General features: G+C 43.8%; 49 protein-coding genes and 1 tRNA gene (1 of these 50 running past the window's edge). 25 read left to right on the top strand and 25 right to left on the bottom strand.

Going from position 1 to position 57,671, the window contains the following annotated elements; translation table 11 throughout:
- The 3 genes in view from A3762_RS15640 to A3762_RS15630 are tightly spaced (at most 57 nt apart) and all read left to right on the top strand, a layout consistent with a single transcriptional unit that may run on beyond the window.
- Positions 1-642, top strand: partial view of a DUF3336 domain-containing protein gene (locus A3762_RS15640; protein ID WP_068756524.1) — the 3' end only. 828 nt of this gene lie to the left of the window's left edge; the window shows 642 of its 1,470 coding nt (coding positions 829-1,470); the start codon falls outside the window, past its left edge; the stop codon is at positions 640-642.
- Positions 643-699: 57 nt separating this feature from the next.
- Positions 700-2,529: an ExeA family protein gene (locus A3762_RS15635; RefSeq protein WP_068756521.1), complete on the top strand. Its 1,830-nt coding sequence runs from the start codon at positions 700-702 to the stop codon at positions 2,527-2,529.
- A gap of 3 nt (positions 2,530-2,532) precedes the next feature.
- Positions 2,533-3,468: a general secretion pathway protein GspB gene (locus tag A3762_RS15630; protein ID WP_068756519.1), complete on the top strand. Its 936-nt coding sequence runs from the start codon at positions 2,533-2,535 to the stop codon at positions 3,466-3,468.
- Positions 3,469-3,505: 37 nt separating this feature from the next.
- On the opposite strand, the gene A3762_RS15625 is transcribed toward A3762_RS15630, so the two are convergent.
- From A3762_RS15625 to A3762_RS15615, 3 genes are all read right to left on the bottom strand, one after another.
- Positions 3,506-4,303 carry an alpha/beta hydrolase gene (locus A3762_RS15625; RefSeq protein ID WP_197469295.1) on the bottom strand — a complete coding sequence of 266 codons (798 nt, stop codon included), beginning with the start codon at positions 4,301-4,303 and terminating at the stop codon, positions 3,506-3,508.
- 91 nt (positions 4,304-4,394) lie between these two features.
- Positions 4,395-6,293 carry a DUF4105 domain-containing protein gene (locus A3762_RS15620; RefSeq protein ID WP_068756515.1) on the bottom strand — a complete coding sequence of 633 codons (1,899 nt, stop codon included), beginning with the start codon at positions 6,291-6,293 and terminating at the stop codon, positions 4,395-4,397.
- A 90-nt stretch (positions 6,294-6,383) separates the two neighbouring features.
- On the bottom strand, positions 6,384-6,860 hold the full coding sequence (locus A3762_RS15615) for a DUF3015 family protein (protein WP_068478805.1): 477 nt from the start codon (positions 6,858-6,860) through the stop codon (positions 6,384-6,386).
- A 162-nt stretch (positions 6,861-7,022) separates the two neighbouring features.
- Here A3762_RS15615 and A3762_RS15610 point away from each other — a divergent pair, with 162 nt between their 5' ends.
- On the top strand, positions 7,023-7,706 hold the full coding sequence (locus A3762_RS15610; RefSeq protein WP_068756513.1) for a carbonic anhydrase: 684 nt from the start codon (positions 7,023-7,025) through the stop codon (positions 7,704-7,706).
- Between the two features lie 99 nt (positions 7,707-7,805).
- Positions 7,806-9,899 carry a molybdopterin-dependent oxidoreductase gene (locus A3762_RS15605; protein WP_231878827.1) on the top strand — a complete coding sequence of 698 codons (2,094 nt, stop codon included), beginning with the start codon at positions 7,806-7,808 and terminating at the stop codon, positions 9,897-9,899.
- Here the strand turns inward: A3762_RS15605 and A3762_RS15600 are convergent.
- Together A3762_RS15600 and A3762_RS26565 are read right to left on the bottom strand one after the other, a co-directional pair.
- On the bottom strand, positions 9,896-11,110 hold the full coding sequence (locus A3762_RS15600; RefSeq protein WP_255375053.1) for a cytochrome P450: 1,215 nt from the start codon (positions 11,108-11,110) through the stop codon (positions 9,896-9,898). The genes A3762_RS15605 and A3762_RS15600 overlap by 4 nt on opposite strands.
- Positions 11,111-11,128: 18 nt before the next feature.
- On the bottom strand, positions 11,129-11,284 hold the full coding sequence (locus A3762_RS26565; protein ID WP_156493494.1) for a hypothetical protein: 156 nt from the start codon (positions 11,282-11,284) through the stop codon (positions 11,129-11,131).
- Positions 11,285-11,587: 303 nt separating this feature from the next.
- Here A3762_RS26565 and recA point away from each other — a divergent pair, with 303 nt between their 5' ends.
- Positions 11,588-12,625: a recombinase RecA gene (gene recA, locus A3762_RS15590; protein WP_068478791.1), complete on the top strand. Its 1,038-nt coding sequence runs from the start codon at positions 11,588-11,590 to the stop codon at positions 12,623-12,625.
- Between the two features lie 78 nt (positions 12,626-12,703).
- Here recA and A3762_RS15585 read toward each other — a convergent pair whose 3' ends face one another.
- Positions 12,704-13,855 carry a hypothetical protein gene (locus A3762_RS15585; protein ID WP_068756507.1) on the bottom strand — a complete coding sequence of 384 codons (1,152 nt, stop codon included), beginning with the start codon at positions 13,853-13,855 and terminating at the stop codon, positions 12,704-12,706.
- 42 nt (positions 13,856-13,897) lie between these two features.
- On the bottom strand, positions 13,898-14,695 hold the full coding sequence (gene thiD, locus A3762_RS15580; protein WP_068756505.1) for a bifunctional hydroxymethylpyrimidine kinase/phosphomethylpyrimidine kinase: 798 nt from the start codon (positions 14,693-14,695) through the stop codon (positions 13,898-13,900).
- A gap of 118 nt (positions 14,696-14,813) precedes the next feature.
- Between thiD and A3762_RS15575 the strand changes: the two genes are divergently transcribed.
- On the top strand, positions 14,814-15,368 hold the full coding sequence (locus A3762_RS15575) for a hypothetical protein (RefSeq protein ID WP_068756503.1): 555 nt from the start codon (positions 14,814-14,816) through the stop codon (positions 15,366-15,368).
- Positions 15,361-15,927 carry a DUF1415 family protein gene (locus A3762_RS15570; RefSeq protein ID WP_068478779.1) on the top strand — a complete coding sequence of 189 codons (567 nt, stop codon included), beginning with the start codon at positions 15,361-15,363 and terminating at the stop codon, positions 15,925-15,927. The genes A3762_RS15575 and A3762_RS15570 overlap by 8 nt, the downstream gene beginning before the upstream one ends.
- 15 nt (positions 15,928-15,942) lie before the next feature.
- Here A3762_RS15570 and A3762_RS15565 read toward each other — a convergent pair whose 3' ends face one another.
- The 4 genes from A3762_RS15565 to A3762_RS15550 form a co-directional block, all read right to left on the bottom strand.
- Positions 15,943-17,706, bottom strand: coding sequence for a diguanylate cyclase (locus tag A3762_RS15565; protein ID WP_068756501.1), 1,764 nt, complete (start codon positions 17,704-17,706; stop codon positions 15,943-15,945).
- Between the two features lie 24 nt (positions 17,707-17,730).
- Positions 17,731-18,171, bottom strand: coding sequence for a PaaI family thioesterase (locus A3762_RS15560; protein ID WP_197469294.1), 441 nt, complete (start codon positions 18,169-18,171; stop codon positions 17,731-17,733).
- A gap of 15 nt (positions 18,172-18,186) precedes the next feature.
- The gene (locus tag A3762_RS15555) at positions 18,187-18,570 is read right to left on the bottom strand and encodes a hypothetical protein (protein WP_068478770.1); all 384 of its coding nucleotides are present in this window, start codon (positions 18,568-18,570) and stop codon (positions 18,187-18,189) included.
- 77 nt (positions 18,571-18,647) lie between these two features.
- Positions 18,648-18,905 (bottom strand): hypothetical protein, encoded by a 258-nt coding sequence (locus A3762_RS15550; RefSeq protein ID WP_068756497.1) that lies wholly within the window; start codon positions 18,903-18,905, stop codon positions 18,648-18,650.
- 155 nt (positions 18,906-19,060) lie between these two features.
- On the opposite strand from A3762_RS15550, the gene A3762_RS15545 reads away from it, so the two are divergent.
- A complete protein-coding gene (locus tag A3762_RS15545; protein ID WP_082869175.1) occupies positions 19,061-21,439 on the top strand; it encodes a Lon protease family protein in 2,379 nt (792 codons plus the stop codon).
- A gap of 4 nt (positions 21,440-21,443) precedes the next feature.
- On the opposite strand, the gene A3762_RS15540 is transcribed toward A3762_RS15545, so the two are convergent.
- A complete protein-coding gene (locus tag A3762_RS15540; RefSeq protein WP_068478760.1) occupies positions 21,444-22,070 on the bottom strand; it encodes an alpha-ketoglutarate-dependent dioxygenase AlkB in 627 nt (208 codons plus the stop codon).
- A 73-nt stretch (positions 22,071-22,143) separates the two neighbouring features.
- On the opposite strand from A3762_RS15540, the gene A3762_RS15535 reads away from it, so the two are divergent.
- Positions 22,144-22,953, top strand: coding sequence for a M23 family metallopeptidase (locus A3762_RS15535; RefSeq protein WP_068478757.1), 810 nt, complete (start codon positions 22,144-22,146; stop codon positions 22,951-22,953).
- On the opposite strand, the gene A3762_RS15530 is transcribed toward A3762_RS15535, so the two are convergent.
- A complete protein-coding gene (locus tag A3762_RS15530) occupies positions 22,950-24,368 on the bottom strand; it encodes a 3-oxoacyl-ACP reductase (protein ID WP_068478754.1) in 1,419 nt (472 codons plus the stop codon). The two genes, A3762_RS15535 and A3762_RS15530, sit on opposite strands and share 4 nt — an antisense overlap.
- Positions 24,369-24,495: 127 nt before the next feature.
- Here A3762_RS15530 and A3762_RS15525 point away from each other — a divergent pair, with 127 nt between their 5' ends.
- The 3 genes from A3762_RS15525 to A3762_RS15515 all read left to right on the top strand — a co-directional run bounded on the left by A3762_RS15525 (position 24,496) and on the right by A3762_RS15515 (position 28,451).
- A complete protein-coding gene (locus tag A3762_RS15525; RefSeq protein WP_156493493.1) occupies positions 24,496-25,356 on the top strand; it encodes a hypothetical protein in 861 nt (286 codons plus the stop codon).
- A 257-nt stretch (positions 25,357-25,613) separates the two neighbouring features.
- Complete coding sequence (locus A3762_RS15520; protein ID WP_068756494.1) at positions 25,614-26,750, top strand: HD-GYP domain-containing protein; 1,137 nt, start codon at positions 25,614-25,616, stop codon at positions 26,748-26,750.
- Between the two features lie 123 nt (positions 26,751-26,873).
- Entirely contained in the window at positions 26,874-28,451 is a 1,578-nt protein-coding gene (locus A3762_RS15515) for a sulfotransferase (RefSeq protein WP_068756491.1), read from the top strand.
- A gap of 63 nt (positions 28,452-28,514) precedes the next feature.
- Here the strand turns inward: A3762_RS15515 and A3762_RS15510 are convergent, their stop codons facing one another.
- From A3762_RS15510 to metH, 3 genes are all read right to left on the bottom strand, one after another.
- The gene (locus A3762_RS15510; protein WP_068478742.1) at positions 28,515-28,997 is read right to left on the bottom strand and encodes a DUF934 domain-containing protein; all 483 of its coding nucleotides are present in this window, start codon (positions 28,995-28,997) and stop codon (positions 28,515-28,517) included.
- The gene (locus A3762_RS15505; RefSeq protein ID WP_068756489.1) at positions 28,981-30,642 is read right to left on the bottom strand and encodes a nitrite/sulfite reductase; all 1,662 of its coding nucleotides are present in this window, start codon (positions 30,640-30,642) and stop codon (positions 28,981-28,983) included. Before A3762_RS15505 ends, A3762_RS15510 begins: the two co-directional genes overlap by 17 nt.
- Positions 30,643-30,799: 157 nt before the next feature.
- Entirely contained in the window at positions 30,800-34,504 is a 3,705-nt protein-coding gene (metH, locus tag A3762_RS15500; RefSeq protein ID WP_068756487.1) for a methionine synthase, read from the bottom strand.
- 197 nt (positions 34,505-34,701) lie between these two features.
- Here metH and nfuA point away from each other — a divergent pair, with 197 nt between their 5' ends.
- The gene (gene nfuA, locus A3762_RS15495) at positions 34,702-35,283 is read left to right on the top strand and encodes a Fe-S biogenesis protein NfuA (RefSeq protein WP_068756485.1); all 582 of its coding nucleotides are present in this window, start codon (positions 34,702-34,704) and stop codon (positions 35,281-35,283) included.
- Between the two features lie 48 nt (positions 35,284-35,331).
- On the opposite strand, the gene A3762_RS15490 is transcribed toward nfuA, so the two are convergent.
- The 6 genes from A3762_RS15490 to A3762_RS15470 form a co-directional block, all read right to left on the bottom strand.
- Positions 35,332-36,357, bottom strand: coding sequence for a glycosyl transferase family protein (locus A3762_RS15490; RefSeq protein ID WP_068756483.1), 1,026 nt, complete (start codon positions 36,355-36,357; stop codon positions 35,332-35,334).
- A gap of 27 nt (positions 36,358-36,384) precedes the next feature.
- The gene (locus A3762_RS15485; RefSeq protein ID WP_068756481.1) at positions 36,385-36,693 is read right to left on the bottom strand and encodes a TusE/DsrC/DsvC family sulfur relay protein; all 309 of its coding nucleotides are present in this window, start codon (positions 36,691-36,693) and stop codon (positions 36,385-36,387) included.
- A gap of 8 nt (positions 36,694-36,701) precedes the next feature.
- Positions 36,702-37,001: a sulfurtransferase complex subunit TusB gene (tusB, locus tag A3762_RS28865; protein ID WP_082869173.1), complete on the bottom strand. Its 300-nt coding sequence runs from the start codon at positions 36,999-37,001 to the stop codon at positions 36,702-36,704.
- Between the two features lie 13 nt (positions 37,002-37,014).
- The gene (locus tag A3762_RS15480) at positions 37,015-37,380 is read right to left on the bottom strand and encodes a DsrE family protein (protein ID WP_068756479.1); all 366 of its coding nucleotides are present in this window, start codon (positions 37,378-37,380) and stop codon (positions 37,015-37,017) included.
- 2 nt (positions 37,381-37,382) lie between these two features.
- Positions 37,383-37,775 (bottom strand): sulfurtransferase complex subunit TusD, encoded by a 393-nt coding sequence (tusD, locus tag A3762_RS15475; protein WP_068756477.1) that lies wholly within the window; start codon positions 37,773-37,775, stop codon positions 37,383-37,385.
- A 94-nt stretch (positions 37,776-37,869) separates the two neighbouring features.
- Positions 37,870-38,511, bottom strand: a complete 642-nt coding sequence (locus tag A3762_RS15470) for a Bax inhibitor-1/YccA family protein (protein WP_068756531.1) — start codon at positions 38,509-38,511, stop codon at positions 37,870-37,872.
- Positions 38,512-38,756: 245 nt separating this feature from the next.
- Here A3762_RS15470 and A3762_RS15465 point away from each other — a divergent pair.
- A tRNA-Ser gene (locus A3762_RS15465) sits at positions 38,757-38,847 on the top strand.
- A 975-nt stretch (positions 38,848-39,822) separates the two neighbouring features.
- On the opposite strand, the gene A3762_RS26560 is transcribed toward A3762_RS15465, so the two are convergent.
- The 3 genes from A3762_RS26560 to A3762_RS15455 all read right to left on the bottom strand — a co-directional run bounded on the left by A3762_RS26560 (position 39,823) and on the right by A3762_RS15455 (position 42,892).
- Complete coding sequence (locus A3762_RS26560; protein ID WP_156493492.1) at positions 39,823-39,996, bottom strand: hypothetical protein; 174 nt, start codon at positions 39,994-39,996, stop codon at positions 39,823-39,825.
- Between the two features lie 134 nt (positions 39,997-40,130).
- Complete coding sequence (locus A3762_RS15460; RefSeq protein ID WP_068756475.1) at positions 40,131-42,191, bottom strand: ATP-binding protein; 2,061 nt, start codon at positions 42,189-42,191, stop codon at positions 40,131-40,133.
- The gene (locus tag A3762_RS15455; RefSeq protein ID WP_068478712.1) at positions 42,191-42,892 is read right to left on the bottom strand and encodes a response regulator; all 702 of its coding nucleotides are present in this window, start codon (positions 42,890-42,892) and stop codon (positions 42,191-42,193) included. The genes A3762_RS15460 and A3762_RS15455 overlap by 1 nt, the downstream gene beginning before the upstream one ends.
- 316 nt (positions 42,893-43,208) lie before the next feature.
- On the opposite strand from A3762_RS15455, the gene A3762_RS15450 reads away from it, so the two are divergent.
- The 10 genes from A3762_RS15450 to A3762_RS15405 form a co-directional block, all read left to right on the top strand.
- The gene (locus A3762_RS15450) at positions 43,209-44,048 is read left to right on the top strand and encodes an OmpA family protein (protein ID WP_197469293.1); all 840 of its coding nucleotides are present in this window, start codon (positions 43,209-43,211) and stop codon (positions 44,046-44,048) included.
- The gene (locus A3762_RS15445; protein WP_068478705.1) at positions 44,048-44,263 is read left to right on the top strand and encodes a hypothetical protein; all 216 of its coding nucleotides are present in this window, start codon (positions 44,048-44,050) and stop codon (positions 44,261-44,263) included. The genes A3762_RS15450 and A3762_RS15445 overlap by 1 nt, the downstream gene beginning before the upstream one ends.
- A 52-nt stretch (positions 44,264-44,315) precedes the next feature.
- Positions 44,316-46,433 carry a marine proteobacterial sortase target protein gene (locus tag A3762_RS15440; RefSeq protein ID WP_068756471.1) on the top strand — a complete coding sequence of 706 codons (2,118 nt, stop codon included), beginning with the start codon at positions 44,316-44,318 and terminating at the stop codon, positions 46,431-46,433.
- A complete protein-coding gene (locus A3762_RS15435) occupies positions 46,420-46,974 on the top strand; it encodes a sortase domain-bontaining protein (protein ID WP_068756468.1) in 555 nt (184 codons plus the stop codon). Before A3762_RS15440 ends, A3762_RS15435 begins: the two co-directional genes overlap by 14 nt.
- A 433-nt stretch (positions 46,975-47,407) precedes the next feature.
- Positions 47,408-48,448 carry a DUF1996 domain-containing protein gene (locus A3762_RS15430; RefSeq protein WP_068478697.1) on the top strand — a complete coding sequence of 347 codons (1,041 nt, stop codon included), beginning with the start codon at positions 47,408-47,410 and terminating at the stop codon, positions 48,446-48,448.
- 916 nt (positions 48,449-49,364) lie between these two features.
- Complete coding sequence (locus tag A3762_RS15425; RefSeq protein ID WP_068478693.1) at positions 49,365-50,693, top strand: sigma-54 dependent transcriptional regulator; 1,329 nt, start codon at positions 49,365-49,367, stop codon at positions 50,691-50,693.
- A 158-nt stretch (positions 50,694-50,851) separates the two neighbouring features.
- On the top strand, positions 50,852-52,444 hold the full coding sequence (locus A3762_RS15420) for an ATP-binding cassette domain-containing protein (protein ID WP_068756466.1): 1,593 nt from the start codon (positions 50,852-50,854) through the stop codon (positions 52,442-52,444).
- 26 nt (positions 52,445-52,470) lie between these two features.
- On the top strand, positions 52,471-54,609 hold the full coding sequence (locus tag A3762_RS15415) for an ATP-binding cassette domain-containing protein (protein WP_068478687.1): 2,139 nt from the start codon (positions 52,471-52,473) through the stop codon (positions 54,607-54,609).
- A gap of 10 nt (positions 54,610-54,619) precedes the next feature.
- Complete coding sequence (locus A3762_RS15410) at positions 54,620-55,957, top strand: HlyD family type I secretion periplasmic adaptor subunit (protein WP_068478684.1); 1,338 nt, start codon at positions 54,620-54,622, stop codon at positions 55,955-55,957.
- An 11-nt stretch (positions 55,958-55,968) separates the two neighbouring features.
- On the top strand, positions 55,969-57,671 hold a 1,703-nt coding region (locus tag A3762_RS15405; protein WP_156493490.1), incomplete at its 3' end, for a hypothetical protein.

The following is a 57,671-nucleotide window of genomic DNA, read 5'->3' as shown; positions in this document are numbered from 1 at the left end:
TCGCCTAACTTAATGATGTGGAGCGCGGCGCTGGCGTCTTGTGCTGTTCCTAGTATCTTTCCTCCTGTTCAGTTGCAGCAAAAGGATGAGATGGGAAATCATGCGGCCTATATGCCAAATATGCGTTGGGTGGATGGAAGTGTGGTTTCTGACTTGCCGATCGAAAGGTTGATGCATTTGCACGATGTTAACTTCAGCATCGTTAGTCAAACAAACCCGCATGTTGTGCCGTTTTTAAAAGAAGAGCATGCCGACAAGAATCGTTTACGCGATTTACCGGGTAAAATCTTGAAAGGAGAGCTTCGCTTCCATGGTCAAGCTGTGTCTGATTATCTTCGTAAGCACAACCAAAATGAAATTGTTAGACAAGGCTCAGGCCAAATCTATTCCATGCTTTCGCAACGTTATCAGGGTGATGTCACTTTATATCCCAAATATAAGTTGAGTCATTATGCGAAGGTTCTTTCAAATCCATCAAGCGACTTTATTTCAGAGCTAATGATGCAAGGTCAGCGCGCTACTTGGCCGCGTTTAGCTATGATTCGAACTCACGCAAAAATTAGTAAGATGCTCGAGCAGTGTATTACTGATCTGAAAAGCGAAGTCAGAACACATAAAGCGAAGTTAAGAGTTATTGCTTGAATCTTGGCTTTTAGTTACTCTTTGTTAATTAAATAACAATGTTTGTTCTTGGAAGCTATGTACCTCGATTATTTCGGCTTAAAAGAAGCGCCGTTTTCTATCGCTCCTGACCCCCGTTATTTGTTTATGAGTGAGCGCCATCGCGAAGCCTTGGCTCACTTGCTCTATGGCGTTCAAGGTCAAGGTGGGTTTATTGTTCTTACGGGTGAAGTGGGAACAGGTAAAACCACAATTTGCCGTTGTTTTTTGAATCAAGTTCCTAGCAACACTGATGTTGCTTTTATCGTTAATCCTAAACTTTCCGCACACGAGCTTCTCGCTTCTATTTGTGATGAGTATGGAATTGCGTATGAGAGAGATGCCTCGATTAAATCTCTCAACGATGCATTGAACGCATACTTATTGGATGCTCACGCAAAGCAGCGCCACACGGTACTGATTATCGATGAGGCTCAGAACTTAGCGTCTGATGTGTTGGAGCAGTTAAGGCTCTTGACGAATCTAGAAACGTCAGAGAAAAAGTTATTGCAGATCATCCTTCTTGGGCAGCCTGAGTTACGTGATATGTTGGCTCAAACTGAGCTTCGTCAGCTGGCTCAGAGAATCACAGCGCGTTACCACTTACAGTCTTTAAATCGCGTTGAACTTGGTGCTTACGTGTCTTGTCGCTTGGCTGTTGCTGGTAGGAAACCGCGCTTGTTTAGTGATAAAGCCTTGAACCGACTATACAAGCTCAGTGGTGGCGTTCCGCGTTTAATAAATTTGCTCTCTGATCGAGCGTTATTAGGCGCCTACGCAAGCAATTCAGATCAGGTTGAAGTTGAACATATCAAACGTGCTAACTACGAAATACTCGGAGAAAGTCGTTCTGCGTGGGAGCGTTTCGTCTTTCAATACGGGTATCGAGTAGTGGGTACCGCGTTGGGGATCACTTTGTTTGTTGGTCTCGGCGTATGGTCTAAGCCGTTTTTGGATAGCATCACGCCTTTTGTTGATTCGTCAGTAAATAGTGTCGTCGAAGTGACAAAATCTCCTGAGAAAACTATCTCGCATATAAATGATCAGAAGGATGAGGTTGATGTCGATCAATCTTCTGCGCTTCAAACTAATGCACTTGTTTTAAAGCCAGAAAACGGAGAGCAGGTTTATATCAATGACTTTGAAGAAGCTTTGTCTTCATCACCAGAGTCGTTAGTAGCATATGTAGAAGCTCCTAATCCAGATACGCGCCTGCTACAACAGGTAATGGAGAAGAGTGCCCCTGAATCAGCCGGAAGCATCCCTCTTGCTGCTGTTAGTGTTGATTTAGGTGGCCGAGAAAAAGGTAAGAAAGATAAGTTACAAGCATTTCAGTCGCTTTTTGAAAGTTGGAATTTAAACTACGTTGAAGAGCCTTTCCAATTAGCATGCGAGTTTGCCCAAGTGAACGGACTTGCGTGTCTTCATAAGCAAGGAAATTGGCGTAGTTTGATACGTATTGACCGTCCTGCCGTACTCACATTGTTTAATAATCAAGGCCAGAAAATTCATGTTGCCTTGTTAAAGATCGAAGGCGATTTTGCTCTGGTAGAGCATTCGGGTGAAAAGTTTAGAACCTCTCTAGATGATATTGATCGTTATTGGTTAGGCGAGTATTCAGTGATATGGCAACTCCCTCCTTATAAGTCTGGAATCGTCACACCGGGACAACTTAAAGAAGGTGCATGGTTGGAGAAAGGCTTAGCCGAAATTAACCCTGAGACCAAAGACTTAAGCTTGCAAGAGCAAGTGATTGAATTTCAGCGTTCTATGGGGCTTGTTCCTGATGGTATCGCCGGTAGTCTGACCTTAATTCAAATGAATAATTTGTTGGAAACCGACGCACCAAAGTTATTAGGAAACTCATAACAAATGTCATACATACTAGAGGCCCTCGAACGCTCAGAACGGGAACGTCAGCAACAGGGCCAACCATCTTTTAGACAAGATCAGCACTTGTTGCATCTTCGCCAGCAAAAACGATTTCCTTGGATAGGATTACTCGTAGCGGTTCTTTTCTTAAATGCACTGGTGTTTTTGTATATTCACTTTTCGTCTTCGGCTGTGATAGTCGAAACGGCAGCAGAGCATAAAACGCAGGCGCTAAATCAAACTCCAGTTGTGCCAAAAGCTAAAAAAATAGGGGCGATTGATCAAAAGTCTATTGAGCAGAATCCCCATACTTTGGTTGACGATAAATCGGTAAATCGACAGAAGTCTGAAGACGTAATCGTTCCGGTAGTAACAAAAGCCCAAGTGTCCGATCAAAATTCAGTGGAAGAAAGGCGATCAGTTCTTATTGAGCCGAGACTGCTGTCAAATCAGGATGCTAATCATGAAGAGTTGGACTCGGGTAGTAATATCTCCGCGCTTGATAAGAAAATCAATCAATTAGATAAGGAACGTTTAGAATTGAGCCCTTTAGTTCAGTTGTCCGATGTTCCGCTCGATAGTAATGACGAAAGTGTCAATGATGTTGGGCTCTCTGCCAACTTGGAAGGTGAAGATAGCTCTTCTTTGCCTTTATCCTCATCGCAAGTGCTCGAGTTAAATAATCAATATCACGATGTCCTGTTTTTACATGAAATAAGCAATTCTGCGCGTCCTCGTGTTCCGAAGCTTCTGTTTAATAGCCATATCTATAGTTCTGATCCGAGTGCTAGACGTGTCATGATCAATAATATTTATCTGAGAGAAGGGCAGATGTTTGAAGGTATGACTGTCTTGCTGATAGATGAGAATCATGTGGTGTTTGAAAAGCAAGGTCAGCAATTCAAAATTGCTGCTATGCGAGATTGGTTGGGTTAAACGCGGCGTTTAATCAGAGATATATTTCGCTGTGTGTCTATTGGGTGTTTGTTCCGCTGTTTGATGCTAAGAAATTAAGTAGTGTTTTGCGCGCTTTTTCATATGCCAGGCCTTGCGTGTGTAAGCCCAATGTTTGATAGCTAGTAATATTAAGATCGTTTTGTTTAGCGATCGCTTCTAATTGCGTGAAGTGACGATAGTCGACGACAGGGTCATTTTTGCTGTGCATCAGTAATATCGGAGTTTGTTTCAGTTCTGAGATATGTTTTTCAGGGTTATAGTCGCTTTCAATTAGACTCGCTGGAACTTGCACAAGCCACGTCAACCAGTGTTTTCTCATTGCTTCTCGCGCTACTTGGGGCCAGTTGGCCGGAGCAGATTCGCTGATTAAAGCGTTGATAGTTCGTAGATCTTCATCCGTCTTATTTATGTTTGCTGCATAGGTAATTGCTAGGGCTCCCCCCATACTCTGACCAAATACAAAGAAAGATTGTTCGGATCCTGCGAGCCGAGTGCTTATCCATCGGTGTGCGCTTTGTATGTCGATAAATGCGCTTCGTAGTGTCGATCCACCTTCTGATAAGCCATAACCGCGGTAATCTAAAAGAAATATCTCATAGCCGAATTTAGTTAGCCATGCGACTGAATTGATATGTGTGCTGATGTTCTCCCCATTGCCATGCAGATATAGGATTGTTCCTTTCGGGCTTTGTCCTTTACTATGTTTGATCAGCCAGTTAACAAGTTTAAATCCCTCCGATTCAAGCGTAACAGTCTCATATTCGACGTTGAGATCATTTGGGGTTTTGTAGTGTTGCTGGTGGGGAAAAAACAAAAAGCTAGATAGGTTACTGCAGCCCACGCTTGTTATAAGCGCAAAAATTAATAATAGACGAATAGGAATAGAACTGATGTTATGAGCTAGATTAGAAGTACCACGCAAGGCCGATTTCTCCCGCGGTTTGATAGTCTTTGGTGATGCTTTGATGTCGTTCTAAGTTAGATTCTGAATACGATACCCCGAGACGAAGGCTGGTATTAGAAAACGCAGCGACACCAACTCCAAGGTAGGCTATTTGCTGATTAAAATTTGCTCCGAGTAGAGAGTAGTGACGCTCCCAATACGCATTGAAATTAATGCTTCCAGTTTGTATTAGCCAGTTGAGTTTAGGACCGCTATCGATGGTAAATCCTTTATCGATATCTGAGTCGGTGTATGCGCGTGAACTGAGCAACACACTGCTAAGCAAATCGATATTGCTCGTAATAGGCGTGCGATAGCTGACGCCGGGGCCTGCATTGAGATACGGCATTAGTTCGTCAGATTGATAGATGTTGCGCGTCAGGCCTGTAGAAACAAACCAAGAGATAGGTTTGATGAAATTATCTCTAGGTGAGAAAGAGCGAATATCGATAGCTCTAAATTCTTCAAGTTGAAATTGAGCGTTTGACTCTGGCTTATCAAGATAAGACTTAAACTTCGCGTGAATGATTTCGAGTTGAGCTCCTGGGATATATCCCAGTACAGGGTCTAAGAAATCATGATAAGACATCCGAAGATCAAGTCCGATGTAATTGCCATCTATGTCATGACCGGAGCGCGCTAACCAGCGGTGAGATCGATGGCCTTGGTCATCACGTGTTTTAGGCGTCGGTGTACTCGTAAAGCTTTGATCTACGTTAATTTTACTTCGCTCGGACAATAGTCTGATTGTACGCTTATTGTAATACGCAGCTTCATCAGGCTCTTCTTTAGCTCGGTATCGCGCGATGGACACTGCAAGTTCTATTGCCTGAGCTTTATGTTTGTCACTTAACACTGATGTTGATGTGAGCTCTGATACTTCCCGATTTCGTTCATTTAATAGCTGTTCAGCAAATTGCTGTGTCGCATAAGAAGTTTGATTACGGCGGTGCTTTAATGCTGTTTGCATCGAAGGTCTAAACCTTGCGCTCTTAATGAGTCCGGCTTCTTGCAAGGCTCTAACTGTATCGGCTGGAATTACATCTGTGCTGAATTGTTTTGATAACTCAAATCTTGTACTAGAAGCATCGAGAAGTGTTAGAAGATGATACGAGCAGTTCTCAGTAAAAAAGTAATAGTCGAAATGCGTATCTTTAATCTCCCAGACATGGAGCATGAATAGCTGCAATTCCTGATTGTTTATGTCTAGTTCGTATTCCCACACATCTCGGGATTCAAGGTAATTGTATTCTTTTACTTTTTCATAATACGGCAATACCGAAAAAACACCTGGGTAACCTCCACTCAGGCCTTTGTAGCTAAAAACAAGTTCGTTATCGTTCGGGTCGGCGTTGGCAGCATAATTAATACTGTACGAAAGTAGATCGCTTTTATGTGTAGAGCTGTCGATGCGCATTAGGGTATGACCAAACATCGATGAAGGGCTGTTCAAATATGCCGCAGGAAAGATCAGTGTTAAACCCTGCGCTGATACATCTTGAAGAAATTGCTTGAGCTCAGGACAGTTTAAATTTTCATTGGTTAAATAACCGTGACTTTGAAGCCAGGTAAAGCGAGCAGGATATTTACATCGGTATTTGTTGAAGTCTGTTCCGAAAGTTGACATCGCTTCAATGGTGGCACGGAGTTCACTTTTGGGATTGGTTTGTCCGTCAGGACTCAGAAAAAAACTAGGATCGTCGACTTGGCTTCCTTGCTCGGAAAGAATGCCGACCTGATGATAGTGTAAGAGGTCTAGCCATTGTCGATCATTAGCTAGTTGGGTTAGATCAGAAGCAATACTTTTCGTCGCTGGAAGTAAAACAACCAAAAACACGAGAATAATTACGAGTAAGCGCATACATCCATGCCGCACGAAAATATTATTATTTTAATAAGAAGAGCCCTCTTTCAGACGAAAGAAGGTTCTTCTTTAGCTCTTTTTATGTTGTTAGCCGAGGTATTTCGCTAAACGAACATTTTGCGTCATGATGCTTACGATAGCGTCATACACTTGAGCAGATGAAGTCTCTTCAGTTGGGAACATTTGATCGAAGTTATGTTGAAGTGATACACGGAATGCACGCTTGTCAGCGTCTTCAATTCCGATCATTTCAGCTAGAGTGTCAATTGTTTCACCTTGACCAGTAGCTGACTCCATCGCGATTAAATCGATGTTCTCATCAATGAAATAGTCAACGCCTGATGCCAACGGGCCGCCAGCTGCTTCACAACCTAGTGTGCCAGAAGTCATACCAAAAGTTTGGTTGCCAGAACTACCGTTCGTTGTTGCTGCTAGAACGTGCTCAACCCACGAACTTGGAGATTTAAATACAACAGCTGTACCCAGACCACAACCCGCAGGACCATTTGCCATTGCAACGATTGGTGCAGACGCGATAACAGCGCCAAGTAGTAATTTCTTCATGTAAGTATTCCTTCATCTGTCCATAAATGTATCGATACTTCTTCAATGCCCAAAGCTTGCGCTAAAAAGCAATACAACGAAGAACGCTTCTAGTTTAGACTAATTAATTAGTAGACAAACAGTTTTATGATATTAAAAAAGAATAAAGTATGGGGGTAAGGGGTGTCTAAGATCGTTTCTGGAATTTTGAAGTTTAAGAAAGACGTCCACAGCAAAAAGAAGGAATTATTTGAAAAACTGTCTCAAGGTCAGGCACCTGAGGCTTTGTTTATTACCTGCTCGGATTCGCGCATAGATCCTAATCTATTAGTCCAAACCGAGCCTGGTGAGCTGTTTATTATTCGAAACGCAGGAAATATTGTCCCTCCGCATAGTAGTCAAACAGGTGGCGTGACAGCCTCGATTGAATATGCTGTTGCGGCCTTGCAGGTCAAGCACATAGTGATCTGTGGTCATTCATGTTGTGGCGCAATGCAGGGTGTTATGAATCCTCAGGCTGTCAGCGAGTTGCCTCATGTCTCACAGTGGCTGTCTTTCTCAAATGCGGCACTACAAGTAGTAAAAGAAAAATACCCTAACGATTCCGATCAAGAGCAGTTAAACCACTTGATTGAGCAGAACGTACTTCTCCAAATTCAGCACTTGGTGACGCATCCGCAGGTTGCAGCAAAACTCGCAACCGGAAAAATAACTTTGCATGCTTGGTATTACGATATTGGCAGTGGCGATGTTAGAGCATACGACGAAAGTTTGGCCAAGTTTGTGTCGGTGGAAGAAAAGTATAAAGATCTAGCAAAAGCAATGATCGTTGAGCAAGATCAATGCTGCTCTAACCACGATTGCTAATGGAAGAATAACTATAGAGCAAAAGCGCTCTGCAAATACAAAAATAATAAGGTAACTATGACTGACTTACCCCAAATTACCCATAAAAGAGCCTGTCATTTGTGCGAGGCTATCTGTGGCTTAGATATTGTTACACAAGGTGATCAGATCCTCAGCATTAAAGGAGATAAAGATGACCCCTTGAGTCGAGGTCACATATGTCCGAAAGCGATTGCGTTGCAAGATTTACATGAAGATCCAGATCGTATTAAAAAACCGATCAAGAGAGTGGATGGCGAGTGGGTAGAAATTCCTTGGGAACAGGCGTTTTCAGAGATCGCTGAGCGAGTCGCGGCGCTTCAAGGTGAACATGGTAACGACAGTCTTGCCGTGTATGCAGGTAACCCAAACGTCCATAACTACGGTAATTTAACGCATGGCAAATTACTCAGAAAGGCATTACAAACTAAGAGTAATTTTTCGGCCACTTCATTAGACCAATTGCCGCATCACTTCGTTGCTTTGTATTTATTTGGACATCAGTTCTTAGTGCCAGTACCTGATGTTGATCATACAGATTATTTCCTTATGTTTGGTGCAAATCCTGTTGCGTCAAACGGCAGTATGATGACCGTTCCTGACATAAAAAAACGTTTGAAGTCGATTCAAGAGCGACAGGGTAAGGTCGTCGTACTCGACCCGAGACGCAGTGAGACCGCCGACGTTGCAGACGAGCATTACTTTGTTCGTCCGAGCAGTGACGTATACGTTTTATTGGCGATGCTGAGATATGTTCTTGAGAACAAAGATACGCCGATAGATTTAGGCGTCGAAGTGCTTGGTACAGAGCAGCTTTACGATATGCTTGCGTCGTTTTCGATAGAAAAAGCGGCTCTACAATCAGGTATTAGTGCTGACGAGCTTAAGCATGTGTTTGATGCGTTTTTGAATGCTGATAAGGCTGTTATCTATGGGCGAATGGGTGTGTCTACTCAGCGCTATGGGACAATATGCCAGTGGGCGATTCATCTAATCAATCTCTATAGCGGAAATCTCGATAAGCAAGGTGGCGCAATGTTTCCCTCATCGGCAGTTGGGTATGTGAAACCTGGTGAACCTGGCCGTGGTCATTACGCGAAATATCATAGTCGAGTATCTGGGCTTCCTGAATTTGGAGGGGAGTTGCCGAGCACTGTATTGGCTGAGGAGATTTTGACGGAGGGAGAAGGTCAATACAAAGCCTTGTTTACCATGGCTGGTAATCCTGTGTTATCTGCTCCGAATGGACGCCAACTTGATGAAGCATTTAGCCAATTAGATTTGATGGTCAGTTTGGATTTTTATCTAAATGAAACGACACGCCATGCTGATTACATTCTTCCGCCGACGGGCCCTCTTGAACACGATCATTACGATCTTGCTTTCCTTCGCCTGTCTGTTCGAGATTATGCTCGTTACAGCGATGCCATCTTTGAGAAAAAAGAAGGCTATATGCATGACTGGGAGATCTTAAGCGGGTTAGCTAAGGCAATATCCATTGCTAAAGAAATTCCTTTTAAGCCACTTATCCCTCCACATATGTTGATAGATATGGGCTTACAAATGGGACCTTATGGCAAAGCTGCTAATCAAGGATTAGCCTTGAGTTTAGATAAGCTTAAATCAAATCCTAGCGGGATCGATTTAGGACCGTTGAAATCTGGGTTGAGCTCGCGCATCTGTACTGAAGACAAGTGCATTCATGTCGTTATTGAAAGCTTGTTGCCAGAGATTGAAGCTCTCGCAACGCGAGAGGAAGGTCGAGATGAAAGTTGTGACTCTCAGACAGAGTTCTTGCTCATCGGGCGTCGTCATATCCGAAGTAATAATTCATGGCTACATAACTCCCAGAGACTTGTTAAAGGCCCTCGACGAGATCACGCCTTACTAAATCCTAACGATATTGATAGCTTGGGGATGGCTGAGGGTGAACGAATAGTGGTTCAGTCTCGAGTAGGTAAAATAGAAATAGACGCGTTTTCATCAGACGAGATCATGCCCGGCGTGATTAGTATTCCTCATGGCTGGGGGCATGATCGTAAGGGCACTAACTTATCGGTCGCCCAAGAGTGCGCTGGTGTCAGTGTGAATGATATCGTGGACGATCAGTACTATGATCCATTAACAGGGAACGCGGGGCTTAACGGCGTTCCGTGCTCTGTCCGTAAACTCTAGCGACGACAAACTCTGAGCTTCATACCACTTTTGTTAGAAAGGGTGATTTGAGGCTCTGGTTCAATCTTTGTTTGCTCGCATAAACTGAAAGAGAACTGCTGAACAAAGACGGCCAAAATAATTTTATTTTCCATCATGGCAAACGAATTGCCGATACACACTCTATTTCCTCCTCCAAAAGGCATATAAGCATATCTCGGGATCTTCGCTTCGTTTTCCGGAGAGAAACGCTCCGGATCGAAAACGTCTGGGTCTGGGAAATACTTGGGGTTGTAATGGTTGATGTAGGGGCTCACCATGACATGTTTATCTTTTGGGAAAAACACGCCATTGATTTCGATGTCTTTGTTCGCTTGACGAGTATTTAAAACCCAAGCGGCGGGATACATTCGCATCGCTTCTTTTACAACTTGCTCTGTGTAGCTAAGCTCCGCTAAGTGATCAAAGTTTAACTCTCGCTTTCCCACTACTTGATCTATTTCATCGAACAATTTTTGTTGTATGTGAGGGTGTGATGCGATTAAGTAAAATACCCATGTCATGGTGTTGGATGTGGTTTCATGCCCAGCAGAAAGAAGGGTAATTAATTCTTCCATAAGCAGCTCTTTTGGCATTTTAGAGCCGTCTTCATATTCAGCTTCCATTAACATGGAGAGCAGATCGTCTTCGAAGACAAAGGATCCATCATCTTGTCTTCTAGCGTCGATCATCGTTTCAATATTATGCATCAATTTTGATTTAGCTCGAGCAAGTCGTTTTTGTCCCGGCATCGGAATCCACGATGGCAATACAAACATGCTCTGGAAGCCTTTATTCATGATGAATTGCAATTCATGAATCAGCGCGCCGATTTCGTCAGATAGTGCGCTCATATGCTCCATATCATTATTGAAGAGTGTTTTAGATACGATATACAGCGTGAGTTTGAACATATCATCGTTCACATCCCTCACTTCGTCTTCTTCCAGCGATGTTGCGTAGCGATACGAGTAATCGATCATCGTTTGCGCATAGTTTTGAATTCGGCGAAAGTGAAAGCCAGGTTGGGCAAGCTTTCTCTGTGTCTTATGTGAGGAGTAACTGTTGTTTGTTACCAAACCGTTGCCGAGCACATGAGCCATCACGCCTACATCACATTCAGCCTTGCGAAAATCAGTGTAGTGCTTCACTAGAATATGGTGGCTCATTTCTGCGCTAGTAACAAAAGATATCCGCTCACCAGGTACGCGCTAATCAGCCACATGTTCTCCGTAATTAACGGCGGAACGAACAAACGCTAAGGGATTTCTAGCGAAATCAAATAAGTTCCCAATTAATGGGCTTGCCGGCATCACACCTTTAAGCGGAGTAGGGCCGGGAGAAGTAATAGTAGGATCGCGGAACATGAAAGCTTTTCTTATTAGTCTTTATTTGAGGGTAATAATAATTTCACTTCATTGGCATCACCACGCGCTTGTTTTGCGTGCTTCTGTTTTATACGGCTATAAAAAATTATTTTCGATCGCGACATGTTTTGTCGTTTTCGTGCGTATAGTTAATCTCGTGAAGGCTGACGAAGCTATGAAATAAAACTGAGAAATAAAAAACTGGACAGATGCAAAGAAGCTAAACATAATACTGATCATCTATACAGTATTATGTGTTTGCAAGGACGCAAACAAAGAAAACACAACGATAGGGGAAACATAATGGAAGGCAATAAACAAAAAGCGTTAAACGCTGCGTTATCTCAAATTGAAAAGCAATTTGGTAAAGGTGCAGTGATGAAAATGGGTGATCAACCACGTGAGTTGATCCCGTCAGTCTCTACTGGGTCACTCGGTTTAGATATCGCTTTGGGTATAGGTGGCTTGCCTTACGGTCGTATCGTTGAAATTTATGGCCCTGAGAGCTCTGGTAAAACAACGCTGACGCTTCAAGTTGTTGCTGAAGCCCAAAAGCAAGGAAAGACTTGTGCATTTGTTGATGCTGAACACGCACTAGACCCCATCTATGCCGAAAAGCTAGGTGTTAATGTAGATGAACTATTGGTGTCACAGCCAGATACTGGTGAGCAAGCTTTAGAGATCGCAGACATGCTAGTTCGATCTGGAGCGGTCGATGTCATTATCGTTGATTCCGTTGCAGCACTTACGCCGCGTGCTGAAATCGAAGGTGACATGGGTGATTCCCACGTTGGCTTACAAGCGCGTTTGATGTCTCAAGCACTGCGCAAGATTACAGGTAATATCAAGAATGCAAATTGCCTATGTATCTTCATTAACCAAATTCGAATGAAGATTGGTGTGATGTTTGGTAACCCTGAAACAACAACAGGTGGTAATGCACTTAAATTCTATTCTTCTGTTCGTTTGGACATTCGTCGAACTGGGGCCGTTAAACAAGGCGACGAAATCGTGGGTAATGAAACCCGTGTGAAGGTAGTGAAAAATAAGGTGTCCCCACCGTTTAGACAGGCTGAGTTCCAGATTATGTATGGTAAAGGTATTTATCATATGGGCGAGGTGATCGACCTAGGTGTGAAAGAAGGCTTGGTCGATAAATCAGGTGCTTGGTATGCATACAATGGCGACAAAATAGGTCAGGGCAAGGCGAATGCTGCTAAATTCTTAGAAGAGAACCCTGAAATCGCAAATGAAATTGAGCAGAAGATTCGTGATAAGTTCATGCCTAAGATCGACGAAAAAGGCGATGGCGAGCCTAAAGAATTAGAACTGGAAGTTTAAAAATCCCCCCTCCGTCTTAGTGTTTTGCTAAGACTAGTTGTATTGCTAATGTGCAGCCCGCTTTCGAGCGGGCATTTTTTATTCTACAAACTCTACCTCATCAAACGCTTGCTCTACGCTTCCTTCGCTCGAATAGTCGTCGAATGAGTTCTGTGCTTCGTCGTCATCAATACTGGATTCTGACCATGGAGTGTCACCTGGACTGTCGTCTAAATACAGACTATCCAGCACTTCTAGTACTTCAATCGATTCATCGTCATCGCTTTGTGTATCATCAATGTTGAAGTCTGTTTCTTGTTCAGGCACTTGGCTTGCTGCAAGTTTGGCATTACTGACCAATAGCTCAATGAGTTCATCAATGGTGGCGGGAATAATTGGTGTTTCTGTTATTTCGTTTGATAAAGCGAAAAGCTTTTGTTTTAGAGCTATAAAATAGTCTTCTGTGTCAGATTCATCGAATTCAACTAAGCGTTTACTATCAAGTGCGGTTTTGTATGCATGAAGCGCTTCGGTATCTGCCTTTTGAGCTCTGTATGCGATACCGCGTCGGTCACGGTAGTTACCACGAATGTATATTTCCGTGTCGGCGATGAGTGCCTGAGCTTGGTTAAAATAGTAAGGGGAATAATTTTCGGCTTCAGCTTTTTCTGCACGATCGAGTGTTTTTCGTGCTTGATTCAAACTCGACACGAGTAGAGTATTAATCTCTAGCTCATACATGCTTTTGCGAACACTTGGTTCAAGCTTCAGAGCTTTCTTAATTCGATCATCCTCAATCAGAAGCACTAGCTCTTTCATTTCTTTTTGTAGGTCTTTCCAGTCTTCGGGTTGCCATTTTGATGCCTCTAACTCAACCAGTAAGTTTCGATGCTTTACGAAGTCTTTCAGATTTCTTTCGACCGCAGCTCTGGTGAATTGTGCTTTTTCTAAAAGTTTTCTAGCAGCGATAGTTGCTTGTGCAACTGACGGTTGTTTGTCTCTAGGATTGTTCAGAGATCGCTCAGCATCTTTTAAAGCTCGTGTTGCTGAGGAATAGTATGTTGGAGAATAGAACTCCAAACCTAGGTTCTCTGGTCGAGCAAACAATTCCGCTGTCCGTTCATACATTGCCCTCGGGTTATCTTGCTCGACTTGTGATGTTTCAATGCTTTGGTAGTCATTCTCTGGTTGAGACGCACAAGCTCCAATTAGTAGTGCGATAAGAACGGGAAGTAGGCGTGAGATGATCATGTTTGTTTAACTTTGAATTGTTTTGGCGAATTGTACGCAGGTTTATAATTTTATTGTGTGATTCATCGGTAAGTTTCTGAGTTCGTTCTTACACGAATCGTGTAAATAGTTTCTGGAATTGCTAAGCGTTTGATGCACGTAGTCTATTGCAGTCTTGGTACTGTTCTGCAGGTCATTGCCCAAGGCTATGTTTGCGGCAATCGCTGACGCGAGAGTGCAACCGGTACCATGAGAGTTAAGCGTACTAATTCTTTCATGACGGATTGTTAGTACATCGTTTTTGTTGATGAAAGAATCCGTAACAGTCGTTTCATCAATTCCATGTCCGCCTTTTAGCAGTATCGCTGTATTAGTACTTTCCGAGATACTCTGGAGATCTGATATTGAATAATCGGGGAACAGCCGCGATGCTTCCACAAGATTTGGCGTGATCATTGTTGCGCGAGGTAGGAGCAGGTTTTTTATTGCTTCGACGAGTGTATGACTCTCCCATTCGGTGCCCGAGCTACTACCCAATACTGGATCAACAATCAGTGGAATTTGCGCATAGTTGTTGAGTATGCACGTAACGCTCTCGATCTGTTCGGCATTGGCAAACATTCCTGTTTTTATTGCAGCCACGTCGTATTCGTCTAGTAAAGTGTTTAGTTGAGTTTCAACATGTGTGACCGGTATGGGGTGCATCTCGTTGATTGCCAGATGGTTTTGGGCTGTCGTTGCGGTAATAACGCTCATGCCATAGCATTGCAGAGTTTGAAAGGTCTTAAGGTCTGCTTGTATTCCTGCGCCAGCGCAGCTGTCAGAGCCAGCAATCGTCACGCAAATTGGGTACTTCTTCACCTTGTTAGAGATCCATTTTTAATCAGTTAGAATGTCGAGTAATAAGTGAAACACATACTAAAGATGGGTGGCAAACTGGGTGTTTAAATTTAGGAAAACAGTACTGGCATTTGCTTTTGTGTCATGGGTTCCTCTATCGAATGCTGTTCAGCCAGAGGATATTCTAGGTGAATATTGGAATGACCCTTTATTTGGCGTTGCATCTGCAGATATTATGCAGCGAGTTGAGGTGCTTCATTGTTTGCTGTTTCCAAATACAATCGCAATAAATGCGGGCGAAGTCGTTCGTTTTGTTTTCGAGAACAAAACAGATGAAGCGCATATTTTTTTATTCTCGCAAGATCCTCAATCGGATCTTTTGGATGGAGATTATATGGATTTTGTTCACGATGAGCATCATCACGCGACTATGCCTCCAGATAATACCGAAGGACACAAGCATGCGCACAACACCGAATCTGATGATGCTAAATCCATTGTCGGCACGTTAAGCGATCGCCCGACAATGGCTTTAACTGCATTTGATAAACGTGAAATGATCCTTAGTTTCGATAGCCCTGCTAAAGTTGTTTTGAAATGCATTCTAAAGGGGCACGAAGACCAAAACCACGAGAGCATCGTTTGGGTCAAACCATCTAAAGGTCAGAATGAAAAAGAACATAGTTATGAATGAAGATGAATTGCTTGCGTGCGAGCAAACTAAACAATGGTTAGAAGAAGTGGTTATTCGTCATGACTTGTGCCCATTTGCAGCGTTGCCGTTTAAGGTCGGTCGAGTTGGTATCTATGCTTGCTTTGAGTCGTCGTTGATAGAGACCTCTTATTTTATCCGTGATGAAATAAACCGCCTGTTCGAATCAGACACAGAAGAACTCGAGACAAGCTTGCTGGTGTTAAGTCCCAATACAATTTCGCAGTTTGAGATGTTCTTAGACTTCGTTGATGAGTTAAATGACGGGGTTGAGGACTCTGGTTTGTCTGATGAATTGCAAGTCGTTGCATTTCATCCTGAGTTTGAATTTGAAGGTGAATTAAAAAATGCTCGATCTCACTACACAAATCGTAGTCCTTACCCAATGATTCATTTGATCAGGCAAGAGTCTATGGCTAAGGCAATACTGGCTTATGGAGAGGACAAAACGGAAGATATTCCTCATCGAAATATTGATTTTCTTGAGTCGATGGATGAACAGACATTTGCGCAGATTAGGGGATATGTAGAGCTCAAATGAGAGCCAGATCTTGCATCAAGAGCTTTCAATCACGATTTGGCTTTTTCCGCCGTTTTTAGCTTCTGATAAATTCCGGTCAGCTTTTTTCCAGGCTGTATCAACGTTGTCCGTTTGACTCACAACGGAGCCTCCGATCGACAAGGTTGTGTTTATAAACTCGCCATTACTTGTCATTATTTTTAGTTCAGAGAATTCTTTGAGTAGCCGGTCCGCATATATTTTTGCTTGGTTGATCGATGTGTTGACTAAAAGCACTGAAAATTCTTCGCCGCTCATTCTTCCTACGATGCTTCGTCGATAAATTTGATTATGCTTGTCAGCGATCAACTTGGATGTAAATTCTTCTCGTTGAGATCGTGATTTTAATAGTGTCCCAAATTCAGAAAGTATTTTATCTCCGGTCAAATGTCCGTAGCGATCGTTGAAAAATTTGAAGTTATCAATATTTATCGAAAGCCATACAAGTTCATGCGGCTGAGTTTCCAGTTCATTTTTTACGGTAGCTAAGAACCCGCGGCGATTATAGATCCCAGTCAATTCATCGCGTTCGCTTAACGATTGGTATTTTTGGAATTCCCGATTAAGTTCTTCACTGGTTTCTTTAAGGAAGGTGTAGCGATGACTGAGTACTAATGATAGTAATGCGATCTTTATGGAAACGCCTAGCAATAAAATATGTGGCGAAGTAAGTGTGGGTTCGACATAGCCAACCCATACTAGCGCCCATGCCAATGCAGCGGCTAAGAAAATAGACCAGGCCAGCACAAAGATCCGTGCTAAGGGATGACCCTGTTTCAAAGCAATCAATGAGGTGATTAAAATTAGCGTGATGGAGTACATTGAAACTGTGTCATTGAGAACGAACGCGAAGAAGTCATTGATAAATAGACTAACCATCAGAGCTGCAACGACGCCGGCCTGAGAAAATTGCAGTAAGCGATCTAGTGACTTGCCGGAATCGCGCAAGTTGAAGAAGTCTCTCGTTAACACGATGCCTGTGTACATCAGAACATAAACCGCTGAACGCGCGACAGCACCAAGTCCACCCCAGTCAGGGAACACAATGCGCAGATATCCCATATATACGATTGTCCAAAGGAATGTCGATGCAACATAGGCAGCGAAGACAATGTAAATACGTTCGCCGGCACTGATACCTATCACCAAATTATAAAACAAGGATAACAGCATGGCGCCGAGTACCATTCCCGTTATGAGGTGGCGAATCAGGTTCTCCCATATCCAGTTGTTTTCGGTGAATACATTCAAACTAAAATTGAATACTTGGCTTGTATTGAGTTTTAAGTAAGCGAACTTTACTTCACCGCGTGGATCCATTGGGAATGTGAGGTAATTGGTTGGTAGCTCTTGGTCTCTATTTGGATTGCGACCTTCGGCTGAAATCCACTGCCAGCGATTATCAATGTTCTGAACGAGAATCCCATCAACACCTGTATTCGGCACGATTTCCAGCAGTAGTCGAGACTCTTTGATACGTCGTGGGATTTGAATTTTAAGCCAGAGAATAGGATGTTCGTCTAAGCGCCAAAATTGCTTGTTGAGCGCATCGAGCTGATACTGATTACCTTCAAGTGCATCCCAACTTTCGTTAGGCAGCTCAAGTATGTGCTGTAATGCTAGGTTGTCATGATCAATGAATGACCAGTATTGAAATTTGGTATTGTAGGAATTGGATGTAAACGCCCATACGCCAGCCCAGCAAAAGAAGGCAATAACAAGCACATAAAAGCTTGGGTTCTGGTGAAGTTTGTTTGTCACTATTTTACTGCTTTTACATCTAATTTAATGGCGGCGAAGTTGATAAATCCCTTTGCTTCGCGCTACAACTTGTCCTTGAGAATCAGTTAGATCACCGACAAGTTCGAATTCTACTTTTTCATTATCCATACATTGGGCCTGATAAGCTTCAATGTCTTCAGAGCTAAGACCGATACGGATTTGGATGTCGCCAAGAGCGGGCTTTAAATAATCGATCGTGAAGCTTTTAAGTATGGGATAGCACTTCGTAATATCGAAGTTCGCAAGCCATAAAGCACCGCCAGGAATTTCCGCTAAGGTAAATAATGCACCTGCATACATCGCTCCAATGTGATTTTGATTTCCCTTCGCAGGCATTAAGCAGGTTACGTAACCGTCTTCCGCTTCAATGAGTTTCAAGCCACTTCGTTTTACGAAATCAATTTTCTCTTCGACAGCCATTTTTATTGTATTAAGGTCTGACACTGCTATTTTCTCTTATTATTGTTGGGAATATATGCGCTCAATGCGCGACAGAGCATTATCTATTTTACGACTGTATTGTTTAGTGTCCGTCGCATAACAAAAAACTAGACTAACACGAAACCCATCCGGTTGTTCAATGCAGGAGCTGACGCGCGCTTTGACGTTCGACTGAACGATGTATTTACCTTTGAATTGAAGTGAAATTACGGTGCCGGTTCGTAGGGGGCTAGCTATCAAAGCAGCCATGCCGTAGCGATTGAAATCAAGGCACTCAATGGTCTTCGTTGGCTTGAACCAGCCAGAAATACCTGTATGAGAAAGCTTACAACGAAGGCCCGGCGCTTTGTGCCGTAGTTTAATTCGTTTTTCAGCCCAATTGATTAGCCTGTTTGATTGCATCCGTACGATCTACTTTGACTTAAAACTCGCATAACATGACTGTTTAGGTTAACCGATTACGCCTGACATACCAACGATTAAACGCTTATATCGATATTTTGACCAAGGTTTGATTCGTGGTCTTGAATGGCAGCCTTTTGATCTTGTTTACGTCTGTCTTTTCCTTCCCGACGATCTTTAAAATTTATGGGAAGGTTTTTATTCCGACGGTCGTTTGTTTTACGTCTGTCTTGGTGATCTTGATTAGGATTCGCGTCGTTTTTTATGAGCGCAACACGCTCTCGCGCTTTGACTAGCGTTTTTCTGATTTGAGGTGTGAATCGTTCAATATGCATAACCAAATCTCTAACAAGACTCTGTGGTTAATATATCGTCAATTACTTAATGTTCTTTAATAATGTGCGCTAGGCTTTTGCGCGTTGATGCAAATTATTGCAGAGTGTAGCTTCCTTCGCTAAAACGACTCTCACCTTGTGAGTAAGGTTCTGTCTTGAAAAAGCTTTCTTACACTGACGTATACGCAGAGTGCGCAACAGCTCATATAGCTGCCCCTTCAACCAAAACACTTGAACCACTTGAAGATATAGTTGGCCAGGAACGGGCGCAAGAAGCAGTTCGTTTTGCAATGGCGATGCCTGGTAGCGGCTACAATATTTATGCGATTGGCCGCACTGGTTTGGGCAAGCGTACAATGATTCTGCGTTATCTCAAGAACAAGTTGACGCCCAAGAATCATGTATCAGATTGGTGTTATGTCGTAAATTTTGATGAGCCTCGTAGCCCTAAGATTTTAAAGTTGCCTGTTGGGTTTGGCGCGCAACTGAAAAAAGACATGGAGGCTATGATTAGCCGGCTTGCAAAAGCCATTCCTCAAGCATTCGATAATGATAGCTACTACGAACGAGCAGAAAAGTTAAAAACTGAGTATGCAGAGATCCAAGAACAAGCTCTCGAGAAGTTTGCCGCTCAAACAAAGAAAAAGGGCGTTCAGCTGAGCGTTACGACACCTGGAGGATATCGTCTCACCGCCTTAAACGGAGACGAGCCTCATACGGTTGATACCTTTGCTGCCTTATCACAGGAAGAACAAGATAAGTTTGATGTTGTAATTAACAAGCTAGAAGTGAAGTTGCGCAGCACGATCAGGCAACTTGCTGCTTGGGAGCAAGAATTTGTTGATAAGCAACAAGCGCTTAATGAAGAAGTAGTCGTGGGCGTGTCGAAACATCATGTCGATGACTTGCTCGAAAAATACGGTGAGCAAGACGATGTCGTTTCGTATCTGAAGCGATTGCAGCAAGACCTGATTGATAATTTTGATGTGTTTTTAGAAGAGGGTGAAGAGCAGGCAGCATTGGCAGACGCCACGCTTGATAAAAAGCTTCCGCGTCGTTATCAAATCAATGTTCTCGTCAACCACAGTAATAATCGCCCGCCGGTTGTTGTTGAAGAAAACCCCAATTACCACAACTTGTTTGGTTATGTAGAAAGCGTGACCTACAAAGGATCTGTATTTACCGATTTTAGCTTGATTCGTTCAGGCTCTGTCCACAGGGCAAACGGTGGTTATTTACTTATTGATGCTGCGAAAGTGCTTGAGCAACCCTTTGTATGGGATGGCTTGAAACGCGCTTTACGTTCGCGTTCTCTGCAAGTGAATTCTTTGGAGCGCGAAGTTACTTTATCGGGGACTATCTCTCTTGATCCAGAAGCAATGCCTTTAGACCTGAAGGTCATTTTACTGGGTGATAGAGAGACTTATTTACTGCTTCAGCATTATGATCCTGAGTTCACAGAGCTCTTCAAAGTCGCTGCTGACTTTGAGAACGAAATGCCTAGAACGCCAAGCTCTGAATCTCATTATGCGCAGTTCATTTCAAGTTTGGTTCACGAGAAGTCTTTTCTGCATTGTGATCGCAAAGCGATCGCTCGAGTGATTGAACATAGTTCACGACAAGCAGAAGACCAAAGTAAGCTTTCTCTGCACGCGTCGGATATCGCCAACTTGTTGCGTGAAAGTAATTACTGGGCCCAAGAACAAAGCTCGAACATGATTCGTTGTGCTCATGTAGAGAGGGCTTTAGAAAGTAACTTAATGCGTAACAGTCGTATCAAAGATCAAATGTTTCACACCCTAAGCAATGGTTCCACTTTGCTAAGTGTCGAAGGGGCTGTGATCGGACAAATCAATGCGCTCTCAGTTTTGAGTACAGGTGGAGCCGAGTTCGGTATGCCGAATAGGGTGACTGCGAATTGCTACTTTGGTGATGGCGATATCATTGATATTGAGCACAATGCGCGTCTAGGCGGAAATATTCACACGAAAGGTGTGATGATTCTTTCATCTTATCTTTCGACTTTGTTTGCGAAGTATAAGCCGATGCCTTTGTCTGCAAGTATTGCCTTTGAGCAGTCTTATGGAGAAGTTGATGGTGATAGCGCATCGTTGGCTGAATTATGCGCGTTAGTTTCTTCGTTAGGTGAACGGCCAATTAAGCAAAATTTTGCTGTAACCGGCTCGGTGAATCAATTTGGTGAGGTTCAGCCAGTTGGCGGTGTGAACGAGAAGATTGAAGGCTTCTTTGATGCATGTGAGATTCTTGGTTTGACGGGAGAGCAAGCTGTTATCTTGCCCTCTACTAACCAGATCAATTTGATGTTGAGTAAAAAAGTTCGCGATGCAATCAAAGCCAAGCGCTTCCATATCTACACAGTTGAACGGGTAGATGAAGCGCTTGAATTATTGTTAGGAGAGCATCCGGGGGTTAAAGATAAGGATGGAAATTATCCTGTTCGATCAATGTATGGATCTATTTTGCAAAAGTTCGATGCATTGCGTACTGCAGAAAATGAACAAGAAGGTGCGTAGCGCCTTAGTTGATTTTGCGAAATGTTAAATTGATTCGAGGCTCTTTTATATGTCGTTGTTTGGGTATCTGATGCTTCCAGTGAGTTTGAACGTCTGGTGACATCACCAACAAGGTGTTGTGTTTTAGCTCTATCGACTGTTTGGTTTCGATGCCATCATTTGGCTTGAGTTCGAACTTTCGTGTTATACCAAGCGATACCGATGCGATTGGAGTATCAGAGTCCAGCTCTGACTCATCGTCGCTATGCCAAGAAACGGAATCTTGCCCGTCTCGGTACTGATTGATCAATACTGAGTTGTAAGCGCAACTGGTCAGTATTTCGACTCGCTCTTTGATGGTTAACACTGCATCATGCCAAGGTGTCGGCTGGAATAATTTGCCGGAGTAGTTGTAGCTATTTTCCGCATCTCCCATCCAAACTTGCAGCCTTGGAATACGTTGATAGCGGCCATAAACTCGTATTTCTGGTTGTTGCCAATTCAGTTCATCCAATAGAATTTGAAAAAGTTGCCCGGCTGTATGGTCATCGAGAAACGGCGAAAAAAATGAAAGATTACCCCCTGACAACTGAATCAGTTCTGGTTCATTTTGCTTTGGAAGGCTTTCATTAAATAAACTTTCCTGATTCATTGTGCGATCGCCTCAATGCATGTTGGAGAATAACTGTTAGTTAGGCGTGAGTTTTTAAGTAGGTCAGTATTACATGAATATACTTGTTTTTATTCTTCTTGGTTTATTTTCCGTTCAATCATATGCGCTTGAATATCACGGGGTATTAACTCAAGGCGGCGTGCTCTTTGGGAAGAGCTCAGATGGTGGTGAAATACGTTTAAATGGCCGAAGGGTAGAGGTGAGTGACTCTGGCTATTTTGTTGTCGGTTTTGGGCGGGATGCGCAGCTAAACCAAATGCTGATTCATTCTACTGAACAAGGTGCACAAGAGTATCCTCTGACCCTAAAAAAACGTGATTATAAAACCCAATATATTGAAGGAGTCCCGCAGAAGACTGTCAATCCACCACCTGAGCGTTTAGAGCGAATCCGTAAAGAAACGGCTTTGGTCAAATCAGCGCGCAAAACAATGCTTGATCGAACCGATTTCATTACAAAGTTTGTGGTGCCATCAGAGGGGAGAGTTACGGGTGTATACGGAAGTCAGCGTGTATATAACGGTGTCCCTAAGCGGCCTCATTACGGCATTGATTATGCCGGCCCAACAGGTGATCCGGTAATCGCTCCAGCGAGTGGTGTTGTGACGCTAGTTCATCCTGATATGTATTACTCGGGCGGAACGCTTATCGTTGATCACGGCTACGGTCTGAGTTCCACTTTTATTCATTTAAGCGAAATCTTGGTGGAAGAGGGTGATGAGATTCGCCAAGGCGACGTGATTGCAAAGATTGGCTCAGGTGGTCGATCTACAGGGCCTCACCTTGATTGGCGTATGAACTGGCTGGACCAACGTGTTGATCCAGCCTTAGTGCTTGATATTGATTTGCCTAAAGGTTTTTAGCGTCCTAGCAAACTTTGGCCGCAAACGCGCACAACATTACCGTTGATCGCTTGTGATGCTGATTGGCACATAAAGGCGATGACCTCAGCGACGTCAATTGGTAAACCTCCTTGTGAAAACGCGTTTGATCGGCGTCCTACTTCTCTTGGCACAAAAGGTACCTTGCTTGTCATTCTGGTTTCTATGAACCCTGGTGCGACAGCATTAATGGTCATGCCGTTAGAGAGTGAGCTTGCCATAGCCTGTGTATAACCGGCTAGCCCACCTTTCGAACACGCATAATTTGTTTGGCCGAAGTTGCCAGCTATGCCAGAAATAGAGCTGACGCCGACTATTCGTGCATTCTTTGCGAGTGCTTTTTTCTCTATCAAAGCTTCATTAATTTTGATGATCTTTTCAAGATTGAGGTTGAGCACGCTGTCCCATTGCTCCGGTCTCATATTTCGCAAGGTTTTATCGCGGGTGATACCTGCGTTGTGCACAACAATATCAATTACTCCCAATTGAGATGTGATTGAACCAAGTAATTCTTCAACTGCATCTGTGGTTGTTAGATCAAGCGCTATCGCATGTCCGCCGATGCTTGAAGCAAATTGCGTGAGTGGTGCTTGGTTGATAGGTATGTCTAGGCAGACAACGATCGCGCCGTCTCGTGCAAGTACGCGGGCTGTTTCAGCGCCGATGCCAAATGCTGCGCCTGTTACCAAGGCAATTTTTCCTTTAAGGGGTTTATGCCAGCTTGGGGCGACCGTACGGGTATTAGAAACAGTCAGAGATTGACCAGTAATGTAAGAAGATTTTCGCGAAAGCAAAAAGGCTAGAGCTGGGTAGCAGTTTTTATCTGCGCCGCTCTCAACTTCTATAAGATTTGCACTTGCGCCTTTTGCGCCAATTTCCTTCGCTAATGATCGAACAAAGCTTCGCGTGCCCTCAATGCAGGCGTTGTTTTCAGGGCTTTTTTCATCGCTAGTGCGATTTGTAATTACGATAACTCTGCCGTTCTGCTTTAAATGTTTCAGGGCGTGATGAAAGTAGACATAAAGCGACTTCAAGTCGGACGCCGTCTCAAACCCAGTAGCATCAAATATAATGCCTTTAAATTTATGATTTGATGTTTGTGCAAAGTTGATGAGCTCAAGCTTTTGCTTGGCGCTATTGTGTTTATTAAATAGAGCGGCTTTCTTAGGGTCATCCCAGTAAGGGCTCGCGAGTTTAATTTGATCAGCTTGTAATTCGTTGATCAATTTACGGGTAGCCTTAGCGCGGATGCCGCCACCAATCAAAATTCGTCCGCGTGGTTGTTCCATGGAGTTATCAGGAGAGCGTTTTAAAATCGGAGGGCTAGGCAAGCCAACGCTATCGAATATAGTCTTACCAAAACTGGACTGAGCAATACGGGTATAAAAATCGTGCATGTTTCTACTTTTAAATGAATAAGTTAGCCAATTGTTGTTAGCGTGCTAGGCTATTAAGTAATAGTATTGTGGACTTTTTAAAACTTAAATGGTAGAGATGCATTGTCGGCATTTCAGGTAGTAATAAATGATGAAACCTAATAGCGAACTAAATATGAATGATATGGCTAGCGAAGCGGTCGCTGAGCAATGGTTTACGTATTTAAAGAAGCAGAGCCAGGCGCGCTTGATGATAGCTGCAGTGCTTTTTATCGCTTTATTGTCGAGTGTTGGATTCGGTCTTAAATTCTACATGGATAACCAAACCTTAAATTCTGAGCTCATTCAAAAGATTAGTCAGATTGACGGTTTAAAAACGAATTTGTCTGACAAATCGGCTCAACTTGTTGAAGTAACTAAAGACCTCGTTGAGTCCGAAAAGAAAAGAGGTTTCTTAGAGCAAATTAAAGGTGATACTGCTTCTCAGCTTGGCGTGGCTGAACAAATTATCGATATGCAAAAGCAAAAAATCATCTTGCTGGAATCGGAATATCAAAACAGCATCAATGTGACGGCAGAGCTTGAGTCACAATTGCAAAGTGTAGAAGGGCAGGCACAGCAGTTGGCCCAAGACTTAGATGCATCCCGCAATGAATTGGGGCAGCGATCTTCAGCCTACAAGGCTTTAGTTAAACGTCAGAAAGATACGCGTCTTGAGGTTGATCGCCTAGCAAAAGAACTCGAAATGGCACAGTCGAGTCGTGAGATTTCGCGCAAGGCATTGGCTCAGTCGAAAATCCAAGTGTCTAAACTCAAAAAGGACCTAACGAGTGTTAAAGCTGAACTTGCTCAAATAAAGGCGGATAATATTGCTGAAGAAGAGCAAGTTGTTGAAGTTGAGTCAAAAGCTGAAGAACACTTATCGCTTGCGGTTCAACCTATTGTTGCCCAACCAAAAATAGGGCCTGCTGGTGATATTGTTGATCCCAACGCGCTAATGATTCCATAGTCAAAATTGTATTTAAGAAGCGGGCTTAAGCCCGCTTTTTTTATGTCTGTTTCGCTCTCTAGTTAGTCCTTATAAGAATTAAATTGTGAACTGTCTTAGCTTGTTCTTTTTTACTCTAAACATAACTTTGTAGAACTTAGATATCTCACCTACAGTTAAGTGAGTAACAAGTTTTCATGCGTTGAATTGATCTTGATGAATTTTCTATTTTTTGTTCTAGAACCGTGTATTCGGTTGTTGTCTGGAGACAAATGTTAATGGCGACAAGCAAACATTTACAGCCTGAGTTTCTCATTACTCCTGAAGCAATTATTGAGTCTGCAAAGGGCTTAACTTCTTTCTATGGTCCCTTAGAAACTATTACTGGCTCTAGTGACGATTTCTGGACTGAGCTTGAGCGCTTCTGTGTTGAGTTACTGCAATATCCTCAAGCTTTGGAAGCTCTCTCGCGAATCTATGCTAATTCGATACTAGATTTTGAAAGAGGCTTATTCTGCGGAATGTTTAGTGTCTTAGTAGCACGTCGCTTAGGAATAAAAAAGGCGCGTATTCGATCCTTGTTTTATGCAGCTTTGCTGCAAGACGTAGGCTCATACATGGAAGACTATGGGATTAGCGATTACTTCAATATCGTGCGTGCGAAATTGGGTGGTAAGCCGAGCGTGTCTACCTCGAGTCAAAACCGAAGTCATGCTTTGGTTGGATCAAGTCTCATTGAAGATGTTATGTCTGATGATTCTCTTGTCGCTGAACTTGTTCTTCATCATCATGCAAAAGATGATGGCACAGGGTATCCGACTAACGTCGGCGAGAATCAACTTAGCATTGAACAGCAAATACTGATTGTTGCTAACGAAGTAAGCGATCTACTGGCTGAACGAGGCGGGTTCGATGATTTATATGATTGTATTGCCGAACTAAAACTCTCGAGTGTTATGTATTTTCGCGAGGTAAATGGTGCTGCGTATTCTTTATTAGCAGAGGCTGCGAATTCGAGCCATTATCATGCTCAATTATCTACCTCAGACGCTAAGGCATTGATGCAACTTGAAGCAATGTGTTCTTTTTCTGCAAATGCCTTGGCTTATAGTTCAGATTTGCTCGAGTTTGAGCATTACGCTTCTGTTCGACAACTGCGTGCATTGATCAAAAAGCTTGATTTACTCATGCGCGATACTGGTTTTGCACAAGCATTGGATAAAAAGTGCGGAAATAGCGTGGCAATATATTTACAGGCTTTACCAAACTTTTTAGAAAGAATTATGGCGAAACTCAAAACAGTTCAAAAATCATTGCCTCAAGATGCGGCAAGCAAAGCGAGTGATTTGAACAGTGAGTTAAAATCGCTTATTTCGTCGCTTAAGCCAAATAAGGCATTCTCGTTATTTAGCTAGTCAAAAGTTCATTAGTATCGCCTATCGACATACTGTGGAAGGTGTATCAGAAATGCTCTTAAAACTTCTTTATTGTTGCTGCCCAACAAGAAATTGATCCTCAAGAAGTTTTAAGGGTATCCAATGCAACAAGAGTTTGTTCGCGCATCTCAACTTCATCAGCAAGGCAAGCTTGTTGAAGCAGAAAACATATATCGAAGCTTATTAGATAACGATAAAGAGAATCCTCAGTTAAATGCCCGCTTAGCATCTGTTTTAGTTCAAACTAAGCGAGCTACCCAGTCTCTTTCGCATTTCTCTATTGCTATTGATGGTTTGCCCGATGAAGATGCATTAATTCAGCATGCTGCCGATGTGGCAGCCAAGCTTGGTGAAAATGTATACGCGTCTAAATGGATGGGTTTATTGCTTCAACGCCACCCCAATAACTTAGCGCTAGCAGGTCAATATGTCGGTGTTTTAATTGCTAATCATCAAGAGCAAGAAGCACTAACTCTCGTCAACGAACTAATTAAAAAACAGCCCCAGAATCCACAGTTTCTGAACGTCAAAGGAATGGCGTTGAGCCGCTTAGGTGAGGGCGATAAAGCATATAAGTTTTTTGAAAAAGCCTTGCGACTTAATTCCGGTCAAATCGGTATCGTGCGCAATCTTATTATTCATGGAAAGGGAAAGAAGCAGCCTTTACTTGATGAGATTATTCCCCAGTATGAGCAAAAGCTTCGTCAGGGTGGTTTGCCAGCTGATGCGAAGATGAATTTGGCCTATGTTGTCAGTATGCACTATGACAAAAAAGGCGATAAGTCGATGAGTTTTGAGTATTTGAAGCAGGGTAACGACTTAAATCGTTCTGGCTACCAATATGCACATACGCAGACGCAAAGCATGTTCGCGATGCTGCAGAAAGCAATGACTCCCGAGCTGATAGAAGCGTTGGCTAATAAACCGAAGATAGAGGATGGAGCTGCTCCAATCTTTATTCTGGGCATGCCTCGTTCGGGCACTACTTTGATCGAACAGATTTTGTCGAGTCATTCAAAAGTAGGGGCTGAAGGTGAGTTAAAAACGCTTTCAGAGTGTTTTTCTAAGCACAACGATCGCATTATGCAGAGCGACTCCGTCGATGAGATTGCGACTGCATTACACGCGGCGTTTGCAGAGTATTTAGGGCAAGTACGCGCAATGCAATCTCAGCGTGATGAGCCCTTGCCGGTCTACTTTACCGATAAGATGCCCTACAACTACATGATGAGTGCTTTTATTGCAGCAGTGTTGCCAGAGGCGAAGATCATACATTGTACGCGTAATGCGAGTGAAACATGTTTCTCTATCTATAAACAAAACTTTAGTGGGAATCATGGCTACACAAATGATTTACGCGAGCTTGGTATGTATTACAACCTCTATAAGCAACATATGGAGTTGAATACGTCTCTGTTTCCTAAGCGAATTTATGAGGCAAACTATGAAAATATGATTGCTAATTCTGAGCAGGAGATTGCGCGTCTACTCGAGTATTGTGGGCTTGAAATGGAGACAGACTGCTTAATGTTCCATAAGAACAAGCGCGCAGTACGCACCGCTTCTGTGGCGCAGGTTAGGCAGCCAATTTATAAAGACGCAGTAAAAGCATCGAAGCCATTTGAAGAGCAGCTAAAACCTTTGAGTGAGGTGTTAGAGAGTGGCGAAGGACGCTTGTAAGGTTTGCCAGAAAACAAAAAAGCCGACTCAGATAGTCGGCTTTTTTGTGCTGAGCAACAAAGACTAACGACGTCTAAACAAAGGCGTAGGTTGCTCATTAGACGCTTGATAAGCTTCTGTAAATTCGCCAAGAGAAGATAGCGCGAGCTCTGTATCGACATCGTCACGCATATCAAAGGCATTAAAACCGCAACGCTTAAGGTATGACAACTGGTCCAGCAGTACGTCACCGATTGCGCGAAGTTCGCCTTCAAAGTTCAAACGCTCGCGAGCATAACGTGCAATTGAATAGCCACGACCATCCATAAATTTAGGAAAGTTAATCGCGATAACTGGCAAAGTTTTCGCTGTTTCGGGTAGCTCTTCTGGTTGCTCTTCACTGTCGATCCAGATGCCCACGTTTCCAGCATTAAGAACAGCTTCTTGGTTCGCCATAAAAAACGCCATCGGTACGATGGTGTTTGCTTTTACGTCACCTTCGTAGTCTTTTGCAAGCAACTCAAAAGTATTTGCTTGATCGCCGGTAAGATTAATCAGCTTTGGCATATACGCGCTCCTTGAATGGGTCCATGCCAATACGGCGATAAGTGTCGATGAAAAGTTCATCTTCGCTGCGATTCTCAACAAAAACATCAATCAACTTGGTGATAACATTCGGCATGTCTGCGCGCGCGAACGATGGGCCAAGGATCTTGCCGATGGAGGCATCTCGACCTGAATCACCACCTAGGGACACTTGGTAGAACTCTTGGCCTCGCTTATCTACACCTAGTACTCCAATGTTACCAACGTGATGGTGACCACAAGCATTCATACAGCCAGAGATGTTTAGATCGATCTCTCCTAGGTCATACAAGTAATCCATGTTGTCGAAAGTAAGCTGAATTTGCTCGGCAACCGGGATAGATTTTGCGTTGGCTAGGCCACAGAAATCACCACCAGGGCAGCAAATCATATCGGTTAACATGCCAAGGTTTGGTGTCGCGAAACCGACGGCTTGTGTTTCTTTCCAAAGAGCATGTAATTGATCTTCACGAACGTCAGCAAGAACGAGGTTTTGATCATGGGTTACACGCACTTCTCCGAAGCTGTAGCGGTCAGCTAGATCAGCAACAATATCAACTTGGCGATCTGTAGCATCACCCGGTGGAATGCCTGTTTTCTTGAGCGTAAGCGTAACGATGCGGTAGCCATCAACTTTGTGATCGTTTGTGCAGCGTTTTATCCAGTTCGCAAAGCCTTTTGATTCTTCTTGCGCAGCGACAAACTCAGCGCAGTTGCGCTCAAGATTCTCATAAGCTGGTGCAGTAAAGAATGCTTTTACACGTGAAATTTCTTGCTCTGTCAGCTGGTTTTCTGAGTCTTTCAGGAAAGCCCATTCAGCTTCGACTTTCTCTTTGAAAACAGCCGGAGTTAGCGCTTTTACTAAGATCTTGATACGCGCTTTGTATTTATTGTCACGACGACCATGACGGTTGTAAACACGAAGGATCGCTTCTAGATAGGTAAGAAGATCTTTCTCAGCAACAAAGTCATTAATCAATGAGCCGATAATCGGAGTACGACCCAAGCCGCCGCCGACAAATACTTTAAAGCCAACTTGGCCTTCAGCATTTTTTACGATTTCTAAGCCGATGTCGTGAACAGCAATCGCTGCACGATCTGCACTTGGACAAGCATTTACAGCAATTTTGAACTTGCGAGGTAAGAACGCGTATTCAGGGTGTAAGGTTGACCACTGACGAATGATTTCGCAGTAAGGGCGCGGATCGACGACTTCATCATCGATGACGCCAGCGAATTGGTCTGTAGTGGTGTTACGAATACAGTTGCCACTAGTTTGAATAGCATGCATTTCTACGTCAGCAAGCTGGCGAAGCATTTCTGGTACGTCTTTAATTTCTGGCCAGTTGAACTGAACATTTTGACGTGTAGTGAAGTGCACGTAGCCTTTGTCGAAATCACGTGATAATTGCGCGAGCTTACGAAGCTGTGTGCTGTTGATCATTCCGTAAGGGATCGCAACACGAAGCATTGGCGCATGACGTTGAACGTAAAGACCGTTTTGAAGGCGCAGTGGCAAATACTCATCTGCCGCAAGCGTGCCTGCAAAGTAACGATCGGTTTGACCTTGAAATTGGGCAACGCGCTCTTTAACAATGCGCGAATCCACTTCGTCGTAAATATACATACTGGCTTTTACCGTTACTGACGTAGTTATAAGTTGTAATGTTGGAGCTAATACTAGGGGCGCGATACTAGCAGTTTTGATAAAGCATCAAAACTGCTAAAAACTAATAATTCTATGCGTTTTAGTAATTAAACTCTTAAAGCCGCCTCATTTTCTCTTAAGCGTCGTAATTGAGCACCGGCGATAGCCACTTTTCGCATACTTCAACGCTCATATTTTTACGTTCGGCATAACGAATGACCTGATCCTTCGTTATTTTCCCAACAGAAAAGTACTTTGACTCAGGATGCGAGTAATAAAAGCCACTGACTGATGCCGCTGGCGTCATCGCGAAGTGTTCGGTGAGCTCCATGCCTACTTCTTGTTGCGCATTCAAAAGAGCAAATAGCGTTTCTTTTTCGGTGTGGTCAGGGCAAGCTGGATAGCCCGGCGCAGGACGAATGCCTTGATATTTTTCTTTGATCAGCGCTACGTTATCAAAGCTTTCTTCAGATGCATAACCCCAATGCTCTTTGCGAACTTTTTCATGCATATACTCGGCGAATGCTTCGGCCAATCGATCAGCTAGCGCCTTGATCATAATCGCGTTGTAGTCATCAGCCGCAGCTTCGAATTCATTTGCAATCTCTTCAACGCCAAGACCCGCGGTAACTGCAAATCCTCCTATATAATCTTCAATGCCTGAATCGCTTGGTGCGATAAAGTCAGCGAGGGACATCGTAGGGCTAAGCTGGCCTTCGACTGTTTTCTCTACCTGCTGGCGAAGGTGATGTAAGCGCGCGAGTTCTTCCGTTCGGCTTTCATCTTTGTAAACCACGACAGTATCATCATCTTCAGTCGCGGCAGGCCAGAAACCAATCACGCCACTTGCTCTGATACGTTTGTCTTCGAGCATTTCAGTTAGCATGGCTTGTGCATCGTTATAAAGACTCGTAGCCGCTTCACCAACAACCTCGTCTTTTAGGATTTTTGGAAACTTGCCTACTAAGTCCCAAGATATGAAAAACGGTGTCCAATCAATGTAATCGACGAGTTCTTTGAGGTCGATGTTTTCAAATACTCTTGTGCCGGTAAATGCAGGCTTCGGTGCTTGATAACTGTCCCAGTTTAAAGAAACTTTGTTGTCGCATGCTTTGTCATAGCTAAGCATTGATTTCTGGCTAACTCGGTTGGCACGGCGGACGCGCACTTTCTCATATTCGTCTCGAATGTTTGCAACAAACTCATCACGTTGGCCTTCGCTAAGTAGTGAAGTCGCAACGCTTACTGAGCGGGAAGCATCCGTTACGTAGATAACGGCATTGTTGTCGTATGCCGGTTCAATTTTAACGGCTGTGTGCGCTTTAGATGTTGTTGCACCGCCAATCATTAATGGTACGTCTAAGCCTTCGCGCTGCATTTCTTTAGCGACGTGAACCATCTCGTCAAGCGATGGAGTGATGAGGCCGGATACACCAATCACATCAACGTTATGTTCTTTCGCTGCTGCGATGATTTTATCGGCAGGAACCATGACACCAAGATCAATGACTTCATAGTTGTTACACTGAAGTACAACACCCACGATATTTTTGCCAATATCGTGTACGTCACCTTTAGCGGTCGCCATCAAAATTTTGCCCTTGCTCTTCTGGCCTTCGCCTTTTTCTTCTTCAATAAAAGGAACAAGATGTGCAACAGCTTGCTTCATTACGCGTGCGCTCTTTACCACCTGTGGAAGGAACATTTTGCCCGCGCCGAATAAATCACCAACGACATTCATGCCATCCATTAATGGGCCTTCAATGACTTCAATCGGGCGATCCGCTTCTATCCGTGCTTGCTCAGTATCTTCAACGATATAAGTGGTAATACCTTTTACCAAGGCATGCTCGAGTCGTTTATTAACGGGGAGTTCTCGCCATTCGAGGTTCTCGGCTTTTGTTTCGCCGACTGCACCGCGGAACTTATCGGCGATTTCAAGCAAGCGATCCGTTGCGTCGTTACGAGTATTTAGTACGACATCTTCAACGCGTTCTTTTAGTTCAGGGTCGATTTCATCGTAAATCACTAATTGTCCCGGGTTTACGATGCCCATATTCATTCCAGCTTTGATTGCGTGGAATAAGAAAACAGAGTGGATGGCTTCGCGCACTGCATCGTTTCCTCGGAATGAGAACGATACGTTACTCACACCACCAGAAATATTGGCGTGAGGCAGATTTTCTTTGATCCAGCGTGTTGCTTCGATGAAATCAACGGCATAGTTGTTATGCTCTTCGATACCTGTCGCGACGGCAAAGATATTTGGGTCGAAGATGATGTCGGCTGGTGGCATACCTAAGCCAACAAGAATGTCGTAAGAGCGCTTACAAATTTCTATTTTTCGCTCGAATGTGTCAGCTTGCCCAGTTTCGTCGAAAGCCATGACGACCACGGCAGCGCCATAGCGCATACACATTGTGGCGTACTTAATAAAAGACTCTTCGCCTTCTTTTAAGCTGATGGAGTTTACGACAGCCTTACCTTGAACGTGACGCAAACCTTCTTCAATTACTTCCCACTTAGAGGAGTCAACCATGATCGGCACGCGTGCGATATCAGGCTCAGAAGCAATTAGGTTCAAGAAAACTTTCATTGCGTCGGCAGACTCAAGCATGCCTTCGTCCATGTTGATGTCGATGATTTGTGCACCATTTTCTACTTGGTCACGCGCGACATCTAAGGCTTCTTCAAATAGCTCTTCTTTAATTAAACGCAAAAAGCGGCGAGAGCCTGTTACGTTGGTGCGTTCTCCTACGTTGATGAACAGTGAGCTTTCATCCGCAACAAAAGCTTCTAAGCCAGACAAGCGTACTTTGGGATCGATAACGGGAATTTTACGAGCAGAGTGCTTGCTTACTTTTTCAACGATGGCGGAAATATGCTCAGGAGTTGATCCGCAACAGCCACCAATAATATTGATCGAATTACTCTCAGCGAAGGTTACTATGATGTCTGCCATTTCTTCAGGTGTCTGATCGTATTCGCCAAACTCGTTCGGTAAACCTGCATTTGGGTGTGCGCTTACATATGTTTCTGCCTTTGCTGATAGCTCTTCGATATAAGGGCGCAAGGCGTCAGCACCGAGCGCACAGTTAAAACCAACACTTAATGGATTACAGTGATCAACAGAATATAAGAATGCTTCTGCGGTTTGACCTGACAAGGTACGGCCCGAGGCATCTGTGATAGTGCCGGAAATCATGATTGGCAGTTTAAAACCAGCGTCAATAAAGTATTGTTCGGTGGCGTAAATCGCAGCTTTTGCATTCAAAGTGTCGAAAATAGTTTCGATTAAGATGATGTCTGAACCGCCTTCAGATAAGGCTTTTACTGCTTCATAGTAATTGTCATAAAGTTCTTCGAATGTGACATTACGGTAGCCCGGATTGTTCACGTCTGGGCTTATTGATGCAGTTCGAGATGTTGGGCCTACAGCGCCGGCAACAAAGCGCGGGCGAGATGGATCTTTAGCGGTTTTCTTATCAGCTTCTTCACGAGCGATGCGAGCGGCTTCAAAATTTAGCTCATACACTAACTCTTCCATGTTGTAGTCCGCTTGAGACACTTTGGTGGAGTTGAAGGTGTTGGTTTCGATAATATCGGCGCCGGCGTCCAAGTACTGTCGATGAATCTTCGCAATGGCATCGGCTTGAGTAAGGCATAAGAGGTCGTTATTGCCCTTTACGTCTTGATCAAAGTTTTTGAAACGTTCACCACGATAATCTTCTTCGGTGAATCCGAGGCGTTGAATCATGGTTCCCATCGCACCATCGAGAATCAAAATGCGTTCATCGATTGCCTTTAATAGGGCGTCAGTGCGTAAAGCTTTGTTCGTCATGCGTGTACCTGTGTGCCTAGATTCGTCGGCCTAAGAGCTATGTATAAAGGGAGTTCGGCTATAAATTTCGCGCAATATTACCTGATTCAAAACTATATTGAAATATTTTGATATAGTTTATACCTGACTAAATTACTAAGGCTTTTATCTTGGGTCCAAAAAGCATAGAATTACGCCAAATTTTCGAGGGTATTTATATGGTTACAGTTTCCGAATCGGCACAAACCTACTTAGGGCAATTAATAGGGCGTCAAGACGAGCCTGGTATGGGCGTTCGTATGTTTGTGACGCAGCCTGGTACTAAGGGTGCTGAAACTTGCTTGGCGTACTGTAAGAAGGAAGATATCGTTCCTGATGATACGGTAGTTGAGCTTGAAGGTTTTAAATTGTACGTCGAAACTAAAAGTATTCCTTACTTGGAAGAAGCGTTTGTTGATTACGCCGAAGAGAAAATGGGCGGGCAGTTAACGATCAAGGCTCCAAACGCAAAAATGCCACGAGTTGATGAAAACTCAAGTGTTGAAGAGCGTATTCGCTATCTGTTAGTCACTGATATTAATCCTGGCTTGGCATCGCATGGCGGTGAAGTAAGTTTGGTTGAGCTGACTGAAGATAATGTCGCTGTACTGAAGTTTGGTGGTGGTTGTCAGGGGTGTAGTGCTGTATCAATTACACTTAAAGATGGCGTTGAGAAGCGTTTACTTGAGGTGATTCCTGAGCTCTCTGGCGTTAAAGACTCTACTGACCATACTGTTACAGATAACGCGTATTATAAATAGTCAGAGCGCTTGAAAAGACGCTGGCAGCCCGACGTCTTGCGCTTTAAATTAAAACCTATCTTTTTCTCGGTCGTCCCAAGCTTTTTGTGCTTTCTCAAGCGCTTTTTCTTGGCTTATATCTTTCTCAATTTGTTTCAGTGCGATCGCCGCTGTAGATACGACAGCAGCAACGCCATATTCGTCGTCTGTTTTCCCTCGCCAGAGCGATACCATATCTTCAAACGAAAGTTCGCTCGGCTTGACGTGACGTTTTCCAAATAGTTTTGGCCAGGTCTCTTGGTTCAACTCTCCATTCAATAAGTTAAATGTTGTGCAGTCGTTATCTGGATTGCGCTCAATTTCGCCACCCTCTCCTTTAAGGGTGATGCAGCTTGAATAATCTAACAGTTGCGCAGCTTCTTGATGTAAAGGTAAGTAAGGAGGGTGGAAAACACCTTGAATTACATGTTCGCTATCGAGAGGGTTGATCAGTCGTGATAGTGAGTGAACAGGGGAGCGCAGCCCGAGTGTATTTCTTAAGTCAATAAGGTCGGCGAGTCTTGGGCTGATAGCTTGCAGAGGCATATAGCAGAAGTTGCCCTCATTAAGCGCACTCTCGCACTTGCTCCAGTTTTCAGCTTTTGCTAAGCCAAGTTTGTCGATGATGGTTTCGGTATAAATGCGATTGTTTGTGTGCCCGCTGACGCCGTGCATGAAAACTCTATATCCCATGCTTGCGACTAAGTATGCGGAGTAGACAAACCAAGGGAGATATCTGCGTTTCCCAGCATACGAAGACCAGTCTATATCAGCATTAATATGTGCAGGTGCAGCAAGAGCGTTTTTAACGGCACGAACGAAACCAGCAAGTTCTTCTGATGTTTCTTCTTTGACGCGAATAAGCATTAAAAAAGCGCCGATCTGAATGTCTTCTACTTCGCCGTTTAGCACCATTGTCATTGCATCTAATGCTTCTTCATACGTGAAAGAGCGGCTGCCTTTTTTGCCTTTGCCTAGTATGCGCACGTATTGCGCAAAGGGATGCTCTTCTGCGCTTTGTCTAATATTGTCATGGATACGGACATCGTTACTCATATAAGCTACTTCCTTATTTGTATGAGGTTAGAGGCAGTTGGTAGGCTTTGGTAGGCCTGCTATTTTACTTGCATATTTCGCGGGACTTCCTGGGAAAAGTTGCATCAGGTAAATACTATTGCCTTTCTTTTCGCCAAGCTGTTGCTTCACGGTCTTAACTAAAATGCGCATGGCTGGGGAGAGCTCAAAATCTTCATAGAATTTGCGCAATAAAAAGATGATTTCCCAATGCTCAGGGCTTAGCGTGATGCCTTCTTCTTCAGCGATTTGTAAAGCAACATCTTCATTCCAATCGTTAAGGTTGACTAGAAATCCTTGAGGGTCTCGTTCAATCATGTTTCGTCTTATCGGGTCCAGGAAATAACTTTAGTGTGCTCACAGCTTAATTGGACAAACATTTCGTAGTTACAAAGTATGACTTGCTTGTTCAGCGGCGGCTCTAATCCTCTCGACAAGGTGTCGCTCTCAAGAGTGTATATATGCGGTATGCGCTCAAGTATGCGATTAACTAAGGACAAGTCTGTCGTTGCATAGCAAGCGTCCTCGATTAGTATTACGTCGTCAGTGTCATTGAGGCCGTTGATGAGAGTTTCCCAATCGCTTTTTGAGGATGGTGGCAGATTGATTGAATGTAAAGTGCTCATATAGCTGGCTCTGCTAGAAACGAATAACGGTGTCAAATTTTTCGAAAAGGCTGTTTAACTCGTTGTTCGCTACTTCAATAATGTTCTTATGTTCGGCATGGATCTTTGCTTTCAATGATTCTTCAGTGTTTCCCAACAGGTAAAGATCTTGAATTCCATAGATGGGGAATGCTTTAAAAGCTTTAGGTAAGTTCTTTCGTCCAACAGATTCAGGCGTTTGATTTGGAATGAGTTGAAAGGACGCGTCACCCTCAAATAATAAACTTACTTCTTGCTCAAAGCTGGCCGCTGCTAGAGCTAGGTCGACAGCCTCCTGATTAGCCGAATTAGCCATCGGGGCCTTGGTGAGATAGATCAAAATAGATTTTGTATTTGTCATGCTTAAGCTCCAAAGGTGATCAATCGATCAGCTTGGATATTGGCCTCTACAAGTTGTCCGAGGCCAGATAGCTCGAATGCAGAATGTATATTGTATGAGTCTTTGTTGTGACGCTCTGCTTCATTTTGATCAATGACGCCTCTGCGTGCAGCTGCTGCAATGCAGGTCACGGCATCAATGCTATTTGCTTCAATAAAGTCGGTCCATTCATTGAAAATGTTGATTTCATCTTGAGGTGGTGTAGCTAATCGATTCGATAGTTGTATGCCGTCTTGATATAGAAAAACGCGATAGATTTCATGGCCTGCAGCTATTGCTGCCTTGCAATACTGAAGAGCGGAATAAGGTGCTTGGCTGCTATAGGGTGAGCCTGTAACAAGTATGACTAGTTTCATAGAAGCTATTGTAGCGATGTGGTCGTAGTTTGTTGAGACTGAAAATGAAAAAGCCCCGCGAAAGCGAGGCTTTTTGCTGATGATCTATTCGAACCTATTCATCTCCAGCAAAAGCTGTCAGCAATTGAAGCAAGCTCAGGAACAAGTTGTAGATTGAAACGTACAAGCTGATTGTCGCCAATATGTAGTTTCTTTCACCGCCGTGGATAATCGCACTTGTCTGGAAGAGGATCGCAGCAGAAGAGAAAATAACAAAGCCAGCTGAGATCATAAGCTGCAAGCCCGGCATACTCGTAAAAAAGCCAATTAGCATTGCGCCTAACAATACAAAGAAGCCGATTGTTAAAAAGCCAGCTAAGAAGCTGAAATCTTTACGCGTAATCAGTGCATACGCAGAAAGGCCAAAGAATGTGAAGGCTGTTAAGCCAAGTGCGTTAGCAACAATTGGCATTGCGCCGGCACCAGCGAACATTCCAATGATCGGGCCAAGCGTGTAACCCATGAAACCTGTTAATGCAAAGGTGCTTACCAAGCCCCAAGCGCTGTTGCTTAGCTTTGCAGTTAAAAAGAATAGGCCGTAGAAGCCAACAAGAGTAACGATAATGCCAGGGCGTGGTGCATCCATTGATAGGTATGCAACGAATGCTGAGAACGCAATAGTTAAACCCAAAAGCATGTAAGTATTCTTCAATACAGAAGACACGTCTGCGCCAAGAGCCGCTTGGCTGTTACCCATAACTTGCGCTAACTTATCTTGCTCAGCGGTCGCTACTTTTGACTGAGGAAACTGTTTATCCTGCATGAAATAACTCCAGTTTTATGGCAGAAAATGATTCATAACTCCTACGTCATATAATAGGGCCATAGATCAAAAAAACAACTCACAAAACTTTCAGAAAAATCGAAAATAAAGCGTTGACACCCCCAAATAAATCATTAATATACGCCTCCGTTGTCGCAAGTCGGGCAACGTCGAAATGCGGTGAGCTGCCAGAGTGGTTGAATGGACTGGTCTTGAAAACCAGCGAGGGTTAATAGCCCTCCCGGGGTTCGAATCCCTGGCTCACCGCCATTTTTCTCTTTAATTTTCAGTAACTTACGATTGATAAACTGATTTGGTGCGATAATGGTGCTGAAATCAGGCTTCTTTTTCCGGCTCTGTACGATCAAATTCTTTGCTGATTCCCATTATTCCGCAGATTAGCTTTGCCATGTTCGCGCGATCTTGAGGAATAATGCTTACGGGTGGTTTCTGTACTACTGTGACCTAGTAGTGTGGACACTAAATCAATTGGAACTATTTCGTGAGCAACATAGATGAGAATGCATGCCGACAACGGTTTGCACCTCGATGTCCAACGCCAGCTTTTTTAAGATCGTCGTATAGTCATTTTTTACAGCGCGTTTTTACCAGATATCATCAGGATACTCACAGGCGTCGTACCGAAATATAGATCGCAGGTTCTCGGTTCGGATAGTAACATTATTTCGTCGTCGCATATGAAATTTTTCAGCAGGCAGGTCGTGTGTAAGTGTGAACTGCTCTTTTAGAATGTTTATTGCTGGCTGCAGAAGATGTATGGTTTGACTTCGCAAAGGCTCTTTTGGAACCTATACTCCTCTGTAGTACGCGCTCTGCGGACCGTCAGAGTCCAGTTAACCTGGTCTAGGCCTTCCCAGGCTACAGTCGTCTGTTCTAAAAACAATAAACCCATTCAGTATTTGAACAGGAACATATTGATGGCCTAAGGGCGGTAATAAGCCCCACTTTTTTAGAAATTCGATTTTATCCAGTTCAGCGGATGTAAACGGATCAGCTTCGCTTTCTTTATCCTCATTTTCTTTTAGATTTTTATTCGAGTTGGAAGATTATTTTGATAATGCTCGGGTCTGTGGTTAGATTCCGCTATCGGCACCACTGTTTAAAGCCAGAACCCGCTTTTATAGCGGGTTTTGTCGTTGTAGGGCTTTTTCCCATTCAACACCTTATATCTCACTGTGTCGAAATTGTGACGTGAAAGGGAAGTTTGATTTATTTAGTGCTTCTTTATTGCCCAATGAAATCTCTAACTTCATCTTCAGTTAGTACTTCATATGGCCAGCGAGGGTATGTGTATAGGAAGTCGTTGCCACCCTCTTTAATTTTAATCGCTGCTTGTATCTTAAAGTATGTGCCTACCGCATGCTTTTTTCGCATCGCTGACGAACATTCGACAAACATGTTCTCATCAAAGCCTTGTCCCTTAACGGGGCTAGCTCAAATCGCATGTTTTGAGCCACCAGTTGTGTGATTGTAAGTTTTTACAATTACTTCTCTACATGTGGGCATATCCCTTGTCCTTTGTTTTGTTAATTTTATATCTTTGCTTTGAATCCCAAACTAAACACAACGCCCCTGCCATCTTCTCGGTTATTGGCAGTTAGCTCTGCTTGGTGTTTGTCTGCTATGAGTTTCACCACATGAAGTCCAAGGCCGAGATGAATGTCTTTGCCCGTTGAGCGTGTTGAAACCATGGGGCTGAATAGCTCCATGGATTTCTCCGTCGGGAGTAGGGGGCCATCGTTGTCTATCTCAACTACCAGTTGCTCATTTTGGTTTTTGATTCGCACAGTAATGTGGCCACCTTCGGCGCAAAAACTCTGTGCGTTATCCATAATCTTGTCGAACATTTGTTCTAAGCGCGATGCATCACCGAGAGTCTGAAATTCCTCGTCTACTTCAAACTCGACGTGCACCGGTTCTTCCCAATGATCAAAGTAACGATGCAGGAACTTAGTTAGATCTAAGCTGGAGAGCTGTTCTGATTGCATTGCGCTCTCTAAGCTCGCGGCCTCAGTAAGGTGCGCAGTGATTTGATGAAGTTGGTCCGCGCCTGCATCGATCCGTTCCAAGTAACGATTACCTTTGAGTTCTGGTTGCGTTTCAGTCAGTAATTCAATCGAGGTTTTGAGTTTATTTAGCGGGTTTGAAATCTCGTGACGCAAGGTCTGCGGTATACGTTCTAAGAACGAAGTATATGCACGTTGTTTTTGAAGCAGTTGCGTAATCGCGCGCGATAGATCGCCGATCTCGTCGGGGAAGTTTTTACTCGCCTGAATCTCTGTTTTTTCGATACGCCCATGTTCGTCAATCGAGCGCTGTGATTCTGCGTTTAACTGAGTAACACGGCGTACCAAAAAGAATGCGTATCCCACGAAAATGAGTATCACAATGCAAATAGCAAATGCCAAACGAAAAGCGATGGATCGTACTTTATCTTCTTCTTGAGCGAGCACATGACTTGCTGACTCATCAATCACTACAACACCTAGCACCTCGCCGCTTTCGGTAATCGGGAAGCACGAGACAATCTGCCTTAGCTCACCGTTATGATCACGCTTAAATTCAACAAGATCGTCACTTTGCTGCAGGGCGTTTTGCACGCACTGGGAGTCGAAAGGTTTTGGTTTATCACCCTTGTATGCATCGCGGCCTCCATAGGCCCATTCGCGCCCTTGCTTGTCGTAAATCCATAGTCGCGAATAAGTGGTCTGCAGCTGGTCGATTACACGTTGTAATTCTCTTGCATGAAGGCCTAAAGGATTGAGTTTGTCCTCCATCTGTTTGGGTAAACTCGCGACAATGGCGCTAGGTCCAAAAGCAGGATTGTCGTCAATGTCTACGACGGCTAAATGTAATCGTGCATCTTGGCCATCTAAGTCATTTTTGTTGATGCGCAATTCAAGGTTATAGCCCCAATAGGTCTCGCGCCAATAGCCTTGAATACCGGTTTTGTGGCTTGGAATGTATTCACCTGAAACAGGGTGTTTGGCATCAATACCGTACTTCCATTCGAGGTTGGTAAAATAACTTGCAAGGTCACCTTCACCTTGCGCTGGAATAATCACGCGGCGTAGCGCACCGAGTTGGTCTCGGAAGGTCAGTTGAATGTGATCGTTATAATCTAAACGTAAGTGATTGGGCTGGCGTGTTTGTACGTTACGATCCAGCACTGATAGCGCAATATACAAGTATTGTTCGTTTTGGGTGAGCGCCAAACCAAATTTGGTTTCTGTTGCCATGTTGGTGCTAGCGCTCCAGAGAGGAAAGCTGGAATTATGCGCCTCGATGATGGAGGTCTGATCACCCCAATCATCAAACTGTCCATCTAAGCGAATAGGGCTAGAGGTAGTAGGAGCGCTAAGAGCGTACTTTTCTAGTTCGCTGTCTTCATTTCCGGCCAGCAGTTTTGAGATATTGACCTGAGTGGCCACCAAGCTTGTCGCGATGGCTTTAGTCTCAATCAACTGAACACGGCCCTGTGCAGAAATAGCGGTTTGCTGAATCTCCTTCCAGTACGACCACGTCAGTACAGGAATGACCAGTAACAGAAGGCTAAGAAAACTGATCTGCGCTTTAATGCCGAATCGTTGCATTAAGCAAGTTCCCAACGATAGCCGAAGCCGGGCTTGTTGCGAATCGCATTAAAGGCTTCGTCAATTTCATTGAACTTTTTCCGAACGTTCTTCACGTGAGAGTTGATCGTACCGGTCGTTACAACGCCTTGTCTGGTGCATGCGCAAAGATCATCATAAGAGCAGCCGGCGGCTCCCGAATCGACAATGGTGACGAATACTTGAAATTGTACTGCAGTGAGTGCAATGCTCTTGCCTTTCCATGTCACATATTGACGGTCGTGGTCTATGACAAGATCAGCCTCTGGCTGCAGAGCTTTTGTCTCGTTATTGATCGGAACACGACGCATATTGAAAATACGCATCGTGTTCTTCAGTCGCTCCGCTAAGAGGGATAAAGAGATGGGCTTAGTTTGGTAGTCCCACGCGCCTATACGAAAACCAAAGCCTTGATCGATTTCTTCACTTCTATCAGTTAAAAATACAATCGGTATATCCATACCTTGGTCTAATAAGGTGGTGCAAACAGTAAAGCCACCGTCATGATCGTCCTCTAATACAACATCTAAAAGTGCGATATCTGGATTAAGCGCAGGAATGCCTTCTAAAGCCGAACTGACATTCGAGAAACAATGGGTTTCAAAGCCTTTTGATTGTAAGTATTCCGCATAGTTTTGTTGTTGATCGAGATCGTCTTCGACAATGGCAATAACGGTGGACATAGGTGTGTTCGTCTTCTGTTTTTGTTGGCCTTACTGTAACGCAAAACCAATGGCCTATGGAGCCAAAATCCATAAATCCATAACTTCTCCATAATGCATCCATAGTATTGCTAGAAATGGGCGTTTTTGTCTTAAAGCTCCCAACCTTCCATAACTCCTCCATTGTGCTCCAGTGCCTCTCCATTACTTAGTTTTATCAAAACCGTTCAATAGCACTACGCCCAACGAAGCAAGGAACGAGCACTTAGAGCTACGTCATCTGCAAGGGATGCAAGTTGGGCGACCAAGCAAATACTTAAAAATAATGGAGAACGAAATGAACACACATTCAATAAAGAAAACCGCATTCGCCGCTGTACTTGCAACTGCTATGAGCCAGGCCGCTTTCGCACAATCATCAGCTTCAAGTGATGCACCACTTAATGAGGATTCAAATTCAGGAACCTACTGGGGTGTCGGTATTGGTACAGCACTAGGTGCCATCATTGGTGGCCCTGTTGGCGCAGCAGCCGGTGCAGCATTAGGTGGCAGCTTTGGGTATGGCCATGACCAAGGTGAGGCTTTAGAGGTGAGTGAGAATCAGCTCGATGCGCAGACCATGACACTCGCTAAGCTTGAATCTAAGTATGTGCAATCACAGCGCACCATCAGTAAGTTAAAAGTAAAGAACGCCAACATCACACGTGAAAACGCACTGCAGGCATCAGAGCTTGCCGACCTTCGCGCCCAAGAGATCACGGAGCGAGAGCAAGCGGAGATTCTATCGAATATCGCGAAGCATTATTCGCAAGAGATCTACTATCGCCACAACGAATCCTCGATTCCAGATTACGCGAAGGCGCGCATTGATGAACTCTCGGGCTTCATGCAAGTCCACCCAAGTATTGCCATCAACTTGCATGGGCATACCGATTTACTCGGGCCAGAACAAACGAACAAGGCTTTGTCGCAAGCTCGTGTCGATGCACTGAAAGACTACTTAGTTGAGAGTGGCATTGCAGCGTCCCGTATTCAGACCAACGCGCATGGTGAAGCGTTTGCCACGGTAACGAGTGGCGATGCAGGCAACTATGTCTTGGATCGTCGTGTTGTGATTGAGTTATCGATGCCAAGTGCTGAGCCCCAGCCGGTTGTGATGCACGCAGGCGACCGTTAATGAAATGCTTTATTGCAGTAGATGAAGCAACTTTGCTTCGTCTATGGCTGAAAGATCCTGCATTGATTCAGCCATTCACGCGTCCTTTCTATCCTATTCGTCGTCATCACGAAGCGGCAAATGAAGTAGTAAGCCGTTTAGAGAATGTAACCCTGAGTGCGACGCACGATACGCAAACAGAGAGTCTTGAAAGCACGCCGTCTTCCCAAGCGTAGCTCGCACCTTTAGGCCACTCCATGTGGCCTCTTTTTTACAAGGGAATAAGCCATGACAAACATAACAAAAACATCAATTCAACGCCTTGAAGAGCGCATCTCACTCATCGGCGTAGTGCTCTGTATTGTCGTATTTTGGTCGATGAGTGAAGCGGTATTAGCCGAGAGCAACGAGCCAAAAGGTCAGCTTCAATTTTATTCAGAAGACATGCGTACCGCTTTGGTTGCGCCTCTGGCTTTAGAAACCAATATCACAGGCAACATAAGTGGTCCTATCTTTCGCGCTAATGTTGCGCAGCGTTTTAAAAACCCTTCTGACCAATGGTTGGAGGGGGTGTATACCTTCCCGTTACCGACTAACGCGGCGGTCGATCAGCTGAAAATGTATATCGGCGAACGCGTGATTGAGGGGCAAATCAAAGAAAAACAACAAGCCAAAAAGACCTACGACAAAGCTAAAAAAGCGGGTAAGCGCACAGCATTGCTGGAAGCGCCCAAGGGGAACTTGTTTACAACACGCGTGGCGAATATCGCACCACAATCAGAGATCGTTATTGAGTTTAGTTTCCAGCAAACCTTGGATTTCAAAGATCATGGCTATGCGCTCCGTTTGCCGATTGTGGCGACACCCCAATTTGAAAAACAAAAAAGCCTAGTGTTTAAAAAGGAGCGGGTGAAAGGTGAGCGGGTGACCGTTGATCGAAAAGCATCGGATGGCGTTGAGCGTATTGGCTATCGAGAAACTGAAGAGCCCAATGCCAACCCAGTGAACATTCGTATTGATGTGAATGCGGGTCTGCCATTTGATCGTGCTTGGAGTGATAGCCACGCAGTGCATATCGAGCCCTCTACAGACAGTGCGTTTAGAGTAACTATGGATGGCGGGCCAGACGAGGCAAGTCGTGATTTTGTTCTGAACTGGTCGTATCAAGAACAGACGCATACTCAGCTCAATGTGTTTACCGAACAGAAGGACGGAGAGTATTACAACATGCTGATGTTGTTGCCGCCGGCATCATCTGATGATGTTGAGCAAACACAGCGCGCCGCGCGCGAGCTTATCTTTGTGTTGGACGTATCAGGAAGTATGTCCGGCCAGTCGATTCGTCAAGCAAAGGCTGCACTTAAACAGGCGATGCAGCAGCTTAACGATCATGATCGTTTTAATATTATCTTCTTCAATGATTCTGCTTGGCCTGTATTTGATAGGAGTAAAAAAGCCTCTACAACGAACTTACTTAAAGCACGCTGGGCGCTTGAAATACAGGATGCTAAGAACGGCACGCATATTCAAAAGGCCCTAGCCTTAGCGCTTAAACCTTCCAAACAAGATGCGTTGCGTCAAGTTGTTTTTATCACCGATGGCGCAGTGCACGATGAGGAAAGCTTGCTTGATTATGTACGTCGCAATCTTGGTGATACACGCTTGTTTACGGTAGGAATAGGTTCTGCACCTAACGGTTACTTCATGCGTCGGGCAGCGGAAGTCGGACGTGGCACGTTCACCTTGATCGGTAGCACGAATCAGGTGCAAGAAAAGGTAAGTCGGCTTCTTAAAACCTTGAATCATCCAGCGCTGACAGATTTGGATTTAGCGGTTGATACCGAGTATCGCGATCTCTTACCAAACCCGATTCCAGACTTATATGTCGATGAGGCTTCTTATCTACTGTTTAAGACCCGCGAAGCGCCTAACTCTCTCATCATCAATGCCAAGAGTGGCAATGAAGCGGTGTTCTTACAACACAATATAGAACCCGGAGCGATTAAAAGAGGTATTGCAGTTGAATGGGCGCGACGCAAAATCCAATACTTCACCGACAAAGCAAATCGCACAAGCGAAGGCGTCAAAGCACGTTATCAACAAAGTGCAACAGACTTAGCGCTGCAACATCATCAGCTCAGTCGCTATACCAGTTTAGTCGCGGTAGATGTTACTCCCGAGCGCACGCAAGAAGCACTGTTGCGACAGAAACTGAAGTCAAATCTTCCTAAAGGCTGGCAAAGTAAAAATCCCGATGGCGCGAAGTTGTATCTTGCTCAGACGGGCAACGGAACAACTTGGTTACTTACCATCGGTTTTCTGATCGTAGGGCTTACCGTTTTGCCTTTGCTAGCTTTTAACTTACTTGGTTTAAGTAAGAAGGGAGTACGCTATGAAACAGCTTAATAAACTAGCGCCATGGGTCTTAACAATTGGTTTGGCGTTAGGTTCGCTATTCGTTATGCAAGGCGCATGGATTCATGTGAAAGCGCTAACAGGGCAGTGGTTGATCGAAAACGCTTGGCTTAAAACAGAGCGTGACGGACGCAATTATAAACCGTGGCCGTGGGCAGATTTTTACCCCGTCGCACAGCTCAAAATACCATCCATCGGCGAGTCTTTGTTTGTACTGAATACACCCAGTGGGCAAGCACTCGCCTTTAGCCCTGCGATGACTGTGCATGTGGATGAAGAAACAGGCAAACAAATATTTCTCATCCAAGCGCATAACGATACGCACTTTAAAAATTTGCCATTGCTGGAGAAGGGGGCGTCGCTTCATCTCCAATCGCTAGAGTATGAGCAAGATTTTTCTGTGCAACATACCAAGCACGTAGACTCGCCAGTCCTGCAATTAAATCATGCGTTGGAGAGAGATCGTTTGATCCTCTCTACGTGTGATGAAGATGATTCTGAGAGCCGCAGATACTTGGTTTTGGGGGGGTGATCGCGATTTTCAATTTAATCGATATTAATGCTTTAGATATCGTTTAAACAGGCGAAATAGCACAAAAAGAACGTGCGTATAAGTTGTTGAAATAATCCAGAAGAATTCAAGAATATGCGAGGCACTCTTTTTAGAGGCTGTTCGTTAGTCAGCTTCCCTTTGAGCAGTCTGATTTAGCTGCTATTATCTTTTGATTAGTGAAGCGTATTATTGTTGGGCTGCATGGTTCTCTGCCACGACCTCAGTCAAACATGCATGGTCAAAGAGGGATTATATTAGCTTGTGATTCTCGGTATTTTAGCGAAAAGTATGGTGAAAACGCGCAACCCATACCTACATATTGTTTGATTAAACTACCAAATTTCTCGCTACTTGGAATTGCAAAACGTTCAGTCGATCAAGTAATTTTAGTGGTATTAAGGATTTTCTGAGTATGGCTCTAATTAGGTTATTACGAATTTGCTCTTGGTTCTTGTTTCCATTATTGCTGATAGCGTGCGACTCGAGCTCTATTCCAACTACTTATTCAAGTGAAAGTAATGACCCAATAAGTTTGAGATCGGGGCTTGTTTTTTCTGATGAAGCGTTTAGCGAGCGAGACGATCAAACGGGAGCATTCAGAACTCACTGTTTGGAATCACATGAAAGCAAGGATGATCCCTTGCTTTATCCTAATATACCTCGGGCTACTCATTCCCATGTTTTTTTTGGTAATCCCGATGTAGATGCGTTTACAACTTCAGATAGCCTGAGAACATCGATAAGTACAACATGCGACGGTCTTATATTGAACCGCTCAGCTTATTGGGTGCCGGCACTTTATGATGCGTTTGGTGAGCGCATAACTTATGTTGAACCTCTTTTTTACTACAAAACCGGTTATCATGTTCCAGCTCGATCTATTCAAGTTCCACCACCAAATTTAAAAATGATTGCTGGACAAGCCATGACAGATGCTTTGCAAAGCACTCAAGTAGTGAAATTTCGCTGTGCTAGCTGGGTTTCAAATCAGATATGGTTTGATCCAGGCGATCCTCTAGATCATATCGCTTATATTCCTGATTGCCCGGTCGATGATTTACTTGAAATACGCATTGTCTTTCCGCAATGCTGGGATGGTGAAAACCTTGAATCATCTGGTTTCCAGAGTCATATGGCTTATCCTATTGAGGCGACGCCACCGCAGGCTGGCACAGGTAGTTGCCCTGCAAGCCACCCAGTTGCAATTCCAGAGATATCATATAACTTCAATATTTACGTTACCGAAGATACTGGTCCGTCCTCCTCTTGGTCATTGTCCTCCGATATGAACGACGCATTGCCGGGTGGGTATAGCGCGCATGCGGATTGGATGAACGGCTGGGACGAAGAAGTAATGCGGGCAGTTGTCGAAAACTGCTTGAATCCAGCGTTTGAATGCAGCGTAGGGCTATTGGCCGACGGCACACGCTTAGTTTCGGTAATTGACGAATAGAAGCCACAACAAAAGCATGTGATTTAGGTGTCTCCTCAATTAGCGCTCTACTCATAAGAATTAAAGCGAACCCTAAGTTGATTCAATTTATGCATTCATCGAGAAAGTTAAATTGATTTCTCCGTTAACTTGGCTTTTATTGCTCTGTTTTTTTATTATCACGCTGTACATATCTTGCACAGCTTTTGTTCGCCAGATGCTATTTTTGCTTCTGGGGCGCCGTCCATAAATTCAAAACTTAGTTGCTCTTCGCGCATTGTTTTCTTGTTGCGCCTTTAAAATTCATAAATATCTGTTTGCTATAGACAAGCTCGCGATTTGATTTACCTAATCAACTTTTAACGTTAATTGATGAGAAATACCCGTTTTGGAATTAAGTTATTAAACCCTATACCCGCATGGTCTATGAGGGCGTTATTAGTCAGATCTCGGAATCAATCTACCAATAGGTAGACTTGTTAGTAGGTCGAGAAAATAGATTTAGTGATGATGAATATGATTTCAAATGCCTGATGGCTTATTTTAAAGATGCCTGTCGCAAGAGACATAAAGTACGCGTCGCAGCATCTAAGAGAACCTCACGAATAAAAACTCAGAATTCCTCATTTTCATTTAATGGCTATAATTAATAAGGGCTTTCCTCTTCAGTAATAGTCGTGTTTTTCGATTATGGAGTATGAAGTAAAGTAATATTTTGATGGAGAGTGGTATCTACGGCGGTTGGGGTGGCTATTCGGTGATAGTCATTTGGTACTGCGCATGTGCTGCAGTTGTTCAAGCAGCAAAACATACTACAGTTTAGCACTAGCAAGTAGATTTAATTTTAATTGTTCTACTGTTGCAGAAAAAATGTGCGACGAGCATAGGTTTTCTACGTTGTCTATTTATAAAGTTGGATAAACGGAAGTTGAATGACGTGAGTAATGTAAATGATGTTAGTAATGTGAATAAAAGGCCGTATCTAGTTGTAGATGACGATGAGACCTGTCTAGAGCTACTCAAGTACATACTTTTGGATTACGGTGATCATATTCGCTTTGAGTCCTCATCAACCGCTGCCCTGAGTTACGTGGAAAATAATGAAATCAAGGTCTTGCTCACTGATCATCGAATGCCGACGTTGAGCGGGTTAGAGTTGATTCGTCGAGTGAAGCAACTGTATCCCGAATGTTATGTGGTACTGATGAGTTCCTTTGATGATTACACAGAAGTGATCACTGAGTTCAACAACAAGCTACTTGATCAATACCTGTCCAAACCAGTTTCAAAGCCTGACCTGTACAACGTCATGGATAGAGTGAGACGAAATCTGCGCGGGCAAAAAGAGGTTTATAACTACGGTTTTGTCAGTCAGAACAAGAATGTTTTAAAACTGTTAGAAATGGTCCCGCGAGCGGCAAAATCTGGTTTGCCCGTAATGATTGTTGGTGAGACAGGGACTGGTAAAGAGTTAATTGCTCACGCTATACACGACCATAGCGCGCGTAAAGAGGGTGAATTTTTAGCATGCAGCTGCCCAAACTTAGTTCCCTCTTTAGCGGAGTCTCAGTTGTTTGGATCTGTGAAAGGTTCCTTTACCGGAGCTGACCGCGATAGTACTGGGATTTTTCAACAGGCGAAAGGCGGCACGATTTTCCTCGATGAATTAAACTCCTTAGATATGGCAATTCAAGGTAAATTACTGCGCGTTTTGGAAACTGGGAAGTTTTCTCGTTTAGGCGATCATGCAGTGCTTGATTTTGAGGGTGAGATTATCTCAGCGATTAATTTACCGGTTGATCAGGCGGTAGAGACAGGCTGTTTGCGTGCAGATTTGAAGTATAGGATGGACGTTGTCCGAATCAGTCTGCCTCCGCTGCGAGAGCGCCGTGATGATATTTTGCTATTGTTCAGACATTTTGCCGAACGATTAAGTCGCTCGCTCAAATGTACTGACGATGTGGAGCAGTTTTTGACCCACTATGATTGGCCCGGGAATGTTCGGGAGCTGGAAAATGTTGTCCGTTATATTATAGCTATGCACGATGATGAGGTCGTTACTCGTCAACACTTGCCCAGTTATTTGCAGGACTCAACATTATTCGGAAGTGATTTACCCACCCATGCTGGAGCACGCAAAGATCTTACTAAAAACGACATTATCAGCGCGCTCAAAGAATGTAACTTTAATAAAAGTGATGCCGCAAGCGCTCTAGGTGTTAGCCGAATGACGTTATGGCGGAAGATTAAGGAGCACAACTTATAACAGTGATACGGTTGTTACGCGTTTTTTATTCGTTGATACTTTTTTGTTACATTTTTTCGGAGGGAGCCAGTTGTAAGTTATTGATATTAATGTGATTTTTATTCTGGCCTTATCTTTGCTAAACAGTTCTATATGTTTAAGCCAGAGAGTAGTCGGTCATGGATCATACAGTCAGCCAACATCACACGAAGCACTCTAACAAATTTGTATTCGATACGGTCATCTCCACAGTTTTAATCCAGTTATTTGGTTTAGTTCTACCCTTATCAGTATTGGTCGTATACGACAAAATTATTCCCAACAACGCTGTCGAATCGCTCATCGCTCTCACGGTTATCGTTCTCATTGCAGTCGCTGTCGAGTGTTTCTTACGCTATATCCAAGAAGCTGGGGTCGCCTACTATACGTCGAGAAATGACTATTTTTTCAAGAATTTATTTTTGGGAGCGTTGACGACGAATTTCCGTCATATCAGTAGCGAGAACGTCCGAGCCGCAAAACAAATTCTCTCAAGCGATATCTCTTCTTCAATCTCTTTGCCCGTACGAAAGATTATTGCGTATGCAGAATTTCCATTTCTTATTTTATTTCTGATCTTAGTTGCGTATATCGCTTCGTGGGTAGTTTTAGCGCCCTTAATAACAATACTCGCATATTTTACGATCCTGAATTTTGCGTTGTCACTTCAAGCGGAAGCTAAGGAAAGCAATGGTTCTCAACAGGAAGGTTCTGACATTATCGTCCAGGAAGCTTTGGGCTGTGTAGAGACGATTAAAGCATGTGGCTCTGAACAGCAGCTGTCTTCCGAATATGCGCGTCTTTCCCGACCAGCGCTCAAAACAAGACATATTTTCGATATGGTTTCTGTAGACGTGATTACACTCACCAATGTGTTTTCACAACTGATAATCATAGCTACTGTCTCAGCGGGCGCTGCAGCCTATTTTGGTGATCACATCTCCATTGGAAGCATCGCAGCTGTCACAATCATCAGTGGTCGCATGATCCCACTAGCTCAAAGGGTAGCGCTTACTTTTCAAAGTCGTGATGGTTTGAGCGCCGTGCAAAGTAAGTTTGATCAACTTCTCTCCCCTTCGTCAGAGATTCCCGAAGACTTCACGTTGGATGAAGACATTACTATCAGTATTGCAGGTTTAAATTATCCAGATCACGAAAGTAGCGAAGATATTGAGCTGAAGAAAGGTGATATTTTAGTAATCAGCGGAGCTAATAATGCTGGGAAATCAAAATTATTATCTTCCCTAGCAGGGCTTTGTGAGCACGATCAAGCGGTCATTAGTTACTCTGGTATCGATGTTAGAAAAATTGCCAACCGAGATTTGACACCTTATATCTCACTTTGTCCGCAACAACCAAAATTAGTCAAGGGTTCGTTTTTAGACAACATCACGTTACATAACAAAAGCAGAGAATCATCTGCCTATGACGTGTCACATGAAATTGGGTTGACGAAAGATTTGGCCAAGTTCCCTAAGTCTTTCGATGAGTACCTTGATAATGTTGACTATGGTGTTTTTCACCAAGGCATGCGACAGAAAATCGCGATCGCAAGATGTCTCTGTTCCAATACGCCGGTTTTACTGTTTGATGAGATCAACTCTGACATGGATCCGGTATCTAATAATCTATTTTTGGAGGCCATAAAACGCCGTCAAAAGGACCATATTATTATTCTTGTAAGCCAGCAGTCGCAGTTTATTAACTTGGGCACAAAATATCTTTGCGTTTGAGAAAAATACAGTACAGGGGCAGATGAATGAATAATTACCATGAATATGACAGCGACCGTTTCGATCCACTCTCAGACGGATCTGACGGACATCGTTTCTCCCTCGATGATAGTGAGAAAGAAACCCACAACAATATAAGGGTATTGGTTAGGTTTTTGAAAAATAGAGCTTTCGAGGGTGACAGTTTAACTGTAAGACGTGTCCTTGGTTATAGAGACGCATTTGTTCGGACTGATCAACTTGCAGAAGTGTTAGGGCGGCTTGGATTTTTGAGAAATTATGATGAGATTTTTTCAAGCCAATCTGAATGTCGACGATTTCCTTATTTTGTTGTGGATGATGAAAAGCTGTTACTAGTTGAATCAATTGATCGTGATTCCATTTACCACGTTTTCGATGGTGATGATTACCTTGAGATGCGAGAAAGTCAGCTGCTTAACAAGCGGATGATGTACTTTATTTTTGACGAAGAGAAAGAGCATCTTGAAGCAAGAAATATTGATTATGTTCGAGAAACATTTGCACGATTCAAACCTTTAAAAACTCATGTACTTTTGACTAGCGTGTTAACTGGATTTTTTGCGTTGTCAGTACCACTAATAGTCATGGTGGTTTACGACCAGGTTTTACCCACGGGTTCTTACCTAGTTCTCATTGGCAGTATTATCGGAGCACTGATACTACTCGGATCTGAGTTTGTGATGAGATTGATTCGTGGACGTATCTTGTGTCAAGTGTCTACACGGTTCTCATCCATCATGAAGCCGAAAGTACTTAATAGGATTGTACGCCATCGGCTAATCGATTTGCTCAACTCTGAACTTTCGACCAAGTCACAGCGCGTTGCCGAAGTTGATAACATAAGCCAGTTTGTTACCCATCCTACCGCGCAGGCAATATGTGATATCCCAATTGTAGTTATTTTCGTTGTTCTGTTAACAATATTATCTCCTGGACTCGGTGTTATGGCTTGTCTCGGCATCGCTTCGATGTTGATCGTTGCTTGGAGTTTACGCCGAATTGAAGGGTCTTTGAGCCTTCGTGTTAGTCGAGAGAATACGAAGTTAAATGATCTAAGCTCCGAGCTAGTTGATTGCTTTGCTGAATTATCTAACTCGGGATCCGTAGAGCGTTGGCGTTCAAGATACCAGAGGGTTTGTCTTAACCATGATACTGCTGTTTATGCTGAAGGCCGCCGAAAAGCGATGTTGAATGGCTTAACTAGCCTGATTCTTGCCATTACTGGGCTAGGTGTCTTAGTCATCGGCGCCAGCGAGATTATGGCAGAAAGAATGAATTTTGGTGTTCTGATCGCAGCCATGATTTTGATTTGGCGTTTGTTATCTCCAGTCAAACAAATCGCGATGAGTTTTGATTTGATCGGTAGCGTCAGACGAGCGGTTACTTCAGTAAATCAGATATGCAATAGTGTGATCGAAAGCATATCTACTAATCGTGGTTACTGTAAGGAAGATCTGTCCTCAAAAATTTTTCTGCAAAATATAGCTTTTCGTTATCATCATGATCACGCTATGGCGCTTCAGATCCCTCAGCTATCTCTGCCTGAGAAAAGCACTATCATTGTGTCTGGTCACAGTGGGGCGGGAAAATCTACCCTATTGAAATTGATAGCTGGACAATTTCAACCGCAATCTGGTTCTGTGCATATAGGGGGCCTGGACATTCGCAGATATGCCGCGTCTGAGTACCGCTCTTCGATTGCCTATCTGTCTGAAGAACCCCAGATTCTAACAGCCTCTCTTCGTGACAATTTACTGGTCGCTTCGGTTAATTCGAGTGATGGGCGATTGCGGCAGGCATGTGAAAAAATGGGATTGTTTGACGATGATCAGCTACTTCCTGAAGGTCTTGACACTCCGATGGGTGGAGAGCGCCAATACCCCGCAAGTTTCACCAAAAAGATAGGGTTAATTCGTCTTTTTCTTAGAGATGCGAGTTTGATTATCCTTGATGAGCCTAGTCGTAACCTTGACGAGTATTCTGTCGGGTATTTGATGGATTACATCAAATCAAAAACGTCTGAAGCAACAATGATTATTGTCTCCACTCATCCTTATATCCGAAGGTTGGGGCAGCACGAAGTTCTCATGGAAAACGGTCGTGTGCAGGAAATTAAACGTTTGAATTCTGGTGATTTTGTGTAAGGAGATGGCAATGAAGAACCTTTATCAGTCAATTAGCCGAGCATATGGAAAAAATAGCGAGCAAACCTTGCTCTACAGTTCTGAATTTGACAAAGAGAATCCGGGGAAGATGTTCACCCTCGCCCCAAAATTGATTTTAGTGACTTTAGTGTTGTTATTACTCTGGGCTTCGATCGCGCAGGTTATCGAGGTAACTCGCGCCAACGGCAAGTTGGTGCCTTCAGACTCAATCGTACAGATCCAGCACCAGAACTCTGCTGAGGTCATTGAGGTCGCCGTTGCAGAAGGAGATTTAGTAGAGCAGGGAGATGTACTTTTTATGCTCGATCCAGTATTGATGGCTTCGGAATTGTCTCAGTTGCGTGCACGGCATGCTTTTTTATCGATAGAGTCTGAGCGGTTGCACGCGTTGATAGAACGTAGGAATCCAGATTTCTCTAATTTCGTGGATAGTTATCCGACTGCTGTAAAACACAACATCGTTGCATTTAACAGTCAAAAAGACGTTTCTATGTCGAAAATAAATGGCTTGAAATCTAGAGTAGAACAGAAAAAGCATGAGCAGAAATATTTAGAGGAACAGCTGAAAGTCGAAGAGAATCATTTGGCTTCTATCGATGAGAAGGTCAGCATGATTAAAACGCTAAAAGAAAGCGGAAATCAGAGTAAATTATTGTTGATTCAAGCATCGCAGGAGCGCGACGAGATGCTTTCAAAAATGAGTAACGTAGTTGGTCGTATAGCTTCTGTGAATCAAGAGGTAATGGAGGCAGAACATGAGATTGCAGAAACTTATGCCGCGATAGATGAAAAAGCAACAATGCGCTTAGCGGCAATTGAGTCCGAGCTACACGAACTTTCACAGACCTTAACTAGAACGGAACACTCCTTTGATAACCTCGTAGTTCGCTCACCCATTAAAGGGTTTGTTACAGGTTTAACAATCGACGCTGTTGGCGAAGTAGTGACACCTGGAGCTACGCTAGTCGAGATTATCCCCTACGACTCTCTAGTAATTGCAGAGGCAAAAATCGATACCAAGGATATCTCCTCCCTCAAATTGGGCCAAGATGTCAATGTTAAAGTGACAGCATTTGATTTTTCTCAACATGGCATGGTTACGGGAACCTTACAGAAGGTCTCTAAAAACAGTTTTCAAGATGAAGACGGTCAACCTTACTACAAAGCTAATATAGCACTGGATGACCAGTGGGTCGGGTCTGAGGGAAATCGCCTATTGCCCGGCATGGTGGTTCAAGCTGATATTTTAAGTGGTGAAAAAGCGGTGATTCAATACTTGTTAAAACCACTTCGCCTCGCCTCACAGCGCGCCTTTACTGAAAAATAAGGAGATTAGTGATGAGTTATACACCTTATACTGACGGTCAGAATACATCCCGTAAAGGTAAAGTCTCTGGGTCATCTAATCAGACTTACAATCAGCACGTAGATAAAAGTGTCGACGAAAAACAGGATAAACCCATATCTCCTGAAGCAGATCCAGTAGTACCGCGTCAATCGGAACTGCCAACTAAACCTCCGGCTCAGGAAGCTGGAAGAGATGTAACAACGGACTCTGTCGGACCAATATCAAGCGGCACCACCGCACCATCGCCTGTCACACCGACTAGAAATACTAGTAATTTGGAGAATGAAGGCAATCAGATTGATCAAAGCACATTTGGAGAGCCGTTGCCGCTCCCCGACTATGACACCGGTGCAGGTTTGAACGGCGGATTTAACGGTGTCGCAGGCGCTTCTGTTTCAGGTAACAATAACGATAATCGTATCGACGAAATGGGCAGTGAGGCTCAGGATGCACCTGTTGACTTGGACGTTCAAGTAGGTGAAGCGATCGGAATCGAAGATACCGCTATTGCTCTTGATATCGACATTACTCCTGGCGATTTGGCATCACCAACAACAAAAACACTCATTATTATAAGCGATTTGCCTGAGGGAAGTCGTTTGTCAGCAGGCGTGGATAATGGCGATGGGAGCTATAGTTTAGCCCCAGACGATCTTGATGATCTATTTTTTATCCCAAGTCCGCATAGTGGCGATGACGTTCGTTTATCGGTCAGTGTTATTGAGTATGAAGAAATTTCATCCGACCAAGACACTTCTGTAAATGACGAGTTTACCCTTACTCAAGAGGTGGCAGTTGACAGCGTGTCTATCGTTGAGATTGGTCGTGTTGATACGAACCTTGATATAAAAGTTGAAGCTATCGCCGATGCTCCGCTTGTGGTGACGCAACAGGCAGAGGGTAACGAGGATACTGCTATCGATCTGAATATCTCGACATCTTTAGTTGATGGTGATGGTTCTGAGAAGATTACGTCGATAGTGATAGCTGATGTTCCATTTGGTGCGAGTCTTTCTGCTGGAATAGATAATGGCAATAACACCTGGACGTTGACTGAGAGTGACCTTTCGGGACTAACCATTACACCTCCCAAGGACAGCAGTTATGATTTTACATTAACAGTCCGAGTTACGGTCGAAGACACTGATGCTGATTCGGGCGCAACGACTTCTGCTGAAACGGTCACGCCATTGCCTGTAACTGTCATAAACGTTATTGATGAGATAACGCTCAGGGATGGGTATACAGAGGTAAATGAAGATAGTTCAATGCAATTGGATATCTTCAGTATGATCATAGGTAATGTCGACCCAGATAGCATTGTGAGCGTTATGTTTTCGCAAGTGCCAGACGGCGCAGTGTTTAGCCACGGTACGGTCAATGCTGATGATACAGTGACCGTATTGGCCGAGGATCTAGCAGCGCTGACGTTAACGCCTCCGTTGCATGACAGTACTAACTTCACGCTAGATGCTATGGTGACGCATCAGGAGGAAGATCCAGATAGTGGTGTGATTACAGAAGCAAGTAGCACCGCACAATATCATGTTTCAGTTATCCCAGTGGCGGATGTCCCAACGTTACAAGCGAACGACATTAGCGGAAACGAAGATGAACCGATTAGCCTGGATATAACGGCGGATCTTGTCGATCTAGATGGTTCTGAGTCGATTACTGCGGTGCGTTTCGAGGG

The organism is Oleiphilus sp. HI0125 (assembly GCF_001635355.1).
The sequence above is the reverse complement of the archived record's forward strand: the minus strand, read 5'-3'. Positions and strand labels throughout refer to the sequence as shown.

Coding starts and splice junctions, on each gene's coding strand:
- A3762_RS15485 (WP_068756481.1), bottom strand. CDS start 36,693: ATGATTGAACGAGACCCTCAAGGATTTCTAGTCAACCTTAACGATTGG.
- A3762_RS15415 (WP_068478687.1), top strand. CDS start 52,471: ATGAATAATTACCATGAATATGACAGCGACCGTTTCGATCCACTCTCA.
- A3762_RS15510 (WP_068478742.1), bottom strand. CDS start 28,997: ATGCCAAAGCTGATTAATCTTACCGGCGATCAAGCAAATACTTTTGAG.
- A3762_RS15635 (WP_068756521.1), top strand. CDS start 700: ATGTACCTCGATTATTTCGGCTTAAAAGAAGCGCCGTTTTCTATCGCT.
- A3762_RS15420 (WP_068756466.1), top strand. CDS start 50,852: ATGGATCATACAGTCAGCCAACATCACACGAAGCACTCTAACAAATTT.
- A3762_RS15470 (WP_068756531.1), bottom strand. CDS start 38,511: ATGGGTAACAGCCAAGCGGCTCTTGGCGCAGACGTGTCTTCTGTATTG.
- tusD (WP_068756477.1), bottom strand. CDS start 37,775: ATGAAACTAGTCATACTTGTTACAGGCTCACCCTATAGCAGCCAAGCA.
- A3762_RS15525 (WP_156493493.1), top strand. CDS start 24,496: ATGATGAAACCTAATAGCGAACTAAATATGAATGATATGGCTAGCGAA.
- A3762_RS15410 (WP_068478684.1), top strand. CDS start 54,620: ATGAAGAACCTTTATCAGTCAATTAGCCGAGCATATGGAAAAAATAGC.
- recA (WP_068478791.1), top strand. CDS start 11,588: ATGGAAGGCAATAAACAAAAAGCGTTAAACGCTGCGTTATCTCAAATT.
- A3762_RS15460 (WP_068756475.1), bottom strand. CDS start 42,191: ATGCAACGATTCGGCATTAAAGCGCAGATCAGTTTTCTTAGCCTTCTG.
- A3762_RS15540 (WP_068478760.1), bottom strand. CDS start 22,070: ATGAATCAGGAAAGTTTATTTAATGAAAGCCTTCCAAAGCAAAATGAA.
- A3762_RS15430 (WP_068478697.1), top strand. CDS start 47,408: ATGGCTCTAATTAGGTTATTACGAATTTGCTCTTGGTTCTTGTTTCCA.
- A3762_RS15455 (WP_068478712.1), bottom strand. CDS start 42,892: ATGTCCACCGTTATTGCCATTGTCGAAGACGATCTCGATCAACAACAA.
- A3762_RS15445 (WP_068478705.1), top strand. CDS start 44,048: ATGAAATGCTTTATTGCAGTAGATGAAGCAACTTTGCTTCGTCTATGG.
- A3762_RS15530 (WP_068478754.1), bottom strand. CDS start 24,368: ATGCACGATTTTTATACCCGTATTGCTCAGTCCAGTTTTGGTAAGACT.
- A3762_RS15440 (WP_068756471.1), top strand. CDS start 44,316: ATGACAAACATAACAAAAACATCAATTCAACGCCTTGAAGAGCGCATC.
- A3762_RS15505 (WP_068756489.1), bottom strand. CDS start 30,642: ATGTATATTTACGACGAAGTGGATTCGCGCATTGTTAAAGAGCGCGTT.
- A3762_RS15520 (WP_068756494.1), top strand. CDS start 25,614: ATGGCGACAAGCAAACATTTACAGCCTGAGTTTCTCATTACTCCTGAA.
- A3762_RS15450 (WP_197469293.1), top strand. CDS start 43,209: ATGAACACACATTCAATAAAGAAAACCGCATTCGCCGCTGTACTTGCA.
- A3762_RS15550 (WP_068756497.1), bottom strand. CDS start 18,905: ATGCATATTGAACGATTCACACCTCAAATCAGAAAAACGCTAGTCAAA.
- A3762_RS15585 (WP_068756507.1), bottom strand. CDS start 13,855: ATGATCATCTCACGCCTACTTCCCGTTCTTATCGCACTACTAATTGGA.
- A3762_RS15555 (WP_068478770.1), bottom strand. CDS start 18,570: ATGCAATCAAACAGGCTAATCAATTGGGCTGAAAAACGAATTAAACTA.
- A3762_RS26565 (WP_156493494.1), bottom strand. CDS start 11,284: ATGTTCCGCGATCCTACTATTACTTCTCCCGGCCCTACTCCGCTTAAA.
- tusB (WP_082869173.1), bottom strand. CDS start 37,001: ATGAGCACTTTACATTCAATCAATCTGCCACCATCCTCAAAAAGCGAT.
- metH (WP_068756487.1), bottom strand. CDS start 34,504: ATGACGAACAAAGCTTTACGCACTGACGCCCTATTAAAGGCAATCGAT.
- A3762_RS15490 (WP_068756483.1), bottom strand. CDS start 36,357: ATGAGTAACGATGTCCGTATCCATGACAATATTAGACAAAGCGCAGAA.
- A3762_RS15630 (WP_068756519.1), top strand. CDS start 2,533: ATGTCATACATACTAGAGGCCCTCGAACGCTCAGAACGGGAACGTCAG.
- A3762_RS15535 (WP_068478757.1), top strand. CDS start 22,144: ATGAATATACTTGTTTTTATTCTTCTTGGTTTATTTTCCGTTCAATCA.
- A3762_RS15435 (WP_068756468.1), top strand. CDS start 46,420: ATGAAACAGCTTAATAAACTAGCGCCATGGGTCTTAACAATTGGTTTG.
- A3762_RS15615 (WP_068478805.1), bottom strand. CDS start 6,860: ATGAAGAAATTACTACTTGGCGCTGTTATCGCGTCTGCACCAATCGTT.
- A3762_RS15515 (WP_068756491.1), top strand. CDS start 26,874: ATGCAACAAGAGTTTGTTCGCGCATCTCAACTTCATCAGCAAGGCAAG.
- A3762_RS15620 (WP_068756515.1), bottom strand. CDS start 6,293: ATGCGCTTACTCGTAATTATTCTCGTGTTTTTGGTTGTTTTACTTCCA.
- A3762_RS15480 (WP_068756479.1), bottom strand. CDS start 37,380: ATGACAAATACAAAATCTATTTTGATCTATCTCACCAAGGCCCCGATG.
- A3762_RS15570 (WP_068478779.1), top strand. CDS start 15,361: ATGAATGAAGATGAATTGCTTGCGTGCGAGCAAACTAAACAATGGTTA.
- nfuA (WP_068756485.1), top strand. CDS start 34,702: ATGGTTACAGTTTCCGAATCGGCACAAACCTACTTAGGGCAATTAATA.
- A3762_RS26560 (WP_156493492.1), bottom strand. CDS start 39,996: ATGTTTGTCGAATGTTCGTCAGCGATGCGAAAAAAGCATGCGGTAGGC.